44 protein-coding genes (2 of these 44 only partly in view) are annotated in these 57,671 nt (G+C 71.2%); 16 read left to right on the top strand and 28 right to left on the bottom strand.

Features of this window, described 5'->3' with window-relative positions:
• On the top strand, positions 1-219 hold the 3' portion of the coding sequence (locus KZ820_RS16105) for an NAD(P)H-quinone oxidoreductase (protein WP_219749613.1). It extends 783 nt beyond the left edge of the window; the window shows 219 of its 1,002 coding nt (coding positions 784-1,002); the start codon falls outside the window, past its left edge; the stop codon is at positions 217-219.
• A gap of 195 nt (positions 220-414) precedes the next feature.
• Here the strand turns inward: KZ820_RS16105 and KZ820_RS16100 are convergent, their stop codons facing one another.
• Together KZ820_RS16100 and KZ820_RS16095 are read right to left on the bottom strand one after the other, a co-directional pair.
• Positions 415-1,722, bottom strand: coding sequence for an MFS transporter (locus KZ820_RS16100; protein ID WP_258048253.1), 1,308 nt, complete (start codon positions 1,720-1,722; stop codon positions 415-417).
• 195 nt (positions 1,723-1,917) lie between these two features.
• Complete coding sequence (locus tag KZ820_RS16095) at positions 1,918-3,396, bottom strand: alginate export family protein (protein ID WP_219749611.1); 1,479 nt, start codon at positions 3,394-3,396, stop codon at positions 1,918-1,920.
• A 164-nt stretch (positions 3,397-3,560) separates the two neighbouring features.
• Between KZ820_RS16095 and KZ820_RS16090 the strand changes: the two genes are divergently transcribed.
• The 3 genes from KZ820_RS16090 to KZ820_RS16080 are packed head-to-tail and all read left to right on the top strand — an operon-like array spanning position 3,561 to position 7,601.
• Positions 3,561-5,330 (top strand): sensor histidine kinase, encoded by a 1,770-nt coding sequence (locus KZ820_RS16090; RefSeq protein ID WP_219749610.1) that lies wholly within the window; start codon positions 3,561-3,563, stop codon positions 5,328-5,330.
• Positions 5,327-6,634: a sigma-54-dependent transcriptional regulator gene (locus tag KZ820_RS16085; protein ID WP_219749609.1), complete on the top strand. Its 1,308-nt coding sequence runs from the start codon at positions 5,327-5,329 to the stop codon at positions 6,632-6,634. The genes KZ820_RS16090 and KZ820_RS16085 overlap by 4 nt, the downstream gene beginning before the upstream one ends.
• Positions 6,635-6,644: 10 nt before the next feature.
• Positions 6,645-7,601 carry a M48 family metallopeptidase gene (locus tag KZ820_RS16080; RefSeq protein ID WP_219749608.1) on the top strand — a complete coding sequence of 319 codons (957 nt, stop codon included), beginning with the start codon at positions 6,645-6,647 and terminating at the stop codon, positions 7,599-7,601.
• Between the two features lie 220 nt (positions 7,602-7,821).
• On the opposite strand, the gene murA is transcribed toward KZ820_RS16080, so the two are convergent.
• Positions 7,822-9,105, bottom strand: coding sequence for a UDP-N-acetylglucosamine 1-carboxyvinyltransferase (murA, locus tag KZ820_RS16075; RefSeq protein ID WP_219749607.1), 1,284 nt, complete (start codon positions 9,103-9,105; stop codon positions 7,822-7,824).
• Between the two features lie 138 nt (positions 9,106-9,243).
• Between murA and KZ820_RS16070 the strand changes: the two genes are divergently transcribed.
• Positions 9,244-9,984: a Crp/Fnr family transcriptional regulator gene (locus tag KZ820_RS16070; RefSeq protein WP_308462254.1), complete on the top strand. Its 741-nt coding sequence runs from the start codon at positions 9,244-9,246 to the stop codon at positions 9,982-9,984.
• 176 nt (positions 9,985-10,160) lie between these two features.
• Here the strand turns inward: KZ820_RS16070 and pgmG are convergent, their stop codons facing one another.
• The 3 genes from pgmG to KZ820_RS16055 form a co-directional block, all read right to left on the bottom strand.
• Positions 10,161-11,537 (bottom strand): phosphoglucomutase/phosphomannomutase PgmG, encoded by a 1,377-nt coding sequence (gene pgmG / locus KZ820_RS16065; RefSeq protein WP_219749606.1) that lies wholly within the window; start codon positions 11,535-11,537, stop codon positions 10,161-10,163.
• A 13-nt stretch (positions 11,538-11,550) separates the two neighbouring features.
• A complete protein-coding gene (locus KZ820_RS16060; protein ID WP_219749605.1) occupies positions 11,551-11,811 on the bottom strand; it encodes a J domain-containing protein in 261 nt (86 codons plus the stop codon).
• 313 nt (positions 11,812-12,124) lie between these two features.
• A complete protein-coding gene (locus KZ820_RS16055; protein WP_219749670.1) occupies positions 12,125-12,940 on the bottom strand; it encodes a division plane positioning ATPase MipZ in 816 nt (271 codons plus the stop codon).
• 95 nt (positions 12,941-13,035) lie between these two features.
• Between KZ820_RS16055 and panC the strand changes: the two genes are divergently transcribed.
• A complete protein-coding gene (panC, locus tag KZ820_RS16050) occupies positions 13,036-13,878 on the top strand; it encodes a pantoate--beta-alanine ligase (RefSeq protein ID WP_219749604.1) in 843 nt (280 codons plus the stop codon).
• A gap of 91 nt (positions 13,879-13,969) precedes the next feature.
• A complete protein-coding gene (locus KZ820_RS16045; RefSeq protein WP_219749603.1) occupies positions 13,970-14,260 on the top strand; it encodes a hypothetical protein in 291 nt (96 codons plus the stop codon).
• A gap of 347 nt (positions 14,261-14,607) precedes the next feature.
• Here KZ820_RS16045 and topA read toward each other — a convergent pair whose 3' ends face one another.
• The 3 genes from topA to katG form a co-directional block, all read right to left on the bottom strand.
• A complete protein-coding gene (gene topA, locus KZ820_RS16040; protein ID WP_219749602.1) occupies positions 14,608-17,193 on the bottom strand; it encodes a type I DNA topoisomerase in 2,586 nt (861 codons plus the stop codon).
• A 192-nt stretch (positions 17,194-17,385) separates the two neighbouring features.
• Positions 17,386-18,255: a 3-hydroxybutyryl-CoA dehydrogenase gene (locus tag KZ820_RS16035; RefSeq protein ID WP_219749601.1), complete on the bottom strand. Its 870-nt coding sequence runs from the start codon at positions 18,253-18,255 to the stop codon at positions 17,386-17,388.
• Positions 18,256-18,454: 199 nt separating this feature from the next.
• Complete coding sequence (gene katG, locus KZ820_RS16030; RefSeq protein WP_219749600.1) at positions 18,455-20,686, bottom strand: catalase/peroxidase HPI; 2,232 nt, start codon at positions 20,684-20,686, stop codon at positions 18,455-18,457.
• A gap of 333 nt (positions 20,687-21,019) precedes the next feature.
• Between katG and otsB the strand changes: the two genes are divergently transcribed.
• From otsB to KZ820_RS16005, 5 genes are all read left to right on the top strand, one after another.
• Positions 21,020-21,775, top strand: a complete 756-nt coding sequence (gene otsB, locus KZ820_RS16025; protein WP_219749599.1) for a trehalose-phosphatase — start codon at positions 21,020-21,022, stop codon at positions 21,773-21,775.
• On the top strand, positions 21,775-23,556 hold the full coding sequence (locus tag KZ820_RS16020; protein WP_219749598.1) for a glycoside hydrolase family 15 protein: 1,782 nt from the start codon (positions 21,775-21,777) through the stop codon (positions 23,554-23,556). Before otsB ends, KZ820_RS16020 begins: the two co-directional genes overlap by 1 nt.
• Complete coding sequence (locus KZ820_RS16015) at positions 23,553-24,947, top strand: alpha,alpha-trehalose-phosphate synthase (UDP-forming) (RefSeq protein WP_219749597.1); 1,395 nt, start codon at positions 23,553-23,555, stop codon at positions 24,945-24,947. Before KZ820_RS16020 ends, KZ820_RS16015 begins: the two co-directional genes overlap by 4 nt.
• A gap of 102 nt (positions 24,948-25,049) precedes the next feature.
• The gene (locus tag KZ820_RS16010) at positions 25,050-26,396 is read left to right on the top strand and encodes a methyl-accepting chemotaxis protein (protein WP_219749596.1); all 1,347 of its coding nucleotides are present in this window, start codon (positions 25,050-25,052) and stop codon (positions 26,394-26,396) included.
• 53 nt (positions 26,397-26,449) lie between these two features.
• Positions 26,450-26,941, top strand: a complete 492-nt coding sequence (locus KZ820_RS16005) for a PilZ domain-containing protein (RefSeq protein ID WP_219749595.1) — start codon at positions 26,450-26,452, stop codon at positions 26,939-26,941.
• Here the strand turns inward: KZ820_RS16005 and KZ820_RS16000 are convergent.
• The 15 genes from KZ820_RS16000 to KZ820_RS15930 all read right to left on the bottom strand — a co-directional run bounded on the left by KZ820_RS16000 (position 26,931) and on the right by KZ820_RS15930 (position 45,638).
• Positions 26,931-28,691, bottom strand: a complete 1,761-nt coding sequence (locus KZ820_RS16000) for a glycogen debranching protein (protein WP_308462253.1) — start codon at positions 28,689-28,691, stop codon at positions 26,931-26,933. The two genes, KZ820_RS16005 and KZ820_RS16000, sit on opposite strands and share 11 nt — an antisense overlap.
• Positions 28,688-30,307 carry an alpha-D-glucose phosphate-specific phosphoglucomutase gene (locus KZ820_RS15995; RefSeq protein ID WP_219749594.1) on the bottom strand — a complete coding sequence of 540 codons (1,620 nt, stop codon included), beginning with the start codon at positions 30,305-30,307 and terminating at the stop codon, positions 28,688-28,690. The genes KZ820_RS16000 and KZ820_RS15995 overlap by 4 nt, the downstream gene beginning before the upstream one ends.
• Positions 30,304-31,755, bottom strand: coding sequence for a glycogen synthase GlgA (glgA, locus tag KZ820_RS15990; protein ID WP_219749593.1), 1,452 nt, complete (start codon positions 31,753-31,755; stop codon positions 30,304-30,306). Before glgA ends, KZ820_RS15995 begins: the two co-directional genes overlap by 4 nt.
• A 1-nt stretch (position 31,756) precedes the next feature.
• Positions 31,757-33,016, bottom strand: coding sequence for a glucose-1-phosphate adenylyltransferase (gene glgC / locus KZ820_RS15985; protein ID WP_219749592.1), 1,260 nt, complete (start codon positions 33,014-33,016; stop codon positions 31,757-31,759).
• Positions 33,017-33,274: 258 nt separating this feature from the next.
• Positions 33,275-35,440, bottom strand: coding sequence for a 1,4-alpha-glucan branching protein GlgB (glgB, locus tag KZ820_RS15980; RefSeq protein ID WP_219749591.1), 2,166 nt, complete (start codon positions 35,438-35,440; stop codon positions 33,275-33,277).
• Positions 35,437-37,860: a glycogen/starch/alpha-glucan phosphorylase gene (locus tag KZ820_RS15975; protein WP_219749590.1), complete on the bottom strand. Its 2,424-nt coding sequence runs from the start codon at positions 37,858-37,860 to the stop codon at positions 35,437-35,439. The genes glgB and KZ820_RS15975 overlap by 4 nt, the downstream gene beginning before the upstream one ends.
• Positions 37,861-37,896: 36 nt before the next feature.
• Positions 37,897-38,808 carry a YihY/virulence factor BrkB family protein gene (locus tag KZ820_RS15970; RefSeq protein WP_219749589.1) on the bottom strand — a complete coding sequence of 304 codons (912 nt, stop codon included), beginning with the start codon at positions 38,806-38,808 and terminating at the stop codon, positions 37,897-37,899.
• Positions 38,809-39,050: 242 nt separating this feature from the next.
• Entirely contained in the window at positions 39,051-39,404 is a 354-nt protein-coding gene (locus KZ820_RS15965; RefSeq protein WP_219749588.1) for a HesB/IscA family protein, read from the bottom strand.
• Positions 39,404-39,874, bottom strand: a complete 471-nt coding sequence (locus KZ820_RS15960; protein WP_219749587.1) for an SUF system Fe-S cluster assembly protein — start codon at positions 39,872-39,874, stop codon at positions 39,404-39,406. Before KZ820_RS15960 ends, KZ820_RS15965 begins: the two co-directional genes overlap by 1 nt.
• A 25-nt stretch (positions 39,875-39,899) precedes the next feature.
• Entirely contained in the window at positions 39,900-41,120 is a 1,221-nt protein-coding gene (locus KZ820_RS15955; RefSeq protein WP_219749586.1) for an aminotransferase class V-fold PLP-dependent enzyme, read from the bottom strand.
• Between the two features lie 274 nt (positions 41,121-41,394).
• The gene (locus tag KZ820_RS15950; RefSeq protein ID WP_219749585.1) at positions 41,395-42,462 is read right to left on the bottom strand and encodes a SufD family Fe-S cluster assembly protein; all 1,068 of its coding nucleotides are present in this window, start codon (positions 42,460-42,462) and stop codon (positions 41,395-41,397) included.
• Positions 42,463-42,511: 49 nt separating this feature from the next.
• Positions 42,512-43,255, bottom strand: a complete 744-nt coding sequence (gene sufC / locus KZ820_RS15945; RefSeq protein ID WP_219749584.1) for a Fe-S cluster assembly ATPase SufC — start codon at positions 43,253-43,255, stop codon at positions 42,512-42,514.
• Positions 43,256-43,265: 10 nt separating this feature from the next.
• Positions 43,266-43,634 carry an endonuclease domain-containing protein gene (locus KZ820_RS15940; RefSeq protein WP_308462252.1) on the bottom strand — a complete coding sequence of 123 codons (369 nt, stop codon included), beginning with the start codon at positions 43,632-43,634 and terminating at the stop codon, positions 43,266-43,268.
• A 95-nt stretch (positions 43,635-43,729) separates the two neighbouring features.
• Positions 43,730-45,193 carry a Fe-S cluster assembly protein SufB gene (sufB, locus tag KZ820_RS15935; protein ID WP_132909706.1) on the bottom strand — a complete coding sequence of 488 codons (1,464 nt, stop codon included), beginning with the start codon at positions 45,191-45,193 and terminating at the stop codon, positions 43,730-43,732.
• Between the two features lies 1 nt (position 45,194).
• Positions 45,195-45,638 carry an SUF system Fe-S cluster assembly regulator gene (locus KZ820_RS15930; RefSeq protein ID WP_219749583.1) on the bottom strand — a complete coding sequence of 148 codons (444 nt, stop codon included), beginning with the start codon at positions 45,636-45,638 and terminating at the stop codon, positions 45,195-45,197.
• A 288-nt stretch (positions 45,639-45,926) separates the two neighbouring features.
• Here KZ820_RS15930 and KZ820_RS15925 point away from each other — a divergent pair, with 288 nt between their 5' ends.
• Positions 45,927-46,958, top strand: a complete 1,032-nt coding sequence (locus tag KZ820_RS15925) for a quinone-dependent dihydroorotate dehydrogenase (protein WP_219749582.1) — start codon at positions 45,927-45,929, stop codon at positions 46,956-46,958.
• Between the two features lie 47 nt (positions 46,959-47,005).
• Here the strand turns inward: KZ820_RS15925 and KZ820_RS15920 are convergent, their stop codons facing one another.
• On the bottom strand, positions 47,006-47,581 hold the full coding sequence (locus KZ820_RS15920) for a type 1 glutamine amidotransferase domain-containing protein (protein ID WP_183921761.1): 576 nt from the start codon (positions 47,579-47,581) through the stop codon (positions 47,006-47,008).
• A 97-nt stretch (positions 47,582-47,678) separates the two neighbouring features.
• Between KZ820_RS15920 and KZ820_RS15915 the strand changes: the two genes are divergently transcribed.
• Together KZ820_RS15915 and KZ820_RS15910 are read left to right on the top strand one after the other, a co-directional pair.
• A complete protein-coding gene (locus tag KZ820_RS15915) occupies positions 47,679-48,722 on the top strand; it encodes a DNA topoisomerase IB (protein WP_219749581.1) in 1,044 nt (347 codons plus the stop codon).
• Position 48,723: 1 nt separating this feature from the next.
• On the top strand, positions 48,724-49,884 hold the full coding sequence (locus KZ820_RS15910; RefSeq protein ID WP_219749580.1) for a mechanosensitive ion channel family protein: 1,161 nt from the start codon (positions 48,724-48,726) through the stop codon (positions 49,882-49,884).
• 142 nt (positions 49,885-50,026) lie between these two features.
• Here KZ820_RS15910 and KZ820_RS15905 read toward each other — a convergent pair whose 3' ends face one another.
• From KZ820_RS15905 to KZ820_RS15895, 3 genes are all read right to left on the bottom strand, one after another.
• A complete protein-coding gene (locus tag KZ820_RS15905) occupies positions 50,027-51,979 on the bottom strand; it encodes a glycoside hydrolase family 84 protein (protein ID WP_219749579.1) in 1,953 nt (650 codons plus the stop codon).
• A 321-nt stretch (positions 51,980-52,300) separates the two neighbouring features.
• A complete protein-coding gene (locus KZ820_RS15900) occupies positions 52,301-52,999 on the bottom strand; it encodes a hypothetical protein (RefSeq protein WP_219749578.1) in 699 nt (232 codons plus the stop codon).
• Positions 53,000-53,134: 135 nt separating this feature from the next.
• Positions 53,135-54,874, bottom strand: coding sequence for a cation:proton antiporter (locus tag KZ820_RS15895; RefSeq protein WP_258048251.1), 1,740 nt, complete (start codon positions 54,872-54,874; stop codon positions 53,135-53,137).
• A gap of 223 nt (positions 54,875-55,097) precedes the next feature.
• Between KZ820_RS15895 and KZ820_RS15890 the strand changes: the two genes are divergently transcribed.
• Positions 55,098-57,671: the 5' portion of a glycosyl hydrolase family 28-related protein gene (locus KZ820_RS15890; RefSeq protein WP_219749577.1), read on the top strand. Its footprint extends 507 nt past the window's final position; only the first 2,574 of its 3,081 coding nucleotides appear in the window; it begins with the start codon at positions 55,098-55,100; the stop codon falls past the right edge of the window.

Here is a 57,671-nt window from a genome sequence, read left to right as displayed (position 1 = left end):
CGGCGGCTGACGCTGACCGGCTCGACGCTGCGCGCGCGCGACGCCGGCTTCAAGGCGCTTGTCACCGACGAGATCGCGCGCACGGTGTGGCCCTTCGCCGCGGGGGGCAAGCTCCGGCCGGTGATGGACCGCAGCTTCCCGCTGGCACAGGCGGCCGAGGCGCACCGGCGGATGGAGAGCGGCGATCATATCGGCAAGATCGTGCTGACGATGGCGTGAGACGCTGGGGGCGGAGGGAGTGGGGGAAGTGCGACCTCGCCTCCTCCCCCGCCGTCATCCTGAACTCGTTTCGGGATCCACGATGCCACGCACCTATCGGCTGAGGCGCCTGCCTACCAGTGGATCCTGAGACAAGCTCAGGATGACGGCAGTGGAGGGGGGAGCGCCGGCGGCTCACCACTTCCGCCCCTCCCCTCAATCCTCCGCGATCAGGCTGGTCTTCCCCGTGTCGCGCATGCGCAGGTAGACCAGCAGCGACACGCCGATCATCACCGTGACGTACCAGTAGAAGCCCTGCTCCCAGCCGTGCTGCTTGAAGCTCAGCGCGACATATTCCGCCGTCCCGCCGAAGATCGTGTTGGCCAGCGCATAGGGCAGCGCCACGCCCAGTGCGCGGATGTGCGCGGGGAACAGCTCCGCCTTCACCACCGCGTTGATCGACGTATAGCCCGTCACGATCACCAGCGCTGCCATCACCAGCAACCCCGCGACGGTGGCGTCGCGCGTCCGCTCAAGGGCGGAAAAGATCGGATAGGTGAACAGCACGCCCGCCACGCCGAACGCCACCATCAGCGGCTTGCGCCCGATCCGGTCGGACAGCCCGCCCGCGACCGGCTGGAGCAGCATGAAGACGAACAAGGTCACCGCATTGATCTGGGTCGCGGTCTCCTTGGAGAAGCCCGAGGTGTTGACCAGGAACTTCTGCATGTAGATCGAGTAAGCGTAGAAGGCGAGCGTGCCCCCGGCGGTGAGCAGCATCACCAGCGCGGTCTCGCGCGGGTGGCGGCGCAGCAGCGTGCCGAAGCCCGACTTGGGCGCGTCGCTCTTCTTGGCCTTCTCGAAGCTCTGCGTCTCCGCCAGCCCGCGGCGCAGCCAGAACACCACCAGCGCCAGCACCGCGCCGATCGCGAAGGGGATGCGCCAGCCCCAGCTGGTCAGCGCCGCCTCGCTCATCAACGATTGCAGCACCACCAGCAGCAGGATCGCGAGCAGCTGCCCCGAGATCAACGTGACATACTGGAAGGACGAGAAGAAGCCGCGCCGCTCCTTGCCCGCCATCTCGGACAGATAGGTCGCGCTGGCGCCATATTCGCCGCCCACCGACAGGCCCTGCATCAGCCGCGCAAGCACCAGCAGCGCGGGCGCGCCATAGCCGATCGTTTCGATCCCGGGCGCGCAGGCGATGATCAGCGAGCCGGTGCACATCAGCGTCACCGACAGGGTCAGCCCCGCCTTGCGCCCGCGCCGGTCGGCGTAGATGCCCATGATCCACGCCCCGATCGGCCGCATCACGAAGCCCACCGCGAACACCGCCGCGGCGCTCAGCAGCTGCGCGGTCGGGTCGTCCTTGGGGAAGAAGTGGCCGACGAAATAGAGCGTGAAGGCGGAATAGACGTACCAGTCGAACCACTCGACCAGATTGCCGGTCGAGCCGCCGATGATCGACTTGAGCCGGCCGGAAACGGGGGCGGTGCCGGGTGCGGTAGGCGGCGCGGCGGCCATGGCGTCTCTCCTTGTCATAGGTGGTTTATTGCGCGTCGGTGCCGGCGCCAATCCTCCCCGCTCGCGGGGAGGGGGACCGCTCGCGAAGCGAGTGGTGGAGGGGGCTCGCCACGAAGCGCGACGCTTGCGGCCCCCACCTCCACCAGCCTGCGGCTGGCTCCCCTCCCCATGCCGGGGAGAATTTCGGGGTGCCCATCAGAACCGCAGGCTCAGCCAGGCGGCGAGGAAGTCCGAGCTGTGATACCCAGCGCGCGTCAGCGCGTCCTTGGCGATCAGATGCTCGTAGCGACCTGTCACGCTCACCCGCGGCGTCACCGCCCAGATCGCCTGGACGCGGATCAGGTCGGCGATACGCTTGCCCGCGACGTCCTGCGTGCCGGCGAAGGCGGCGCCCGAGGCGCGGTACACCGCGTCCTTCTCGGTCGCGCGCCATGCCATCGTGTACTCGCCCGTGACGCGCAGCCGCTTCACCGGGCTGAACGAGACGTTGGGCGAGACCGACATCAGGTTGGTCGGCGTCAGGAACAGCTGATAGCTGTAATAGATGTTGTTGCCGTACAGCCCGCTCGCGGTGCGCAGCGTGCCGCCGTCGTAGCTGCCCCCGCCGCTGGCATAGTCGAGGTGGACGCCGACGCGCGGCGCGCTCGTCGCCGCGCCCAGCCGGTAGGTCTGCGCCACGAACGCCTGCCACGCGCGGATCGGCCGGTCACCGAAGGTGCCGCGCTGGTGGTTCACCGTCCAGTCGAGCGTCACCGGCCCGGCGTCGCCGTAGAGGTGGAGCCCGTAGAACATCCGCTCCTCGCGCGCGACCGCGCCGTTCGAGGTCGCGGCGCGATTGCGCAGCCGCCACACGAACGGATCGAAGAACAGCTTCGACCCGCCGAGGACCTCGCCGGGCAGCGCATAGCCGAAGGTGACGCCGCTGAAGCGCCGCCCGCCGTCGGTGCGATCGTCGCTCAACCCCTGCTGGCCGTAGTTCACGTAGCGCAGGTCGAACAGGTCGGCGCGCACGCGCTTGCCGCGCGCATAGGCGCGGACGCCGTCGAGCACGAAGTGGAGCGTGGGGTCGTCGCGCACCGAGGTGAGCAGGTTGGGCCCGTCGGAGAATTCCTGCCGCCCCGCGCGCACGCCCACGGACGCGCCGCCGATCGTGCCATAGACCTCGCCGAAGCCCTGCGACAGCGTCAGCGCGTTGCGCAGGTTGCCCGCCGGCGTGCCGAGGTTGACGCCATCGACCCGCGCCTTGGCGAGCTCGCCGAAGACGCGGACATGCTCGCCGAGGTGGAGGTCGGCACCGGCGAAGACGCGCAGCCGCTCCTGTCGCTGCGCCTCGCGGTCGCGCAGGTCGGGGTTGGTGGTCGCCTGGACGCGGTAGCGGATCTCGCCCGAGAGGGAGAGATAGACCTTGCCGTCCTCCGTCAGCGGCAGGAACTTGAGCCGGTCGAGCGGGTCGTCGCGCTTGTCCGCATCGGCCATGGCGCGCCAGTCCTCGGCCCAGCGCGAGACGTTATACTTGCCCTGCGCGGTGCCCTCGCCGATCCCGGCGGCGGGATATTCGGACGCGATCGGCGTCGCGGGCGCGGCCTTGCCGCCGCCCGCCTGCGCCCGCGCCGGCGCCGCCGCCAGCAGGGCCGGGGCGAGCAGCGCGCTCGACATCAGTGAAACTCGTATCATGACCTCTCCACGGGCTGGCGGCTCGACCCGGCGTGACGGCGGCCATCGCTCTCCCGGCCATCGTACGTCGCCGCGATCGGGCGGGCGAAAACACGCTCATCCTAGGATTTCCGCGACTCTCCGCGCGGCGAGGCGCGAGTTTCCGCGTGGTCTCGGCGACCCGGATGCGGTATCCCGCACGCGTGTTCCCGCCGCGTCGCCCCGGTCTGCTGCTCGCCGCGCTCGCGGTCGTGCTGCTCGGCGCGCTGTTCTACCTCGCCGCGGCGCACGTGACGCGGCAGCGCGCGCTCGACCGGGTGGAGGACGAGGCGCTGCGCACCGCGCGCCAGCAGGCGCGGCTGATCGACAGCGAGCTCGCCAAATTTCGCCTGCTGCCGATCGTGCTGAGCGAATATGGCGACCTGCGCGACGCGCTGGTGCAGGGCGCCGCCTCGCGCGCGGCGACGCGGCTCGACGACAAGCTCGCCTCGCTGGCGCGCCGCACCGGCGCGCCGGTGATCTACGCGATCGACTCGCGCGGTCTCACCGTTTCAGCCTCCAACGCCGCCGGCGCGCAGAGCTTCGTCGGCCACGATTACCGCTTCCGCCCCTATTTCCAGCAGGCGATGCGCGACGGCGCCGCGGAGCATTTCGCGCTCGGCAACGTCAGCGGACGGCCCGGGCTGTTCATGGCGCGGCGGATCGACGGCGGCGCGGGCCCGCTCGGGGTCGTGGTGGTGAAGGTCGAGTTCGACGCGATCACGCGCGCCTGGGCCAATGATCCCGGAGAGACCCTGCTCGCCGACGAACGCGGCATCGTGCTCGCGGCGACCGACCCGCGCGCCGCGCTCCACGTGCTCGCGCCGCTGCCGCCCGCGACGCTCGCCGCGATCCGCCGCACCGGACAGTTCCTCGACCGCCCGCTCGCGCCGACCGGCTACCGCTTCACCGGCCGCGACGTCACCGCGCCCGGCGGCGCGCCGCTGCGCCTCACCACGGTGCCTGCGGCACACCCCGGCTGGCGGCTGCTCCACCTCGTGCCCGTCACGCGCGCGCTGCGCGACGCCGCCAATCTGGCGCGGCTCGCCACCGCCACCGCGGTGCTGCTGCTGGCGCTGGTCGCGGCGCTGTGGCTGTGGCGGACCAGCCGGGTCGCGCGCGCGGCGGCGGATCGCGCCCGGCTCGAGCAGGCGGTGGCGGCGCGCACCGCCGAGCTCAGCGCGGCGATGGCGCGCCGCGAGGATGCCGACCGCCGCTTCCGCGCCGCGCGCGAGGAGCTGGCGCAGGCCAACCGGCTCGCCTCGCTCGGCTCGATCACCGCGGGGCTGGCGCATGAGATCAACCAGCCGGTAGCGACGATCCGCACGCTCGCCGAGAACGCGCGCCACCATCTCGCGCAGCAGCGCACCGAGCGGGTCGCCGCCAGCCTCGACAGCGCGGTGGCGCTGACCGAGCGGATCGGCACGATCACGCAGGAGATGCGCCGTTTCGCCCGGCGCGGCAGCGGCACGGCGGGGCCGATCGCGCTCGACGACGTGATCGACGGCACGCGGCTGCTGGTGGGCGACCGGCTGCGCGCGGCGCGCGTCGCGCTCGACTGGCCGCCACCGGGGCAGCCGAGTGTCTTCGCCGGGCGCGTGCGGCTGGAGCAGGTGCTGGTCAACCTGATCAACAACGCGGTCGACGCGCTCGCCGGGCGCACCGACCCGCGCGTCGCGCTCACCGTGACGACGAGGGAGGAATGGGTGGAGCTGACCGTGGCGGACAACGGGCCGGGGATCGACCCGGCGCTGGGCGACGAGGTGTTCAGCCCGTTCGTCACCGGGCGCCCCGACGGGCTCGGGCTCGGGCTTGGCATCGCCCGCGACATCATCGCGCAGTTCGATGGCGCGCTGCGGATCGTTCCCTCCCCGCTCGGCGGCGCGGCGTTCCGCGCGACGGTGCGGCGCGCATGAGCGAGGTGCCGCTCCGCGTCGTGCTGATCGACGACGACGAGGGCCTGCGCACCGCGCTGGCCGACAGTTTCGCGATCGCCGGCATCGACGTCGAGCCGTACGGCGACGCGCGCGCCGCGCTGGCGCAGCTCGACGCCGATTTCCGCGGCATCGTCGTCAGCGACATCCGCATGCCCAGGATGGACGGCCACGCGCTGTTCGAGGCGGTTGCGGCGCGCGATCCCGAGCTGCCGGTGATCCTGATGACCGGGCACGGCGACATCGCGATGGCGGTGGCGGCGCTCAGACAGGGCGCGTTCGACTTCATCGCCAAGCCGTTCGCCGCCGACCATCTGATCGCCAGCGCGCGCCGCGCGCTGGAGATGCGCCGGCTGGTGCTGGAGAACCGCCGCCTGCGCGTCGCCGCCGCAGAAGCCGAGACGCACTACCCGCTGATCGGCGACACCCCCGCGATGGTGCGACTGCGCGACACGATCCGCCAGCTCGCCGACGTCGACGTCGACGTGCTGGTCGAGGGCGAGACCGGGACGGGCAAGGAGCTGGTCGCGCTGCTGCTGCACCGCTGTAGCCACCGCCGCGCGCGCCAGTTCGTCGCGGTCGACTGCGCGGCGCTGCCCGACGCGGTGGCGAACGAGGCGCTGTTCGGCAGCCGCGCCCAGCCCGGCCGCGTCGCCGACGCCGACCGCGGCACGCTCTTCCTCGACGAGATCGACAGCATGTCGCCCGCGCTCCAGGGCAAGCTGCTGCGCGTGGTCGAGGAGCGCGAGCTGCCCCAGCCCGGCGGCGCGCCGCGCGTCGTCAACCTGCGCGTCGTCGCCGCGGCGAAGACCGATCTCGCTGCCGCGGTGGCGGAGGGCAGGTTCCGCGCCGACCTGCTCTACCGGCTGGAGACGGTGCGGCTGCGCATCCCGCCGCTGCGCGAGCGCCGCGCCGACGTGCCGCTGCTGTTCGCCTACTTCCTCGGCGAGGCGGCGGAGCGGTTCGGGCGCGAGCGGCCCAACATCGATCCCGCGGTGGAGGCGCGGCTCGTCGCCGACGACTGGACCGGCAACGTCCGCGAGCTGCGCAACTATGCCACGCGCGTCGTGCTCGGCGTGGCCGAGGGAACGCCGAGCGCGGCCGACCAGCTGCCGCTCGCCGAGCGCGTCGACCGTTTCGAGGCGGCGACGATTCGCGCCGCGCTCGACCGCGTCCGCGGCGACGTCGGCGCGGCCGCGGCCGAGCTTCAGGTCCCGCGCCGCAGCCTCTATGACCGCCTCCAGCGCCACGGCATCGAGCCGGCGGCGTTCCGCCAGCGCGAGTGATCCTGCCCCGATGCGTCTCCTGTTCCTGCTCGCCTCCTTTCTCCCCGCCGCGCTGCTCGCCGCCGCCCCCGCCGCGGCCGAGCCGACATTGCTCGAGGTCGACCAACGGCTCGCCGCGATCGCGTGGCGGCTGACGACGGCCAACGCGCCCTTGTGCCGCGACCAGCAGCCGGTGATCGGCGCCACGCTCCACGCCGCTGACCAATACCCCCCCGCGCTGCGTGTCGCCTTCGCCGCGCCGGTGACGATCGAGCTGGTGGTGCCGGGCGCCCCGGCGGCGAGCGCGGGCGTGGCGGCGGACGACGGGCTGATCGCGGTCGACGGAACCGCGGTCGCGGCGCCCGCCGGCGGTGACTCGGCGACGAGCGTGACCCGCGACGCGGCGCAGGCGCTGCTCGCGTCGCACCCGCCGACCGCACCGCTCGCGCTGACGCTGCGCCGCGCCGGCGCCGACCGCTCGGTGACCGTGCAGCCGCGCGCGGGCTGCCGCGTCGAGTTCGAGGTGCTCGCGGGCGACAAGCTCGGCGCCTCGTCCGACGGTCGCGTGGTGCAGGTCGGCGGGCGCTTGTTCGAGCTGTTCGGCGACGATCAGGTCGCGGTGGTGGTCGCGCACGAGCTGGCGCACGCGGTGCTGCGCCACCGCGCGCGGCTGGAGGCGGCAGGAGTCAAATGGGGGCTGTTCGCCGAACTGGGTCGCAACGGCCGGCTGTTCCGCCAGACCGAGACCGAGGCCGACCTGCTCGGCGCCTATCTGCTGCGCAACGCCGGCTGGGACCCGCAGCTGGCGGTACGGTTCTGGCGCGAGGAGGGTGGCAAGATCGACGGCGGCTTCTTCCGCAGCCGCACGCACCCATCCGCCAAGGCGCGCGCCGACGCGATCGCAGCCGAGCTGGCGACGAAGCCGGCGGACGCGCCGCTGCCCTATGCGCCGCCGCTGCTGGCGCAGCGCGACGCGCCACTGGGGTGAGCGACGGCGAGGTTCGCGACCGGGGTGAGGCTCATCTTGTTCGGGGTGAGACGCCACCCTCATCAACTATCGTCATCCCGGACTTGGCCCGGGATCCACCGTGCCGCCTACTCAGCAGGCGTCGCTCTCGCGGAGGAGTGGATCCCGGACCCAATCCGGAATGATGGAAGAAAGTCAGATGCGCGCAGCAAGCAAGCGGATCATGCGCGCCGCGGCAGGATCATCCCCCCGAATCGCGCTCGATATCCGCACCCACCGCCGACAGCTTCTCCTCCAGCCGCTCATAGCCGCGGTCGAGGTGGTAGACGCGCGCCACGCTCGTCTCGCCCTCCGCCACCAGCCCGGCGATGATCAGGCTCATCGAGGCCCGCAGGTCGGTCGCCATCACCGGCGCGCCGACGAGGCGATCGACCCCCTTCACCACCGCGGTGCGGCCGTGCACCTGGATGTCCGCCCCCATCCGCGCCAGCTCGGGCACGTGCATGTAGCGGTTCTCGAAGATCGTCTCGGTCAGCACGCTGGCGCCCTCGGCCTTGCACAGCATCGCCATGAACTGCGCCTGCATGTCGGTCGCGAACCCCGGATACGGCGCGGTGGAGAGCGTCAGCGGCGCCAGCTTCCCCTCGCTGCTTACCACGATCGAGTCGCGTCGCTCCTCGATCCCGACGCCCGCCGCGCGCAGTGCCTCCAGCGTCGCGCCCATGTCGGCGGCGTTGACGTTGGCGAGCTCGACCGTGCCGCCCGCCACCGCGGCGGCGCAAGCATAGCTGCCCGCCTCGATCCGGTCGGGCATCACGCCGTAGGTGGCGCCGTGCAGCTCGGCGACGCCCTCGATCTCGAGCGTCTCGCTGCCGATCCCCTCGATCCGCGCACCCATCGCGACGAGGCAGCGGCACAGGTCGACGATCTCGGGCTCGCGCGCGGCGTTCTCGATGCGGCTGCTGCCCTTCGCGGTCACCGCCGCCATCAGCACGTTCTCGGTCGCGCCCACCGACACGATCGGGAAAGTGTAGCGGCCGCCCTCCAGCCGTCCGCCCGGCGCGGTGGCGGTGACATAGCCGGCCGACATCTCCAGCTCGGCGCCGATCGCCTGCAGCGCCTTGAGGTGCAGGTCGATCGGGCGATTGCCGATGGCACAGCCGCCCGGCAGCGACACGCGCGCCTGCCCCGCGCGCGCCAGGATCGGGCCGAGCACCAGGATCGAGGCGCGCATCTTGCGCACGATGTCATAGGGCGCCTCGGTGGAGGTGAGCTGGCCGGCGCGGATCGTCATCACGCGGCCGAAATCCTCCGGCCGGCTGCCCTCGATCGTGGTCGAGGCGCCGAGCTGATTGAGGAGATGGCCGAAGCCGTCGACGTCGGCGAGGCGCGGCAGGTTGCGCAGCGTCAGCGGCTCGTCGGTGAGCAGGGCGCAGGGCATCAGCGTGAGCGCGGCGTTCTTCGCGCCGGAGATGGGAAGACGACCGTTCAGGCGGTTACCGCCGCGGATGAGAATGCGATCCATCGCGCCGCTCTATCGAAGCCCCGCGCGGTCGCCAAGGATGAGCGAACATGGTGAGGACCACGTGCGCTTGATCGGTTTTAATGCACGTTGGTCGATCCCCCGCGTAACGAACGCGCAGATCAAGGGGATATCCACCGGGTGCCAGCGCGTAGCCTCGCCGACAGGATCGGCGACATGATGATCCTCACCGCGCCTGAGCGTGCGGCGCTCGACCAGCTGGGCGAGCGCGAGCGCTCCGTCCGCAAGGGGATGACGCTGGTGCGCGAGAATGAACGCTCCACCGAGCTGTACGCGCTGAAGAGCGGCATGCTGATCGCCTTCGTCCTGCTGGACGACGGCAGCCGGCAGATCCTGCGCTTCATCTTCCCCGGCGACCTCACCGGCATGGCGGTGATCGCGTTCGGCAAGGCGCCGCACGCGCTCCTCGCGCTGGCGGACAGCGTGGTGGTGCCGATCGACCGCACGCAGGTCGCCGACATCGTCTTCCGCTTTCCCCGCGTCGCGCTCGCGCTCGCCGCGCTGGAGCAGGTCGAGCGCGCGACGCTGACCGACCGTCTCGCCGGATTGGGTCGGATGTCGGCGCGCGCGCGGGTCGCGGCGGTGCTGCTCGACCTGCGCGACCGCATCAGGCGCCAGGACGAGAACACCGGCGACACCTTCGCGCTAGGGCTGACGCAGGAGGAGATCGGCGACGCCACCGGACTGACCGCGGTGCACGTCAACCGCATGCTGCGCCAGCTCGAGGAGCAGGGGCTGATCGCACGCTCGGGCGGCCGGGTGACGCTGCTCGACGAGGCGCGGCTGATGCGCAGCGCCAACCACGTCGACCGGCTCGCAGCGGTCGACCTGAGCTGGCTGCCGGGCCCAAGCGAGGCGTAGCGCGGGGGCGGCGCTCGCTCGCCTCCTCGTCGCCGTCGTCCTGAACTCGTCTCAGGATCCATCGTGACGCGCGACCAGCGGCCGGCGCGCTCGCGGGGCGGTGGATGCTGAACCAAGTTCAGCATGACGCCAGCGCAGGGAGCGAGGCCGTCGCGGCATACTCCGTTCGCCTCGCGCTACCGTCGCACCCCGCTCGCCGCCAGCTCCGCATCGATCGCCGCCACCAGCCGCGCCAGCCCCGCCGCGTCGCGTGCCTCGGCGCGCAGCGTCAGCGCCGCCTGCGTGTTCGACGCGCGCAGCAGCCACCAGCCGTCGTCGACCGACACCCGCACCCCGTCGGTGCGGTCGACGCGCGCGCCGGCGGCGTCGAGCCGCGCCGCCACCTCGGCCACCACCGCGAGCTTGCGCGCCTCGTCGACCGGCACGCGCCACTCGGGCGTGGTGCAGCGCGGCGGCAGCGCGGCGCGCAGGTCCGCGAGCGGCTCGCCCGAGCGCCGCACCGCGCGCAGCAGCCGCACTGCCGCGTAGAGCGCGTCGTCGAAGCCGTAATAGCCGTGCGCGAAGAAGATATGCCCCGACAGCTCGCCCGCGAGCGGCGCGCCCACCTCCTTCATCTTCGACTTCATCTCGCTGTGCCCGGTGCGCCACATCAGCGCCTTGCCCCCCAGCGCGGCGATGCGATCGAACAAGGCGTCGCTCGATTTCACGTCGGCGACGATCGTCGCGCCGGGCAGCTCCTCGAGCAAGGGCGCGGCGAGCAGCGCGAGGATCTCGTCGCCCCACAGCACGCGGCCGGCGGCATCGACCGCGCCGATCCGGTCGCCGTCGCCGTCGAAGGCGAAGCCCAGGTCGAGCCTCTCGCGCGCGATCAGCGCCTTGAGGTCGGCGAGATTGGCCTCGACCGTCGGGTCCGGGTGATGGTGGGGGAAGCGGCCGTCGATCTCGCAGAACAGCAGATGGTGCTCGCCCGGCAGGCGCGCGGTGAGCGCGCGCACCGCCTCGCCCGCGGCGCCGTTGCCCGCGTCCCAGCCGACGCGGAGCGGCCGCCCTTCGTGGCGCTCCGGATCGCCCGCGAGCAGCCGGTCGATATAATCGGCGCGAACGTCGCGCTCGCTCACCCCGCCCTGCCCGCTGGTCCAGTCGCCCGCCGCGGCGAGCCGCGCGAGATCGGCGATGTCGTCGCCGAAGAAGCTGTCGCCGCGCAGCACCAGCTTGAAGCCGTTGTCGTCGCGCGGATTGTGGCTGCCGGTCACCTGCACCCCGCCGTCGACCCCGAGTGTCGTCGCGGCATAATAGAGCATCGGCGACGGCCCCAGCCCGACGCGCACCACGTCGACCCCGCCCTCGCTCAGCCCGCGCACCAGCGCCGCCTCGAGCGCGGGCGAGTGGGTGCGTCCGTCATAGCCGACCGCGACGCTGGCCCCGCCCGCGCGCCGCAGCCGGGTCGCGAAGCTGCGTCCGACGGCATAGGCGTCCGCCTCCGACAGGTTGGTGCCGACGGTACCGCGCACGTCATACTCGCGCAGGATCACGGGGTCGAAGCGATGGGGCACGGCGATGGTCCGGTCAGTCGCGGCGCAGGCGCGCGAGCAGCGTGTCGCGCGCGGCGTTGGCCTGGCGCGCGCGCTCGGGCGAGCCGCCACGATCGGGGTGGATCTCGGCGATGAGGCGGCGGTGCGCGGCACGGATCGCCGCCTCGTCGGCGTCGTGGGTGACACCGAGCAGCGCGCGCGCATCGGCCAGCGGCGAGCGCTGACGCTTCGGCGCGGGCCGGAGGAAGCGCCACGCGGCGTAGACGATCGCGATGAGGAGGAGCCATTTCAGCATGGGCGGTCGCCGAGGCTGGCGGGCGCTCGATCCGGTGGGCCGGGCGCGACGACCGACAATGATCGTGCCTCGCCCCACCGATTGGCGTCATCCTGGACCCGTTTCAGGACCCACCCGTCCGCGATCACCGCCGCTCCTGGGTGCGCGGCACGGTGGATTCCGAAACAAGTTAGGGATGACGGAAGGTGGTTGGAGAGGGCGCTTGCCTCGCACGCCACGTGCTCCTGCGCATGCAGGAGCTCAGGGCCACGCAGCGCAACGCCCCAGCTCCTCCGTTCCTGTGCGCGCAGGAACACCGCTTCGCCCAGCGCCCTCACGCGAACAGCGGCATCGTCGACTCGGGCAGCGCCAGCGCCGCCATCATCTCGCGCAGCTCCTGGCGCGCGGCGACGTGGCTCAGCCCCATCCCGCCGAACGCCTTGGCGTCGAGCAGCGTCAGCCCCTTGGGGAAGAGCTCGCGGTAGATCACGCGCTCGCCCAGCCCCGGGATGATGCGGAAGCCGACGCGCCGGGCGAGCTGGTCGAGCGCCTCCGACACGCGACGCATGTTGCGCGCCTCCAGATATTGCAGGCGGTTGCGCAGCACGACCCAGTCGATCGTGGTGCCGTCCTCGCGCGCGCGCGCCTTGCGCGCGTCCCAGATCAGCTCGGAATAGAAGCTCGGGCGCGTCACCTTGTAGGTCTCGGGATCGACCTGGCCGATCAGGTCGAAGTCGACGAAACTGTCGTTCATCGGCGTCACCAGCGTGTTCGACAGCGCCGCCGCCAGTCGCGCCGCGGGATCGTCGCGCCCCGGCGTGTCGATCACCAGGAAGTCGTAGCCGTCGGTGAAGCGCTGGTAGAGCTCGGCGAAGATACCGTCGGCGCGGCCATCGCCGGTGGCGTGATCGGGCAGCGGCAGGTCGATCGCCGAGCGCTTCACCGTCGACTCGCGGTTCTCGAGGTAACGGCCGAGCGTGCGCTGGCGATGGTCGAGGTCGATACACGCCACGCGCGCGCCCTTGGCCGCGAGCGCGATCGCGACATGCACCGCGGTGGTGCTCTTGCCCGTCCCGCCCTTCTCGTTGGCGAAGACGATGACGTGCGTGCGCCCCCCCGGCGCCCCCGCGCCCGGGCTCTCGTCGTGCACGCCTGCAACGGTATCGGACAATTCGTCGCATCCCTGATTGATCGCGGTTCGTCGCGACCATAGAACCCGACGCCGCGAGTTTCGAGGGGTAACGGGTGGAGATATATCGGGAGCTCGCCGGGCTCCGCGCGGCGCTGGCGGCGGCGCGCGCGAGCGGCCGCGAGGTGGCGCTGGTGCCGACCATGGGGGCGCTGCACGCCGGCCATATCGCGCTGGTCGAGGCGGCGCGCCGGCCGGGCACGACGTTGGTGGCGTCGATCTTCGTCAACCCGCGCCAGTTTGGCGCGGGCGAGGACCTGTCGCGCTACCCGCGCAAGGAGACCAGCGACATCGCCATGCTCAGCGAGGCGGGCTGCGACCTGCTGTGGCTGCCGCCGGTGGAGCAGATGTACCCCGACGGCTTCGCCACCAATGTCTCGGTCGGTGGGGTGAGCGAGGGGCTCGACGGCGCCGCGCGGCCGGGTCACTTCGACGGTGTCGCCACCGTCGTCGCCAAGCTGTTCAACCAGGTCCGCCCGACCCGCGCCTATTTCGGCGAGAAGGACTTCCAGCAGCTCGCGGTGGTACGGCGCATGGTGGCGGACCTCGACTTCGACGTCGAGATCACCGGCGTGCCGACCCAGCGCGAGGACGACGGGCTCGCGCTCTCGTCGCGCAACGTCTATCTCTCACCCGAGGAACGCCAGAGAGCGGTGGCGCTGCCGCGCGCGCTCGGCATCGCGGCCCGCGCGATCCGCGGCGGCACCGACCCGGCCAAGGCGCTCGACGACGCGACCGCCGCGCTGACCGCGGCGGGGTTCGAGGTCGACTATGTCGCGCTGGTCGACGCGGAGACGCTCTCGCCCGAGCCAGCGGCAGGGCGGCGCCGGCAGCTGCTCGCGGCGGCGCGGCTCGGCAACACGCGGCTGATAGACAATCTCGCGGTCGATGCTGGATAAGTTCGACTGAAGTCGCATTAACCGATTAACCAATTAGAGACTCGAATCAGCGAAAACACCCTCATTCCAAGGATTAGAGGGGTAGTCCGAGATGCTGACCGATTTCGAGGGCGCGCTGCTCGCCCGCCGTACCGCCGAGGCGACCCGCGGCAACGAGGACGCCGCCTACGACCTGGGCGTGGCCTATTCGACCGGCACCGCCGGCGCGACGCTCGACCTGATCGAGGCGCACAAGTGGTTCAACCTCGCCGCAGCGCGCGGCCACGAGGCCGCCGCCGCCGCCCGCGCCGAAGTGGCCGAGGACATGACCGCGCGCGAGATCGCGACGGCGCAGCGCGCCGCGCGCGACGTGCTCGCGCTGGGCGCCCGCCGCGCCGCCTGAGCCACGCTCGCCCGAGGCGCCCGGTCGATGACGGCGCTGACGGATGGTGTGAGTGAGGGCGAGAGACGCTCGCGCCCTGCCCTGTTCCGTCATCCTGAGCTTGTCTCAGGATCCGCCGTGCCGCCAAGTCAGCGGCGAGCGGGAAGGCGGACAAGTGGATCCTGAAACGAGTTCAGGATGACGGCTGCGGAGGTGAGCTCGACGCCCCCGCGAGCTGACTCATCGCGATCGGGCCGGCCTCGCGCTCCTGCGGACGCCGGAGCCTAGAGCCATGAAGACGCTACCCCGCGGCCCTGGGCTCCGGCATTCGGCGGAGCACGGCTCACGCGCGATCGAGACGGCTGGCGCTACGTCTTCGCCGCCGCCTTCTTCGCGGGCGCCTTCTTCGCGGGCGCCTTCTTCGCCGCCGCCTTCTTCGCCGGCGCCTCCTTCGCTGCCGCCGGCTTTTTCGCCGGCGCCTTCTTCTTGGCCGGCTTCTTCGCCGGTGCGGCGGCGGCGCGGTCGTCGATCAGCTGCGCTGCCTCCTCCAGCGTCAGCTGATCGGGCGCGATCGTCTTGGGCAAGGTCGCGTTGGTGGTGCCGTCGGTCACGTACGGGCCGTAGCGCCCTTCCATCAGCCGCAGCTCGGCCTCGGTGCGCGGGTGTGCGCCAAGCACCTTGAGCGGCGCGCGCGCCGCGCCGCGCTGCGGCCGCCCGCCGCCCGCCGCTGCCTCGGCGAGCTTCACCACCGCGGCGTTCATGCCGGTCTCGAACACCTCGGCGGTCGACTGCAGCCGAGCGTATTTGCCCTCGTGCACCAGATAGGGGCCGTAGCGCCCGATGCTGGCCGCGATGTCCTTGCCCGTCTCGGGGTGCTGGCCGATCACGCGCGGCAGGTGGAGCAGCTTGAGCGCCATCTCCAGGTCGAGCTCGCCGATGTCCTTGGGGATGGAGGCGCGCTTGGCGTCCTTGCCGTCGCCGAGCTGGATGTAGGGGCCGAACCGCCCCGACTTGCGCTCGACCGGCAGCCCCGTCTCGGGATCGTGGCCGAGCTGCTCGGGCGTGGCGTCCTCGCCCGCCTCGCCACCCTGCGCGAAGCGGCGGGTGTATTTGCACTCCGGATAGTTGCTGCACGCGATGAACGCGCCGAACTTGCCGCCGCGCAGCGCCAGGCTGCCGACGTGGCACGCCGGGCACAGGCGCGGGTCGGTACCGTCGGCCTTGTCGGGGAAGAGATAGGGCGCGAGGAACTGGTCGAGCTGCGCGGTGACCTCGCTCGGCTTCTGCTCCATCACCTCGGCCGTGCGCGGCTTGAAGTCGCGCCAGAACGCCTCGAGCACCGCCTGCCACTGAGCGCGCCCGCCCGAGACGTCGTCGAGCTCTTCTTCCAGTCCGGCGGTATAGTCGTAGCCGACGTAGCGCTCGAAGAAGCGCTCGAGGAAGGCGGTCACCAGCCGTCCGCTCTCCTCGGCGAAGAAGCGGTTCTTCTCAACGCGCACATAGGCGCGGTCCTTGAGCGTCTTGATGATCGAGGCATAGGTAGAGGGCCGGCCGATCCCCAGCTCCTCCATGCGCTTGACCAGCGACGCCTCGGAGAAGCGCGGCGGCGGCTGGGTGAAATGCTGCTCGGCCTCGACGCCCTTCTTGGCCGGCGAGTCGCCATCGCGCAGCCGGGGCAGGCGCCGGGCGTCCTCGTCCTGGCTGTCGTCCTGTCCCTCCTCGTAGAGCGCGAGATAGCCGGGGAAGAGCACCACCTGCCCGGTGGCGCGCAGCACGTGCCGCCCGGTGCCGTCGGCCAGCTCCACCGTCGTGCGCTCCATCCGCGCCGAGGCCATCTGGCTCGCCAGCGCGCGCTTCCACACCAGGTCGTATAGCCGGGCGTGGTCGCCCGAGCCGACGCGGTCGCGCGAGAAGTCGGTCGGGCGGATCGCCTCGTGCGCTTCCTGCGCGTTCTTCGCCTTGGTCTGGTACATCCGCGGCTTGTCGGGGACATAGCCGCCGTCGTAGCGCTGCGCGATCGCGGCGCGCGCGGCGGAGATGGCGCTGCCGTCCATCTGCACGCCGTCGGTCCGCATATAGGTGATCGCGCCGTCTTCGTAGAGCTGCTGGGCGATCCGCATCGTATGGTCGGCGGAGAAGCCGAGCTTGCGCGCCGCTTCCTGCTGCAGCGTCGAGGTGGTGAAGGGCGGCGGCGGGTTGCGCGTCGCCGGCTTGGTCTCGACCGACTGGACCGAGAAGTTGCCGGCCTCGACATCCGCCTTGGCGCGCAGCGCGTCGCCCTCGTTGCCGATCGAGAGCCGGTCGAGCTTTCGCCCTTCCCATTGCACCAGCCGCGCGACGAAAGGTGTGCCGTCCTGCTCGAGGTTCGCCGTGACCGACCAATATTCCTGCGCACGGAACGCCTCGATCTCGCGCTCGCGCGAGACGATCAGCCGCAGCGCGACCGACTGGACGCGCCCCGCCGACTTGGCGCCGGGCAGCTTGCGCCACAGCACCGGCGAGAGCGTAAAGCCGACGAGATAGTCGAGCGCGCGGCGCGCGCGATAGGCGTCGATCAGGTCGGTATCGAGCTGGCGCGGGTTGGCCATCGCCTGCGTCACCGCGGGCTTGGTTATCGCGTTGAAGGTGACTCGCTGGACGTCCTTGGGCAGCGCCTTGCGCTTGGCCAGCACCTCCTGGACGTGCCACGAGATCGCCTCGCCCTCGCGATCGGGGTCGGTGGCGAGGATCAGCCGGTCGGCGCCCTTGGCGAGATCGGCGATCGCCTTGAGCTGCTTGGCCTTGTCCGCGTAATTCTCCCATTCCATCGCGAACCCCTCGTCGGGGTTCACCGACCCGTCGCGCGGCGGCAGGTCGCGGATATGGCCGTAGCTCGCGAGCACGCGATAGTCGGAGCCCAGGTACTTTTCGATGGTCTTCGCCTTGGCGGGCGATTCGACGATGACGAGCTGCATAAGCGGTCGGTAGCGGTCCTTACGTGTACGCGCGAGGGTGGGTGGCCGGAGCGGGCACGTCAAGCGAGGGAGGTGACGTGCAGTGAGGTGGTGGAGGGGGCTCTTCGCGAACGCTGCGCTGCGTGGAGAGCCCCCCACCACCCGGCTACGCCGGTCGGTCCCCCTCCCCTTGCAGGGGAGGAATGGCTCGCCTCACCGCGTCGGCACCGGCGTCTCGCCACCATAATCGTAGAAGCCGCGCCCGCTCTTGCGCCCGTACCAGCCCGCCTCGACGTATTTCACCAGCAGCGGCGCGGGGCGGAACTTGGGGTCGCCGGTGCCCTCGAACAGCACGCGCGTGATCTCCAGGCAGGTGTCGAGCCCGATGAAGTCCGCCAGCGTCAGCGGCCCCATCGGGTGGTTGAGCCCGAGCTGGCAGGCGGCGTCGATGTCGGGGATCGTCGCGACGCCCTCGCCCAGCGCGAACACCGCCTCGTTGATGTACGGCATCAGCACGCGGTTGACGATGAAGCCCGGCGCGTCGCTGGCGTGGACCACGCGCTTGCCCAGCCGCGCGGCGAAGCGCTCGATCGCGGCGACGGTGGCGTCCGCGGTGGCGAGGCCGCGGATCACCTCGATCAGCCCCATGACCGGGACGGGATTGAAGAAGTGGACGCCGATGAAGCGCGCCGGGTCGGGCGCCGCCTGCGCCAGCCGCGTGATCGGGATCGACGAAGTGTTGGTCGCCAGGATCGCGTCCGCGCACAGCACCTTGCCGACACCGGCGAAGATCGCGCGCTTGATTTCCTCGCGCTCGGTCGCCGCCTCGATCACCAGCGCGCAGTCGGCCATCGCGTCATAGCCAGCCACCGGCTCGATCCGCGCCAGCGTGGCGTCGCGCGCGGCGGCGTCGATCTTCTCCTTGGCGACGTCGCGGTCGAGCCGCTTGGCGACGCCGTCGCGTCCCTTGGCGGCGCGCGCCTGGTCGACGTCGGCGAGCAGCACGTGCGCGCCCGCCGCGGCGGCGACCTGCGCGATCCCCGCCCCCATCTGCCCCGCGCCGATGACGCCGATCCTGTCCATGTCCGTCTCCCGTGCGGCGCGCGCGCCTGTGCTGCCGGCGCCGGCTCGGTGGCTGCCGCTTCTCGGCGAGCGCTGTAACGGCAGGGGAGCGGGAGGTGAAGCGGAACGGCGTGACAGGCCGCCGCGTCAGCTAGGATGCGATCGATCGACGCCGAACCGTGCTCCGGCGAACGCCGGAGCACGGTGGCGGTACGTCAGCTCAGGCGGACAGCTTCTGGCTGAACGCGTCGGCCGGCTTGAGCTGGTCGATGCGGTCGGCGTTCATCACCTTGTCCCACGCCTTGACGAAGTCGCGGACCATCTTCTCCTTCGAGTCCGACTGGGCATAGACCTCGGCCTGGGCGCGCAGCTCGGACTGCGAGCCGAAGATCAGGTCGACGCGCGTCGCGGTCCAGGTCGGCGCCTTGGTCTTGCGGTTCATGCCCTGGAAGCGGTTGTTCGACTCGGTCGCGACCCACTCGTTCTCCATCGTCAGCAGGTTGACGAAAAAGTCGTTGCTCAGCACGCCGACGCGGTCGGTGAACACACCCTCCTTGGCGCCGAACGCGTTGGCGCCGAGCACGCGCAGGCCACCGACCAGCACGGTCATCTCAGGCGCCGACAGCCGCAGCAGCTGCGCCTTGTCGACCAGCGCCTCCTCCGGGGCCATGAAGGCGCCGTCCCAATAATAGTTGCGGAAGCCGTCGGCCATCGGCTTGAGCGCCTGGAACGAGTGCGCGTCGGTCCACTCCTCGCTCGCGTCCATGCGGCCGGGGGTGAACGGCACCTCGACGTCGACGCCGCCGTCGCGCGCCGCCTTCTCCACCGCCGCGGTGCCCGCCAGCACGATCAGGTCGGCGATCGACACCTTCTTGCCGCCGGTGGCAGCGGCGTCGAACTCGGCCTTCACCTGCTCCAGCTTCGGCAGGATCTGCGCGAGCAGCGCCGGATCGTTGACCTCCCAATCCTTCTGCGGCGCGAAGCGGATGCGCGCGCCGTTGGCGCCGCCGCGCTTGTCCGAGCCGCGGAAGGTCGAGGCCGAGGCCCAGGCGACCGACACCAGCTGCGGCACGGTGAAGCCGAGGCCGAGCAGCTTGGCCTTGAGCTCGGCGATCTCGCCCGCCTCGATCACGGGATGGTCGAGCGCCGGGATCGGGTCCTGCCAGATCAGCACCTCGTCCGGCACGAGCTTGCCGAGATAGCGCTCGCGCGGGCCCATGTCGCGATGAGTCAGCTTGAACCAGGCGCGCGCGAAGGCGTCGGCGAACTCATCGGGGTTCTCGAGGAAGCGACGAGAGATCTTCTCGTAGATCGGGTCGGCGCGCAGCGCGATGTCCGAGGTGAGCATCGTCGGGCGGTGCTTCTTGTTCGGATCGAACGCGTCGGGCACGTCCTCCGGCGCGTCCTTGGCGATCCACTGGTGCGCGCCGGCGGGGCTCTTGGTCAGCTCCCACTCGAAGCCGAACAGATTCTCGAAGTAGCGGTTCGACCATTGCGTCGGCGTCTGGCTCCACGTCACCTCGAGCCCCGAGGTGATCGCGTGCGCACCCACGCCGCTCTCGAACTTGCTGCGCCAGCCGAGCCCCTGGTCCTCGATCACCGCGCCCTCGGGCTCGGCGCCGATGAACGACGGGTCACCCGCGCCGTGCGTCTTGCCGAACGTATGGCCGCCCGCGACCAGCGCCACGGTCTCCTCGTCGTTCATCGCCATGCGGCCGAACGTCTCGCGGATGTCGATCGCCGAGCGCGCCGGGTCGGGCTCGCCGTTCGGGCCCTCGGGGTTGACGTAGATGAGGCCCATCTGCACCGCGCCCAGCCCGGGGTGGAGCTGGCGCTCGCCCGAGTAACGCTCGTCGCCGAGCCAGGTGCCCTCGGGGCCCCAGAACAGCTCCTCGGGCTCCCAGGTGTCGGCGCGGCCGCCGGCGAAGCCGAAGGTCTTGAACCCCATCGACTCCAGCGCGGCATTGCCGACGAGCACGAACAGGTCGGCCCAGCTCAGCGCGTTGCCGTACTTTTGCTTGATCGGCCACAGCAGGCGGCGGCCCTTGTCCAGGCTGGCATTGTCGGGCCAGGAATTGAGCGGGGCGAAGCGCTGCTGCCCGCCACCCGCGCCGCCGCGCCCATCGGTGATGCGATAGGTACCCGCCGAGTGCCAGGCGAGGCGGATGAACAGGCCGCCGTAATGGCCGAAATCGGCCGGCCACCAATCCTGCGAGTCGGTCATCAGCGCCTTGAGGTCGGCCATCACCGCGTCGAGGTCGAGCGTCTGGAACGCCGCGGCATAGTCGAAATCGGCGCCCAGCGGGTTGGAGCGCGGCGAATGCTGGTTGAGCGCGGTAAGGCTCAGCCCCTCCGGCCACCATTCGCGATTGCCCTGGCGCTTCGAGCGATTGCCCCCGCCGTGCCCGACGACCGGGCAGCCGCCGCCCACTTCACCCGTCTTCGCGTCCATGCTCGCTCTCCTCAGCATCGTGGCCCGCGCGCTCCTGCGCGGCGGTACGCCACCGTTAACGAGGGGATAGGACGTTCCGATGACGCGAGTAAAATCGATTAAAGGCGTGGCTTTGAAGGAGTGGGTCGATCAATGGAGCAATCCTCCCCGGCAGGGGGAGGGGGACCGCTCCCCGCAGGCGAGCGGTGCAGGGCGCTCTCCGCGAATGCGTCGGCTCGTGTGCGGAAGCCCCCCTCCACCAGCTGCGGCTGCTCCCCCTCGCCGGGCCGGAGAGGATCTTGGGGCCCCCGCGACCCATTGCATCCCCCGGCCCTTGGCGTCACCACGCGCGGCATGACCGCGCTTCCGCCCCCGCCCGCCGACCTGCTCCACGGCGCCAGCCTGTTCCTCGACTTCGACGGCACGCTGGTCGACATCGCCGACACCCCCGACGCGGTCGCGGTCGCGGAGCATGTCCCTAGTCTCCTCGCGCGCCTCATCGACGCGCTCGACGGTCGCGTCGCGATCGTCAGCGGACGCCCGGTGGCGGAGGTGCGCGCGCTGCTCGCCCCCGCGCTGCTCACCGTCGCCGGCAGCCATGGGCTGGAGATCGCGGGCGCCGACGGCGGCTGCTACGCCCCCGAGCGCCCGCCCGCGCTCGACCGGGCGCTCGCCGCCGCGCGCGATCTCGCCGCGCACCATCCCGGCGTGCTGATCGAGGACAAGCCCTTCGGCGTCGGCCTCCACTATCGCCAGGCCCCCGACGCCGAGGCGGCGGTGACCGCGCTCGCCGACGAACTCGCCGCGACGCACGACCTCAAGGTGCAGCACGGGAAGATGGTGGCCGAGCTGCGCCTGCGCGGGCGCGACAAGGGCAGCGCGCTCGACCTGCTGATGGCGGAACCCGCGCGGCGCCACACGCGTCCTGTGTTCATGGGGGACGACGTGACCGACGAGGCGGGCTTCGCCGCCGCGCGCGCCCTGGGCGGCGCGGGCGTGCTGGTGGGCCCCGCGCGCGACACCGCCGCCGCCTATCGGCTCGACGACGTCGCCGCCGCGCTCGCCTGGCTCGCCGCCGCCTGCCCCTCCCCTCACCCGACGGAGACGTGATGACCAACCTCGACCTGTGGCCGATCGGCAATTGCCAGGTGAGCGCGCTGGTGGACCGGCAGGGGCGCTTCGTCTGGGGCTGCGTGCCGCGCGTCGACGGTGACCCGCTCTTCTCCGCGCTGCTCGGCGGCGAGGCGCCCGACAGCGGCTATTGGGGCATCGAGATCGAGGACAGCGTCTCGGTCGAGCAGGAATATATCCGCAACACCCCGATCCTGGTCACGCGCCACATGGACAGCCACGGCGGCGCGATCGAGGTGATCGACTTCTGCCCGCGCTTCCAGCGCGAGGGGCGTACCTATCGCCCGGTCGGCTATGCACGGATCATCCGCCCGGTGGCGGGCAGCCCGCGTGTCCGCGTGAAGCTGCGCCCCACCTGCGGCTGGGGCGGCGGCTGCCGCGAGCAGATCGGCGGTTCCAACCACCTGCGGCTGCTGCTCGACACGATCGCGCTGCGGCTCACCACCACGGCGCCGATCGCGATGGTGCAGGGCGAGCACGCCTTCCGCGTGGAGCGCCCGCTCCACTTCTTCCTCGGACCGGACGAGAGCTTCCAGGGCGACCTCGCCAGCACCGTCGACCTGATGCTCTACCGCACCACGCAGGAGTGGCAGGGCTGGGTGCGCGGGCTCGCCGTGCCGCTGGAATGGCAGGAGACGGTGATCCGCTGCGCGATCACGCTCAAGCTCTGCCAGCACGAGGAGACCGGGGCGATCGTCGCGGCGCTGACCACCTCGGTCCCCGAGCACGCGAACTCGCAGCGCAACTGGGACTATCGCTACTGCTGGATCCGCGACGCCTATTACACCGTCCAGGCGCTCAACCGGCTCGGCGCGCTCGACGTGCTGGAGGGCTATCTCGGCTACCTCCGCAACATCGTCGACGCCGCGCGCGGCGGGCATATCCAGCCGCTCTACGGCGTGCTCGGCGAGCCCGAGCTGCCCGAGCGGATCGAGGAGCAGCTCGCCGGCTATCGCGGCATGGGGCCGGTGCGCGTCGGCAACCAGGCAGCCGAGCAGATCCAGCACGACGCCTATGGCCAGATCGTGCTGTGCTCGGTCCACGCCTTCTTCGACCATCGCCTGTTCCGGCTGAGCGGCGTCGAGGATTTCGAGGCGCTGGAGCGCGTCGGCGAGCGTGCCTGGGCCTATTACGACCAGCCCGACGCCGGCCTGTGGGAGCTGCGCACGCGCCAGAGCGTCCACACCTATTCCAGCGCGATGTGCTGGGCGGCGTGCGACCGGCTCGCCAACGCCGCCGAGCGGCTCCGCCTACCCGAGCGCGAGGCGGTCTGGGCCGAGCGCGCGCAGGTGATCCGCGATCGCATCGAGAGCGCCGCCTGGCGCGAGGAGACGCGGCGCATGTCCGCCACGTTCGCCGGCGACGACCTCGACGCCAGCGTGCTCCAGCTGCTCGACCTGCGCTTCCTCGAGGCGGATGATCCGCGCTTCCTCGACACGCTCTCCGCGATCGAGACGGGCCTGCGGCGCGGCTCGACCATGTTGCGCTACGACACCGAGGACGATTTCGGCCTGCCCGAGACCGCCTTCAACGTCTGTACCTTCTGGCTGATCGAGGCGCTGTACCTCACCGGCCGCAGCGACGAGGCGCGCGCCCTGTTCGAGGAGATGCTGACCCGTTGCACCGCGGCCGGGCTGCTCTCCGAGGACATCGATCCCCATAGTGGGGAACTGTGGGGCAACTATCCGCAGACCTATTCGCTGGTCGGCATGATCAACTGCGCTGCCATGCTGAGCAAACCGTGGAGTAGTATCCGTTGAGCCGACTGATCGTCATCTCGAACCGTGTCACCGCGCCCAAGGGTTCCACTTCGGGGGCGCAGGGCGGGCTGGCGGTGGCGATGGCGGCGGCGCTGCGCGACCGCGGCGGGCTGTGGTTCGGCTGGTCGGGCGAGCAGACCGACCATTTCAACGGCCATATCAACTTCCAGCGCAACCAGGGCGTGACCACCGCGACGGTCGACCTGGAGGAGCAGGATGTCCAGGAATATTACGACGGCTACGCCAATCGCACGTTGTGGCCGCTGTTCCACTATCGCATCGACCTGGCCGAATATGAGCGCGAGTTCGCCGGCGGCTATCAGCGCACCAACCAGCGCTTCGCCGACACCGTCCGCCCGCTGATCGAGCCCGACGACCTGGTGTGGATCCAGGACTATCACATGTTCCCGCTCGGCGCCGAGCTGCGCCAGCGCGGCTGCCGCAACAAGATCGGCTTCTTCCTCCACATCCCCTGGCCACCGCGCCGGCTGCTCGGCACCCTGCCCAACGCGCGAGAGCTGGTCGAGACCTTGTTCGCCTATGATCTGATCGGCTTCCACACCGCCGAGTGGCTCGACTCGTTCCGCGACTTCGCGATCCAGGACATGGGCGCCACGGTCGACGAGCACGGCGTGGCGCGGCTGGGCGACCGCTCGGTGCAGCTGATTGCCTGCCCGATCGGCATCGACGCCGCCGAGTTCGCCGAGATGTCGAAGGGCGTCCCCGCCCGGCTGGCCTACCGCCGCATGCGCGAGAGCGCGACCGGGCGCGACATGATCGTCGGCGTCGACCGGCTCGACTATTCCAAGGGCCTGGAGGAGCGTTTCCTCGGCTATGAGCGGTTCCTGATCGAGCATCCCGAGGAACGCAAGGAGGTGTTCCTCCTCCAGGTGGCGCCGCCCAGCCGCGTCTCGGTGGAAAGCTACCAGCGCATCCGCACCTCGCTCGAGCAGATCTCGGGGCGGATCAACGGCGAATACGCCGACGTCGACTGGGTGCCGATCCGCTACGTCAACCAGGGCTATCCGCGCGACCAGCTCGCCGGCATCTACCGCGCCGCCAAGATCGGGCTGGTGACCCCGTTGCGCGACGGCATGAACCTGGTGGCGAAGGAATATGTCGCCGCGCAGGACCCGGCCGACCCGGGCGTGCTGGTGCTGTCGCGCTTCGCCGGCGCGGCCGAGCAGATGCTCGAGGCGCTGCTGGTCAACCCGTACAGCGCGGAGGAGGTCTCCGACGCGATCTGGCAGGCGCTGCGCATGCCGCGCGACGAGCGCGTGCGCCGCTGGGAGGCGCTGATGGCGGGCGTCCAGTCGCAGGACGTGACCTGGTGGGCGAGCGAGTTCCTCGGCGCGCTCGAGCGAGTCGAGGTGAAGGAGGGAGCGGCGTAGCGCCACCGCCGCATTTCCCTCCCCACCCCGGGTCAGACACGCCGCTGCGCCCCGCGCCGCCGCGCTAGGATAGTGAAAGGGGTCGGGAGGGGCAGCATCGACGTGCGCAGCTGGACATGGGGCCGTTGCGGCCGGTCGACCGCCGAACTCTACTTCGAGGCGTCGCCCGAGGCGATCTACGTCGTGCAGGACGGCCGTTACGTCGACTGCAATCCGGCCACGCTCCGCCTGTTCGGCCGCACCCGCGAGGAATTCATCGGCCAGCCGCTGGGGCTCACCTCGCCCGAGCTGCAGGCCGACGGCGAGCCGACCAAGGCCGCGGTCGGCGCGCTCATGAAGGAGGCGCAGCGTGCCGGCGTGGCCCGCATGCCGTTCCGCGGATTGCGCAAGGACGGCACGCAATTCCCTGCCCTCGTCTCGCTCTTCCTGGCCCAGCGTCACGGCCGCCCGGCGATGATCGTGACCTGCATCGACATCAGCGAGATCGACGCGCTGATCAATGCGCTCACGGGCGGCCTCGCGCGGCTGGCCGGCGGCGACCTCAGCCAGCCGATCGCGACCGCACTGGCGGAGCGCTACGAGCCGGTGCGCGCCGCCTTCAATCAGGTGCTGGTGGATCTCCGCGCGATCGTCACCGCGGTGCGCGAGCGGGCCGGCGCGATCGAGGCGGAGACGCAGGTGATCCGCACCGGGGCGGAGGCGCTCGCCGAGCGCACCGAGCGCCAGGCGGCCGCGCTGGAGCAGAGCGCCGCCGCCTTGCAGGAGCTCACCCGCGATGTCGCCGCCGCGGCAGAGGACGGCACGCGCGCCGATCAGCTCGCCGCCGAGGCGAGCGCGGCCGCGGCGGCGAGCGGAGACGTGGCGCAGCGCGCGATCGCGGCGATGCACGGGATCGAGCGCAGCGGCGCCGAGATCGGCGAGATCATCGCGCTGATCGACGGCATCGCCTTCCAGACCAACCTGCTCGCGCTCAACGCGGGCGTGGAGGCGGCGCGCGCTGGGCAGGCCGGCCGCGGTTTCGCGGTGGTGGCACAGGAAGTGCGCGCACTGGCGCAGCGCTCCGCCGAGGCGGCGCGCGAGGTGAAGGCGCGCGTCGGCGCGGTCGGGGGCGAGATCGCCACCGGGGTGCGGCTGGTCGGCGAGACCGACGCCGCGCTGCGCCACATCCTGACGCGCGTGGACGACGCGCGCGCGCTGGTCGCGCGCGTCGCCGACAGCGGGCGCAAGCAGGCGGCGGGGCTCGGCCAGGTCAATGCCGCGGTGAGCGAGATGAGCCGGATGACGCAGGACAATGCCGCGATGGCGCAGCAGACCGACGCCGCCTCGGTCGACTTGGCCGAGCGTGCCGCCGACCTCGGCCACCAGCTGGCGCGCTTCCGGCTCGAGCGCACGGCGCGACCCTCGCCTGCCACACCGCGGCGCGCGACCCTGACCCGGCACGAGAGTTGACGCTCGCTGCAGCGCTCGATGGCCCATGACATCACGGGCCATCATGCCGACGTTTGATCGCCCGGGCGGTGCCGCTGCCGCCCGACGATGTGTCGCCGGTGAAGAACGCGCTGCTCCAGCTCGGCCCGCGTCACCCGCTCCACTCCTTCCGCCGCGTTCATCCCGCCTTACCGATCGTTAACCAGCAGATGCTAACGTCCGTTCCGACACCAAGGGGGATGTTCCGCGTGGCCTCGCAGCCCAGTATCGACAACCGGCGCGACCCGCGCTTCAGCACCGAGTGCCGCGCGATGGCGCGCGTCGCGATCTCGGTGACCATCCTCGACGTCTCCGCCAACGGGCTGCGCGCGCGCATCTCGCTGCCGCTCGCCGTCGGGACGTTGCTCAAGTTCTCGCTGCCGGGGGGCAGCGAGCACCACGCGCGGATCGCCTGGCACGACGGTGACGTGTTCGGCTGCGAGTTCATGAAGACGCTCAACTCGCACGAGCTGCGACGCGTCGTCGAGGCGAGCAGCAACGCCGCGCCGGTCGCGATCAGCGGCTGAGCGGCACCGCGCGTACCTCCACCCGACGGGCCGCGCGGTCGACGCGGACGGTGAACTCCGGCAGCCGCAGCTCGACGTCATCGGCGCCGTCCCAGTCGGAGTCGCGCATCGGCGCGCCATCGGGCCGGTACCAATGCGCGTCGTGCCGCAGCGCCGGATCGCGCAGCGCGGGTAGCGCGCGGCGCCGTGCCGCCAGCTCGGCGACGACGTCCTCCAGCGCGACGTCGCGTCCCACCCAGTCGAGCCAGGTGGTGGCATTGTCCTGCGCGTAGGCGTTGTTGTTGCCGCGCTGGGTGCGGCCGAACTCGTCGCCCGCGGTCAGCATGATGGTACCCCGCGTGGCGAACAGCGTCGCCAGCAGTGCGCGTACGTCGGCGGCGCGGCGGGCCAGCACCGCGGGATCGTCGCTCGCGCCCTCGACGCCGTTGTTCCACGCGATCTCGCCGCCGTGGCCGTCGCGATTGTCCTCGCCGTTGGCGTGGTTATGGCGCTCGGCGTGCGCGACGAGGTCGGCGAGCGAGAAGCCGTCATGCGCGGCGACGAAGCTCACCCCGCGGGTGCGCTCAGCGCCGAACACGTCGCTCGAACCCGACAGCCGCGTCGCCAGCGCGCCCATGCCGCCGTCGCCGCGCCAGAAGCGGCGCACGTCGTCGCGGTATCGGTCGTTCCACTCCCACCAGCCGTCGGGGAACGCGCCGAGCTGATAGCCGCCGGGGCCGGTGTCCCACGGCTCGGCGATCATCACGCGGTCGCGCAGCAGCGGGTCGGCGGCGAACTCGGCGAAGATCGGCGCGTCGGCGGCGAAGCCGGGACCGCGCGCCATCACCGTGGCGAGGTCGAAACGGAAGCCGTCGACGCCCGCCTGCGCGACGAAGTGGCGCAGCGAGTCGCACACCAGCGCGCGCACCCAGGCCCGCGAGAAATCGAGCGTGTTGCCGGTACCCGTGTCGTTGATCAGCGTGCCGTCAGCGGCGCGCGCGTAAGCGCTGTCGTCGAGCCCGCGCAGCGACAGCGTCGGGCCGAGCAGGTCGCTCTCGCCGGTGTGATTGAAGACGAGGTCGAGGACCGTGCCGATCCCCGCCACGCGCAGCGCCGCGACCGTCTCGCGCAGCTCGCGCAGGCCGCCGGGCACCAGCCTCGGGTCGAGCGCCATCGGCACCACCGGGTTATAGCCCCAGGCGTTGCGCAAGCCCAGCGGCGGCAGGTGGCGCTCGTCGATCCAGGCGGTGATCGGCATCAGCTCGACCGTGTCGACCCCGATCTTGCGCAGGTGCGCGATCACCGCGGGGTGCGCCAGCGCCGCGACGGTGCCGCGCTGCGCGGCGGGCACGTCGGGGTGCAGCATGGTGAAGCCGCGGACGTTGATCTCGTAGATCAGCCCGCCCGCGCGGGTGAGCGGCGGCAGGTCTAGCGGCGGCAGCGGGGCGCGCACGATCGCCTTGGGCACCAGCGCGGCGGTGTCGGCGCCGTATTCGGCCAGCCGCGGGTCATAGGCGAAGGCTCGGTCGAGCTCGGTCGCGTGCGGGTCGACGAGCAGCTTGGCGACGTCGAACGGCGCGTCGCCCTCGGCGCGGAAGCCGTAGCGCGCGCCCTCGTCCACGCCGGCGACGTGGACGCGCCAGCCATCGCCGTCGCGCACCATCGCGACGCGGTTCTCCACCTCGCCGTCGAACAGGCACAGCCACAGCGCCGCCGCGGCGGGCGCGCGCACCGCGAAGGTGACGCCGCCCGCCTCGATGACCGCGGTCACGTCACGACATCGGGGCGCTCGCGACCGGTGTGCTGGCGGATCGCGGCGAGCTGCTCGGCCGCGGCGACGATGTCGGCGAGCATATCGCCGGTCTCGGCGTCGACCGACCCGCCCGCGGGCTCGTAGCGCTCGAGATAGACGCGCAGAGTCGCGCCGCTGGTGCCCGTGCCCGAGAGGCGGAAGACGACGCGGCTGCCGCCCTCGAACAGCACGCGCACCCCCTGGTTGCGACTGACCGAGCCGTCGGTCGGATCCTCATAGGCGAAGTCGTCGGCCTCGGCGATCGTCAGCCCGGCGACGCTCGTCCCCGGCAGCGTCGTGAGCTTGCCGCGCAGCTCGCGCATCAGCGTGTCCGCCGCCGCGCTGTCGACGCCCTCGTAATCGTGGCGCGCATAATAGTTGCGGCCGTAGGTCGCCCAATGCTCGCGCGCGATCTGGTCGACGCTCTTGCCTGTCGCCGCCAGGATGTTGAGCCACAGCAGCACCGCCCACAGCCCGTCCTTCTCGCGGACATGGTCGCTGCCGGTACCCGCGCTCTCCTCGCCGCAGATCGTCGCCATGCCCGCGTCGAGCAAATTGCCGAAGAACTTCCAGCCGGTCGGCGTCTCGTACGAGGGAATGCCGAGCTTCTCGGCGACGCGGTCGGCCGCGGCGCTGGTCGGCATCGAGCGCGCGATGCCCTTGAGCCCGTCCTTGTACCCCGGCGCGAGATGCGCATTGGCGGCGAGCATCGCGAGGCTGTCCGAGGGCGTGACGAAGCGGTTGCGCCCGATGATCAGGTTGCGGTCGCCGTCGCCGTCCGAGGCCGCGCCGAAATCAGGCGCGTCGGCGGACATCATCAGCTCGTACAGCTCGTGCGCGTGGACGAGGTTGGGGTCGGGATGATGGCCGCCGAAATCCTCCAGCGGCGTGCCGTTGCGCACCGTGCCCGGCGCGAAGCCGAGACGACGCTCGAGGATCTCGGTCGCATAGGGCCCCGTCACCGCGCTCATCGCGTCGAACGCGACGGTGAGCCCGGCGGCGCGGATCGCGGCGAAGTCGAACAGGCGCTCCATCAGCGCGGCGTAATCGGCGACGGGGTCGATCACCTCGACGATCATGCCCTCCACCGTCACCTCGCCGAGCGTGTCGAGGTCGACGTCGGCGCTGTCGGCGGCGTGCCACTCGCTGAGCGACAGCGTGCGCGCGTGGATCGCCTCGGTCACCTTCTCGGGCGCGGGACCGCCGTTCGAGACGTTGTACTTGATCCCGAAGTCCTCGTCGGGGCCGCCGGGGTTGTGGCTCGCCGACAGCACCAGCCCGCCGAGCGCACCGCGCTGGCGGATCACGTTCGAGGCCGCGGGGGTCGAGAGGATCCCGCCCTGCCCTACCACCACGCGCGCGAAGCCCGCGGCCGCGGCCATGCGGATCGCCTTCTGGATGACGACCCGGTTGAGGTAGCGGCCGTCGCCGCCGATCACGAGCGTGGCGCCCTGCTTGCCCTCGACCACGTCGAACACCGACTGGATGAAGTTCTCGGCGTAGTTGGGCTGCTCGAACACGCGCACCTTCTTGCGCAGCCCCGAGGTGCCGGGCTTCTGGTCGTCGAACGGCGTGGTGGCGGTGGTGACGATCATGCGGCGAGCAGCTCCCTGTACAATGACGCGTAACGGCGACCGCTCGTCGCCCATGAGAAATCGGCCGCCATGCCGGCGCGCTGGATCTGCTCCCAGCGCTCGGCATCGGCGTGGAGGTCGGTCGCCAGTGCGATCGCACCCACCAGTGACTCGTATGTGACGGTATCGAACTGGATACCCGTGGCAACCCCCGCCGCCAGCGCGGCGGCGTTGGCGTGGATCACGGTGTCCGCCAGCCCGCCGGTGCGCGCCACCACGGGGACGCAGCCATAGGCGAGGCCATAGAGCTGGGTCAGCCCGCACGGCTCGAACCGCGACGGGATCAGGATCGCGTCGCTGCCCGCCTGGAGCAGGTGCGACAGCGCCTCGTCATAGCCAAGCCGCACGCCGACCTGGCCGGGGAAGCGCTCGGCGGCGTCGCGGAAGGCCTGTTCGAGCCAGGCGTCGCCCGAGCCGAGCAGCGCCAGTCGGGCGCCGCGCTCGACCAGCGCGGGGATCGCGTCGGCGAGCACGTCCATCCCCTTCTGCCACGTCAGCCGGCTGACGACGCAGAAGATCGGGCCGTCGCCGGGGTCGAGGTCGAACGCCTGCTCCACCGCGCGCTTGTTGGTGGCGCGACGGGTGAGCGTGGCGGCGTCGTAGCGCGCCGGCAGCGACGGGTCGGCGGACGGCGACCACACCGCGGTGTCGATGCCGTTGACGATCCCGCTGACGCGGCGCTGGCGCGTGCGGATCAGCCCCTCCAGCCCCATGCCGAAGTCGGGCGAGAGGATCTCGCGCGCGTAGGTCGGGCTCACCGTCGTGATCGCGTCGGCGGACTCGAGCCCTGCCTTCAGGTAGCCGACCCCGCCGTAATATTCGACGCCGTCGACCGCGAAGGCGAGCGCCGGCAGCGCCAGCGAGGCGAAGATGCCAGCGTCGTAGCGGCCCTGGAAGGCGATGTTGTGGATCGTCATCACCGTGCGCGGCGCGTCCGGCGCCGGCGGGGCGAAGCGGAGATAGGCCGGCGCCAGCCCCGACTGCCAGTCGTGCGCGTGGAGCACGTCGTAGCGCTCGCCCGCCACCGCGCCGCCCGCCACGTCCGCCGCGGCGCGCGCGAAGGCGGCGAAGCGGCGCCAATTGTCGTCCCAGTCGCGCCCGGCCGGGTCACCATAGGGTCCGCCCTCGCGCGCGAAATAGCCGGGTGCGTCGAGCACCAGCAGGCGGTGCCCCGCGATCTCGCCCTCGAGCAGCTGCGCCGGCGCGCCGAGCAGGTCGGGCCAGCGGTGCAGCGGCGCGCCGCCCGCCTCCAGCGCGGCGAGGACGCGCGGATAGCCCGGCAGGAAGGTGGTGACATCCACGCCGTGCGGCGCCAGCGCGGCGGGCAGCGCGCCGACGACGTCGCCGAGCCCCCCGGTCTTCACCAGCGGATAGGCCTCGGACGCGACCGAGAGGACCGAGAGCGCCATGTCAGCCGAGGCGATCGATCATCGGCTGGGTGATCAGGCACACCCCCTTGTCGGTACGACGGAAGCGCTGCGCGTCGGCCTCCGGATCCTCGCCGACGATCAGCCCGTCGGGGATGATCACGCCGCGGTCGAGCACCACCTTGCTCAGCTTGGCGCCGCGGCCGATGTGGCAATAGGGCAGCACCACCGCCTCGTCGAGCGACGAGAAGCTGTGCGCGCGCACCCCGGTGGACACCAGGCTGCGATGCACGTTCGAGCCCGAGATGATCGTGTCGCCCGCGATCAGGCTCGACACCGCCTGGCCGCGCCGGCCCTCGATGTCGTGGACGAACTTGGCCGGCGGGGTCAGCTCCGAGTAGGTCCACAGTGGCCACTCGCGGTCGTAGAGGTCGAGCTGCGGCACCACGTCGGTGAGGTCGATGCTCGCCTCCCAATAGGCGTCGACCGTGCCGACGTCGCGCCAATAGGCCGCGGGCTCCTCGGGCGAGCGGACACAGCTGGCGGAGAAGCGGTGCGCATAGGCGTTGCCGTTCTTGACCAGGTACGGGATGATGTCCTTGCCGAAGTCGCGCGCCGATCCTTCGGTCGCGGCGTCGCGGCGGAGCTGGTCGATCAGCAGCCGAGTGTGGAAGACGTAGATGCCGAGGCTGGCGAGCGCGAGATCGGGCTGGCCCGGGATCGAGGGCGGGTCGGCGGGCTTCTCGACGAAGTCGATGATCCGGTCCTGCTCGTCGACGTGCATCACGCCGAACGCGCTGGCCTCGTGCCGCGGCACTTCGAGGCAAGCCACGGTCACGTCGGCACCGCTGTCGCAGTGCTGCCGCAGCATGATCTCATAGTCCATCTTGTAGATGTGGTCGCCCGCCAGGATCACCATGAACTCGGGCGCGATGTCCTGGATGATGTCGATGTTCTGGTAGACCGCGTCGGCGGTGCCCTCATACCATTGGAACTCGCTGATACGCTGCGAGGCGGGCAGGATGTCGAAGCTCTCGTTGCGCTCGGGGCGGAGGAAGTTCCAGCCGCGCTGCAGGTGGCGGATCAGCGAGTGCGCCTTGTATTGCGTCGCGACACCGATCCGCCGGATGCCCGAGTTGATCGCGTTGGACAGCGCGAAATCGATGATCCGGCTCTTGCCCCCGAAATAGACGGCTGGTTTCGCTCGCGTATCGGTAAGTTCCTTGAGGCGGCTCCCGCGCCCGCCGGCCAGAACATAGGCCATGGCGTCACGTGCCAGCGGCTGACCTCTGCGTTCGTCCACGTCAGACTCCTCCCTGTATCGTCTTTACTGCCGCGCGTCGGCCGGTTAGGTTCGGAACGCTCGAGCAGATTCCGCGTTGCTCAGTCAGTGATGGCGTATCAAGGAACGACAATGATAAGAGAGGATCTGCAATGGATCGCGCATATCCGTATCGTTCGCCCGACGGTCTGATCCGCGGGTTGATGACGGCCATTATTCCCTCGATCCTGGCCTGGGCCATGATCATCGCGGTGCTCACGCGAATCTTCTGACCGCGGTTCACTCTTCGAACTCCAGCATCACGGTCGCCAGCGGCGGCAGGGTCACATCAGCATAGCCCGCCGCCGCGACGACGCCGCCGAGATTGCCGAGCCCCGACCCCCAATATTCCTGCGCGTCCGAGTTGATCAGCTCGCGCCAGCGTCCCTCTAGCGGCAGCGGCACGCGATAGGGCATCCGCGCCACCGGGGTCATGTTCACGATCACCGCTACCGGCGGCGCACCGGGCGCGCGACGCAGCCAGGCGAACACCGAGTTCTCCGCGTCGTCGCCGATCAGCCACTCGAACCCCTCGGCCTCACAGTCGCGCGCGTGCAACGCCCGCCGCTCGCGATAGACCTTGTTGAGATCGCGCACGAGCTTGCGCACCCCGTCGTGCGCGGACGAGTTGGTCAGCCCCCAGTCGAGCGCGCGCTCCTCGCTCCACTCCTGGCGCTGCGCGAACTCCTGCCCCATGAACAGCAGCTTCTTGCCGGGATAGCCCCACATCATCGCATAATAGGCGCGCAGGTTGGCGAACTTCTGCCAGTCGTCGCCGGCCATCTTGGTGAGCATCGAGCCCTTGCCGTGCACCACCTCGTCGTGGCTGATCGGCAGGACGAAATTCTCGCTGAAGGCGTAGACCAGCCCGAAGGTGATGTTGTGGTGGTGGTGGCGGCGGTGGATCGGGTCGCGCGCCATGTACTGGAGCGTGTCGTGCATCCAGCCCATGTTCCACTTGAAGCCGAAGCCCAGCGCGCTGGCGGCGCCCTCGTCATAGGCGGGCGTGGTCACACCGGGCCAGCTGGTCGACTCTTCCGCCACGGTGATCACGCCGGGATGACGCGCGTAGACCGCCTTGTTGGTGGCGCGCAGGAAGTTCACCGCTTCCCAATTCTCGCGACCGCCCTCGGTATTGGGGATCCACTCGCCGGCCTTGCGCGAATAGTCGCGGTACAGCATCGACGCCACCGCATCGACGCGCAGCCCGTCGACATGGTAGCGCTCGGCCCAGAACAAAGCGTTGTTGACGAGGAAGGCGGACACCTCGCGCCGCCCGAAATTGTAGATCGCGGTGTTCCAGTCGGGATGGTAGCCCAGCCGCGGATCCTGGTGCTCGTACAAAGCGGTGCCGTCGAAATGCGCGAGCCCGTGCGCGTCGGTCGGGAAGTGCGCCGGCACCCAGTCGAGCAGCACGCCGAGGCCGGCGCGGTGCGCGCCGTCGACGAAGCGCGCGAACCCCTCATGGTCGCCGAAGCGCGCGCTGGGCGCGAACAGCCCGGTGGTCTGATAGCCCCAGCTCGGATCGTAGGGATGTTCCGAGATCGGCATGAACTCGATGTGCGTGAAGCCCATCGCCACGGCATAGGGGATCAACCGCTCGGCGAGCTGGTCCCAGCTGAGATACCAGCCGTTCTCGTCGCGGTCCCAGCTGCCGGCGTGAACCTCGTAGATGCTGATCGGGACGCGCCGCGGGTCGACCGAGGCCCAGGCGTCGCGGTGCGCATCGTCCCCCCATTCGTGGGTCGGCGGCGCGGTGGTGAGCGAGGCGGTCTTCGGGCGCAGCTCGGCGGCGAAGGCGTACGGGTCGGCCTTGAGCGGCTGCATCACGCCGTCGGGGCCGGTGATGGCATATTTGTAGGCGCGGCCGGCGCCGATGTCGGGGAGGAAGATCTCCCACACGCCGGTGTCGGCGCGCAGCCGCATGCCGTGGCGGCGCGCGTCCCAGTCGTTGAAGTCGCCCACCAACGCGACGCGCCGCGCGTTGGGCGCCCACACCGCGAAATGCACGCCATCCGCGCCCTCGTGGTGGAGCAGGTGCGCGCCGAGCTTGTCGTAGAGGCGGAAGTGCGTACCCTCGTTCATCAGCAGGTCGTCGACCGGGCCGAGCACGGGGCCGAAGCTGTACGGGTCGGTCACCCACCATTCCGCCCCGCCGCCGCGCGCGCGGTAGCGCAGCGGCTGCGGATCGCCCTCGATCACGCCCTCGAACAAGCCGCGGTCGTCGACGCGGTCGAGCGTGCCGAGCGGCGCGCCCGCGAGCGTGTGCGGCTCGGCGCTCTCCGCGCCCGGTATCCAGGCGCGCGCGAACGTGCCCCCGGGCCCGGCATGCGCGCCGAGCAGAGCGAAGGGATCGGCGCTGGTGCCGTCGAGCAGCGCGTCGATCGCTGCTGCCGGCGGCCTCACAGCACGCCCCAGATCTCACGCGCATACTCGCCGATCGTGCGATCAGACGAGAACCAGCCCATGTTCGCCGTGTTGCGGATCGCGCTGCGCTGCCAGCCGTCGCGGTCGCCCCAGCGGCGGTCGACCTCGCGCTGCGCGGCGGCATAGGCGTCGAAGTCGGCCGCGACCATGAACCAATCGTGGTCGTACAGGCCGTTCATGAGATCGCGGTAGCGGTTCGGGTCATCCGGCGAGAACACCCCAGACGCGATCGCGTTCACCGCCTGCGCCAGCTCCGCCGAATTTTCGATCACCGCGCGGGGTGCGTACCCACCGGCGCGCTTCGCTGCTACCTCCTCCGCGGTCATCCCGAAGATCACGATGTTGTCGGCGCCGACCTGGTCGCGGATCTCGATGTTGGCGCCGTCGAGCGTGCCGATCGTCAGCGCGCCGTTGAGCGCGAACTTCATGTTGCCCGTGCCCGAGGCCTCCATCCCCGCGGTGGAGATCTGCTCGGAGAGATCGGCCGCCGGCACCATCCGCTCGGCCAGGCTCACGTTGTAATTGGGCAGGAACGCCACCTTGAGCAGCCCGCCGATGCTGGGATCGCCGTTGATCCGCCGCGCCACGTCGTTGGCCAGCTTGATGATCAGCTTGGCGTTGACGTAGCTCGACGCCGCCTTGCCCGCGAACAGCTTCACGCGCGGGGTCCAGTCGCGCTCGGGATGGCTCCGGATCTGGTCGTACAGCGCCACCGTCTCGATCAAGTTGAGCAGCTGGCGCTTATACTCGTGGATGCGCTTGATCTGGACATCGAAGATCGCGTCGGGATCGAGCCGCAGGCCGATCGTGTCGCGGACGTGCTCGGCCAGCGCGACCTTGTTGGCGCGCTTCACCGCGGCGAATCTCTCGCGGAAGCCCGCGTCCTCGGCGAAGGGAGCGAGCGCGGGCAGCTTCTGCGCGTCGTCGGTGAAGTCGGGCCCGATCGCCTCCGCGATCAGCGACGTCAGGGCGGGGTTGCAGCCCTGCAGCCAGCGCCGCGGCGTGATGCCGTTGGTCTTGTTGTTGATCCGGTCGGGGTAGAGGCGGTGGAGGTCGGCGAAGACGGTCGACTTCATCAGCTGCGTGTGGAGCGCCGCCACGCCGTTGACGCTGTGCGCGCCCGCGAAGGCGAGGTTGGCCATGCGCACGCGGCGCTCGCCACCCTCGTCGATCAGGCTGATCGCGGCGATGGCGCGATCGTCGATCCCCTCGGCCGCGCGCGCCTCACGCAGCAGCTTGGCGTTGATCGCGTAGACCAATTGCATGTGACGCGGCAGCAGCCGCTCGAACAAAGGCAGCGGCCAGCTCTCCAGCGCCTCGGGCAGCAGCGTGTGGTTGGTATAGCCGAAGGTGGCGCGGGTGATCGCCCAGGCCGCGTCCATGTCGAGCTCGTGGTGATCGACCAGCAGCCGCATCAGCTCGGCCACCGCCACCGCGGGATGCGTGTCGTTGAGCTGGATCGCGGCGCGATCGGGCAGCGTGCGGATGTCACCGAAATACTGGATGTGGCGGCGGACGATGTCCTGGATCGACGCCGAGGAGAAGAAATATTCCTGGCGCAGCCGCAGCTCCTGCCCCGCCGCGGTGGAATCATTGGGGTAGAGCACGCGCACCAGGCTCTCGGCGCGGAGCTGGTCCGCCATCGCGCCCTCGAAGTCGCCGCGGTTGAAGGCGTCGAGCTTGAACGGGTCGAGGCTGCGCGCGGTCCACAGCCGCAGCGTGTTCACCCGCTTGCCGCGCCAGCCGACCACGGGCGTGTCGACCGCGACCGCCTCGACCGCCTCGCCCGGCTTCCAGTGGACGCGGCCGGCCTCGTCGCCGGTCACCTCGCCGCCGAAGCCGACGAAATAGGCGCTCTCGCGCCGCTCGAACTCCCAGGGGTTGCCGTGCGCCAGCCAGGTCTCGGGCAGCTCGACCTGCCAGCCGTCGTCGATGCGCTGGCGGAACATGCCGTTCACGTAGCGGATGCCATAGCCATAGGCGGGCAGGTCGAGCGTCGCCAGGCTCTCCATGAAACAGGCCGCCAGCCGGCCGAGGCCGCCGTTGCCGAGCGCGGCGTCGGGCTCCAGCTCCTCGATCGCGGAAAGGTCGACGCCGAGCTGCCGGAGCGCGTCGCCGACCTCGTCGCGGTGGCGCAGATTGGCGAGCGTGTCGCGCAGCAGCCGGCCGATCAGGAACTCGAGGCTGAGATAATAGACCCGCTTCGCGCCGGCGGCGTGCGCGGCCTTGGTCGATTCCATCCAGCGCTCGATGATCTCGTTGCGCAGCGTGAGGATCGTCGCCTCGAGCCAGTCATGCGGGCGCGCGGCGCGCTCGTCCTTGCCGATGCGATGGACGAGCGTGTCGATGATGGCGAGCGCGAGCGGCCCGCGCTCGCTGACGTCGGTGGTCGCGGTCAAGTGTCTGGCCCCCGGGCGATGAAGTCGATGCGGACCCTAACCCCGCGGCGGCGCGGTGGCTATGTCCGAGATGGCGGGATGATCGCTCCGGCCGCGATAGGCCTGCACGTCGAGCGCGGCGCCGAGCAGGAAGGCGTAGACGCTGATCCACAGCCAGGTGAGCACCACGATGATCGCGCTGAGCGAGCCGTAGGTCGCGCCGTAATTGCCGAAATTGGCGACATAGAGGCTGAACCCGACGTTCGCGAGCAGCCACACCGCGGTCGCCACCACCGTCCCCGGCGTCGCCCAGCGCAGCCTCGCCCCAGGCCGGTAGGGGCCGAAGCGGAACAGCAGCGACGCGCCGGTGATCACCAGCAATGCGAGCGCGAGATAGGTCGCGATCCGGATCACCACCAGCACCACGGCCGGGAACCACGGGATTAGCGTGCCGATGAAGGCGGCCAGCGCGCTCGCGGCGATGCCGGTCAGCACCAGCACCACGCCGGCGAGGACGATCGCGAAGGAGGTGAGCGTCCAGATAACGAAGCTGCGCTTGTCCTTCACCTCATAGGCGACGTTGAGCGCGGTCATCATCGAGGTGGCGGCCTTGCTGCCGCCGTACAGCGCGATCGCCAGCGCCAGGATGATGCCGAGCCCCTTCTTGCCCTGCGAGCCCGACACCACCGTGTCGAGCTGCTGGCCGATCAGCACCGCGACGTCGCGCGGGAAAGCGGCGAACAGCGCGCGGATATCCTCCTGCACCGTCTGCGCGTCGGCGAACAGGCCGTAGCCCAGCACCGTCACGGCCAGGATCGGCGCGATCGACGAGATGATGTAGAAGGCCGCGCCCGCCGCGATCAGACCGAGATTGTCGTCGTTGGAGGCGGTGTAGGCGCGCTTGAGCTGGCCCCACCAGTCGGCGCGGAAGGAGCGCCACAGGTCGGCGGAAGAGAGGTCGACTCGCATTATCCCGGGCAACGCCGCAGCGCGACGGAGGGTCCGTGGAGAATTGTTGCGCGAGGTGAACGGGTCGGGATGTCGTCGGTGCGTTGTCACTCCCGTTCGTGCTGAGGAGAGGCTGAGCGACGTCGAAGCCTCGTCCCGAAGCACCTCCGCGACCGTCGCGCCGGTGCTTCGAGACGCCACTTCGACGAGCTCAGTGGCTCCTCAGCACGAACGAGAGTGAGCGAGAGCCAGGATGCCCCGCTTCACACCGTGAAGCTCTCCCCGCAGCCGCACGCACCCTTGGCGTTGGGATTGTTGAACACGAACCCAGCGGTGAAATCGTCCTCGACCCAGTCCATCGTCGAGCCGATCAGGTAGAGCAGCGACGCGCCGTCGACGAACAGCACCCCGCCCGGCGTCTCGATCCGCTCGTCCATCGTGCTCGCCGCCTCGACATAATCGACCGAATAGGCCAGCCCCGAGCAGCCGCGCCGCGGCGTCGACAGCTTCACCCCGATCGCGCCCTCGGGCGCCTTGCGCATCAGCTCGGCGATGCGCGCCTCGGCGCTCGCGGTGAGGTTCAGCGCGGCGGGGCGCGCGCGCAGGGTGGTGACCATCACAGCATCCCCAGTTCGAGCTTGGCGTCGTCCGACATCTTCTGCGGATCCCACGGCGGATCCCACACCAGATTGACGTCGGCGAAGGCGATCCCGGGCACCGCGGCGACGCGCATTTCCACCTCGCCCGGCATCGACTCGGCGACCGGGCAGTTGGGCGTCGTCAGCGTCATCGTCACCGTCGCCTGCCCTGCGTCGGTCACCTCGACCGCGTAGATCAGGCCCAGGTCGTAGATGTTCACCGGGATCTCGGGGTCGTAGATCTCCTTGAGCGCGTCGATCACGCCCTCGTACAGCGCGCCGCCGGGCTCGTGCGGCGCCTCGCCGCCGGCGGGCTGCTGCGCCAGGAAGCCGGCGAGGTAGTCGCGCTGCCGCCTCTCGCCGCCCGCGGGCTCGACCGCGTCGGACACCTTGGCGCGCGGCGGTGCCTGCACCGTCTCGACTTCCTCGACCTTGATCGGGTCGCTCATCGTCCCTCGTCCCTATCCAAAACCGTCATCCGAAGATCCGGGCCACGCGCTCGATCCCCGCTGCCAGCGCGGCGACGTCGTCGGGGCCGTTGTACACGCCGAAGCTGGCGCGCGCGGTCGCCTCGACGCCCAGCGCCGCCATCAGCGGCTGCGCGCAATGATGGCCGGCGCGGATCGCCACCTTCGACTCGTCCAAGATGGTGCCGATGTCGTGCGGATGCACCCCCTCCATCGCGAAGGAGACGATCCCGGCGCTGTCCGCCGGCCCGAGCACGCGCACCGAGTTGATCCGCCCGAGCGCCTCGCGCGCCTGCGCCACCAGCGCGGTCTCGTGCGCGTGGATCCGCTCGAGCCCGATCCCCTGCACATAGCCGATCGCGGCGGCGAGCCCCAGCGCGCCGACGATATGCGGCGTCCCCGCCTCGAACCGCGTCGGCGCGGGGGCGTAGGTGGTGCGCTCGAACGACACGCGGTCGATCATCGAGCCGCCGCCCTGGTAGGGCGGCATCGAGTCGAGCAGTGCGCGCCGGCCCCACAGCACGCCGATCCCGGTCGGGCCGTACAGCTTGTGCCCCGAGAAGACGTAGAAGTCGCAGCCGAGCGCGCGCACGTCGACCGGCAGCCGCGCCACCGCCTGGCAGCCGTCGATCAGGATCGTCGCGCCGGCCGCGTGCGCGAGTTCGCTCGCCCGGCGCACGTCGAGCATCGAGCCGAGCACGTTCGAGACGTGCGCGAGCGCGACCAGCTTGTGCTCGGGGCGGAGCATCCGCGCCATCGCGTCGAGGTCGATGCGCTGGTCGGCGGTGAGCGGCACGACGTCGATCGCGGCGCCGACTCGCTCGGCCACCATCTGCCACGGCACGATGTTGCTGTGATGCTCGAGCGTGGAGAGCAGGATGCGGTCGCCCGCCGTGAGGCGCGTGGCGGCGAACGACTGGGCGACGAGGTTGATCGCCTCGGTCGCGCCGCGGACGAAGACGATCTCGTCGGGCGTGGCGTTGACGAAGCGTGCGACGGTCTCGCGCGCGGCCTCATAGGCCAGGGTCATATCGGCGGAGCGCTGGTACACGCCGCGGTGGACCGTGGCGTAATCGGTGTCGTAGCCGCGCGTGATCGCGTCGATCACCGCGCGCGGCTTCTGCGCCGTGGCGGCGGTGTCGAGATAGGCCCAGCCGGGGGGGATGGCGGGGAAATCCGCGACGACGTCGAGCGGGCGCGCGGCGGGATCGGCGATCAGGACGGTCATGCGCGCTCCCCAATGTTGCGGAAGTTGAGTCGGAAGGAGGGTATGCGGCGCGCGGCGCGAGGTGCCGAGCCCCTCCCCTTCAGTGGAGGGGTTGGGGTGGGGCGCCTCGACGGATGCTCCCCTCGTGGAAACGCCCCACCCCCGACCCCTCCCCTGAAGGGGCGGGGTGAGTGCGCCCGTGTCAAACGCCCGTGCCCCACGCGCGTGTCGGTGTTCGAGGAACCGCGAGTCATCACCCCCGCCCCTTCGCACCGGACCCGCGCGTAGGACAAAGTCACAGCGCGCGCTCCAGCCAGGCCGCGGCGTCCGCCGCGAACGCCGCGCGCACCGTCTCCTCGGCGATGCGGTCGAGCGCGTCGGCGACGAAGGCGTGCGTCAGCAGCGCCTTGGCGCGCGCCGCCGGGATGCCGCGGCTCTGCATGTAGAAGAGCGCGCGCGCGTCGAGCTCGCCCACGGTCGCGCCGTGCGCGCATTTCACGTCGTCGGCGAAGATCTCCAGCTCGGGCTTGAGGTTCACCGTCGCGGTGCGGTCGAGCAGCAGGCCGCGCAGCGACTGCTCGCCGTCGGTCTTCTGCGCGTGGCGCGCCACCTCGACCGCGGCGGCAAGGCTCGCCTGCGACTGGTCCGCCGCGACCGCGCGCCACAATTGGTGCGACTGGCCGTTGGGCTCGGCGTGGCGCACGCGCACCGCGCACTCCTGCTGGAGCCGGTCGCGCGTCAGCAAGGCACCGCCGAACTCGGCGTAGCCGCCCTCGCCCGCCAGCGTCAGCGCGGCGTCGACTCGCGCGCCCTGGTCGCCCGCCGCGAGCACGGTGCCGACGAAGCTCGCCGCCTGGCCGAGTGCGATCTCGTCGCGCAGCGAGACGAAGCCCGCCGCCTGGGTCAGCCGCACCGCGCGCGACAGCCGCGCGCCGCGCCCGAGCCGGACGCTGGTGAAGCGGTTCGACCAGCCCGCGCCGACGAAGCTCTCGATCACCTGCGCGACCGCGTCGTCGCCGAGCTCGATCGCGGCGCCGAGATGGTTCTCCGCACCGGTGGCGACATGGACGATCTGGACCGGGTCGGCGACCGCCCGCGCGTCGAGCCGCAACGTCCAGCCGCGCGCGGCGCGTCGGCCGAGCGGGTGGTCGCTCGGGGCGATCGCGCCGACGCTGACTCGGTGCAGCTCGCTCGCGCCTTCGTCCAGCTCACCGTCGACGAACAGGAGCTTGGCGCCGGGCAGATCGAGGAACTGCGCGTCGGGGCGCGCGACGGGGGCGAGCGCGGCGGCCGCGGCGATCCCGCCGAGATCGGCCCAGCGCCACGCTTCCTCGCGGTTGGAGGGGAGGTCGAGCACGCTCATGCGGCGGATCTCCGCCGCGTACGTTGAGGTGAGGACGCGAGGAGACACATCACGCCGCCACCTCGGCATAGCCCTCACGCTCGAGCTGCTGCGCCAGTTCCGGCCCGCCCGAGCGCGTTATGCGCCCGTCCGCCAGCACGTGGACGCGGTCGGGCCGGACATAGTCGAGCAGCCGCTGATAGTGGGTGATCAGCAGCACCGCCTTGTCGGGCCGGCGCATGATGCGGTTGATGCCGTCGCCGACCACGCGCAACGCGTCGATGTCGAGGCCCGAGTCGGTCTCGTCGAGGATCGCGAACCGGGGATCGATGATCCCCATCTGCACCATCTCGTTGCGCTTCTTCTCGCCGCCCGAGAAGCCGACGTTGACCGGGCGCTTGAGCATGTCCTGCTGGAGCCCGAGCGCGTCGGCCTGCGCGCGCGCCACCTTGAGGAACTCCGCCCCCGACAAAGGCTTCTCAGCCCGGACCGCGCGCTGCGCGTTGAGGCTCTCGCGCAGGAACTGGACGTTCGACACGCCCGGGATCTCGACCGGGTACTGGAAACCGAGGAACAATCCCGCGGCGGCGCGCTCGTGCGGCTCCTTGTCGAGCAGGTCCTCGCCGTTGAACGTAACCGTGCCGGCGGTCACCTCATAGCCGGGCCGCCCGCCGAGCACATAGCCGAGCGTCGACTTGCCCGCGCCATTTGGGCCCATGATCGCGTGGATCTCGCCCGCGTTCACCTGAAGCGTGAGGCCCTTGAGGATCGGCTTGCCGTCGATCTCGGCGTGAAGACTGTCAATCGTGAGCATCGTCATCTCTCTAGCCCCTCCCCTGCAGGGGAGGGGTTGGGGTGGGGCGCCGCCGCGGGGGGACGGCCGGAAGCTGGGCGAGCAGCGCGGCGAGCACGCCGTCGAGGTTCCGCATCACGTCCGCGTTGGCGAAGCGGACGATGCGATAGCCGAGCGCGCGCAGGTCGGTGTCGCGCGCCATGTCGGCTACGGAGTCGGCATGGGTGTCGCCGTCGACCTCGACGATCAGCCGCGCCGCGGGGCAGAGGAAATCGGCGACGTAGCGGCCGATCGCGGCCTGGCGGCGGAACTTGAAGCCGCCGAGCTGCGCGCGAGCCAACGCGGACCAGAGGCGCTTCTCGGGTTCGGTGGGGTTGTTGCGGAGCGCGCGCGCGTTCACTTGGACGCCGGCGATGGCGTTCGCGGAGAGGCCCCACCCCCGGCCCCTCCCCATAAGGGGAGGGGAGTTGAGGCGCCGGTTCTCGTCCCTCGGCGTCACCCCACGCTCCCCTCGAGCGAGATCCCCAGCAGCTTCTGCGCCTCGACCGCGAACTCCATCGGCAGCTGCTGCAGCACCTCGCGCGCGAAGCCGTTGACGATCAGCGCCACCGCCGCCTCCGCGTCGAGCCCGCGCGACATGGCGTAGAACAACTGGTCCTCGCTGATCTTCGAGGTGGTCGCCTCATGCTCGATCTGCGCCGAGGGGTTGCGCACCTCGATGTAGGGCACGGTGTGCGCGCCGCACTGGTCCGACAGCAGCAGCGAGTCGCACTGGGTGAAGTTGCGCACGCCCTCCGCGGTCGGCGCGACGCGCACCAGCCCGCGATAGGTATTGTCCGACCGCCCCGCCGAGATGCCCTTCGACACGATCGTCGAGCGCGAGCCCTTGCCGAGGTGGATCATCTTGGTGCCGGTGTCGGCCTGCTGGCGGTTGTTGGTCACCGCCACCGAGTAGAACTCGCCAACGCTGTTCTCGCCCGCGAGCACGCAGCTCGGATATTTCCAGGTGATCGCCGAGCCGGTCTCGACCTGGGTCCAGCTCACCTTGCTGTTGCGACCCTGGCAGAGCGCGCGCTTGGTGACGAAATTGTAGATGCCGCCGACGCCGTTCTCGTCGCCCGGGTACCAGTTCTGCACGGTCGAATATTTGATCTCGGCGTCGTCGAGCGCGACCAGTTCGACCACCGCGGCGTGGAGCTGGTTCTCGTCGCGCATCGGCGCGGTGCAGCCCTCGAGATAGCTGACGTAGGCGCCCTTGTCGGCGACGATCAGCGTGCGCTCGAACTGGCCGGTGTTCTCGGCATTGATGCGGAAATAGGTGGAGAGCTCCATCGGGCAGCGCACGCCCTCGGGCACGTAGACGAAGGTGCCGTCCGAGAAGACCGCCGAGTTGAGCGTCGCGAAATAATTGTCGCGCTGCGGCACCACCTTGCCCAGCCACTTGCGAACGAGATCGGGGTATTCGCGGATCGCCTCGCTGATCGACAGGAAGATCACCCCCGCCGCCTTGAGCTCCTCGCGGAAGGTGGTCGCGACCGAGACCGAGTCGAACACCGCGTCGACCGCGACCTTGCGCGCGCCCTCGACGCCCGCGAGCACTTCCTGTTCCGCGATCGGGATGCCGAGCTTCTCGTAGGTGCGACGGATCTCGGGGTCGAGCTCGTCGAGCGAGGCGATCGTCTTCTTCTGCTTAGGCTCGGCGTAATAATAGGCGTCCTGATAGTCGATCGGCGGCACGTTGAGCTTGGCCCAGTCGGGCGCCTGCATCGTCTGCCACAGCCGGAACGCCTTGAGCCGCCAGTCGAGCATCCACTCGGGCTCGTTCTTCTTGGCGCTGATGTAGCGGACGGTGTCCTCGCTCAGCCCCTTGGGCGCGAAGTCCTGCTCGATGTCGGTGGCGAAGCCCCACTCATACTTCTTGGCGACGGCCGCATGGGCCTCGGCGTTCTTCGTGGCCATGTTATGCCTCAACCTTCATCTGTTCGGGCGCGGGCGCGGGCGCGGCGGCCAGCGACGCCAGCGTCACCCCCGCGAGCGCGCCGCGGACCGCCTGATTGACCGCGTTCCAATGCGGCTTGACGCGGCAATTGCCCTCGATCGCGCAGTCGTGCTCGGCGGCGTCGACGCACGCGGTGAGCGCGATCGGCCCCTCGACCGCCTCGACCACGTCCGCCAGCGTGATCGTCGCGGGCGGGCGCGCCAGCCGGATCCCGCCGCCGGTGCCGCGCGTGCTGTCGATCAGCCCCGCCGCCGCCAGCCGGCTGACCAGCTTCTGCGCGGTCGGCAGCGGCACGCCGGTCTCCTCGGCGAGCGACGTGGCGTTCATCCGCGCCAGCCCGCCGCAGTGGCGCGCGGCGGCGGTGAGCAGCACCACGGCATAATCGGTCAGGCTCGAGAGGCGCATCGTCCCACATTCGGTAGTTGCGATCGACTCTCAAATCGGAGTAGATCGTTCCGATTGCCATGTGGCCGTGCCTCGGGGCGAAATCAACCGCGATCAGGGCAAAAAAAGGGCCCGGCAGTGGCTGCCGGGCCCTTGAGGAAAGAACTTCCGTTCGGAAGCCCTTCGGGTCGCAGTCGCGTTATGCACACAGCTCGTCGCGCAAGGATTGGATAGATTCATCTCGCTCAAGACGATTTTTTACAAATCGCGCGACTTGATCTCGCTTCGGGACGCGACGACAGACGCGATATGGCGATTTCCTCCCTCCTCCACCGCGCCGCGCTGGCGCTGCCGCCCGAGCGCGCGCACGACGTCGCGCTCGGCGCCCTGGCGCGCTGGGGTGCGCTCGGCGGACCATTGGGCGGCCCGATGCCGCGACTCACGACTCGAGTCGCCGGCATCGACTTTCCCAACCCGGTCGGGCTCGCGGCCGGGCTCGACAAGGACGCGCGCGCGATCGCCGGGCTGATGCGGCTCGGCTTCGGCGCGGTCGAGGTCGGCACGCTCACCCCGCGCGCGCAGCCCGGTAACCCGCGCCCGCGACTGTTCCGGCTGGCCGAGGACCGCGCCATCATCAACCGCATGGGCTTCAACAACGGCGGTCTCGCCGCCGGCGTGGCGCGCGCCGCGGCGGCGAAGCGCCACGACGGCGTGCTCGGCATCAACGTCGGCGCCAACAAGGACGCGGCCGACCGCGTCGCCGACTATGTCGCGGGGGTGAGCGCGGCGGCGCCGGTGGCGGATTACGTAACGATCAACGTCAGCTCGCCCAACACGCCGGGTCTGCGCGACCTGCAGCACGGCGCCGCGCTGGCCGAGCTGCTCGCCGCCTGCGTCGCCGCGCGCGGCACCACGCCCTTGTTCCTCAAGGTGGCGCCCGATCTCGAGGCGGCGCTGGTCGACTCGATCGCGCGCGCCGCGCTCGACGCGCGGGTGGACGCGCTGATCGTGAGCAACACCACGGTGAGCCGCCCGCCGCTGCGCAGCGCGCACGCGGGCGAGGCCGGCGGGTTGTCGGGCGCGCCGCTGCGGTCGCTCGCGGCCGAGCGGCTCGCCGACTTCCGCCGCGCCACCGGCGGCGCGCTGCCGCTGATCGCCGTCGGCGGGATCGGCAGCGGGGCGGAGGCCTATGCGCGGATCCGTGCCGGGGCGAGCCTGGTGCAGGTCTATACCGCGCTGATCTACGACGGGCCGGGGTTGCCGCGGCGGATCGTGTCCGAGCTGGCGGCGTGCCTCGCGCGCGACGGCTTCGCGAGCGTGACGGAGGCGGTGGGGGCTTAACCTACGATCCTCCCCTGCAAGGGGAGGATCTTGGTTCGCCTGGCGCCTTACGCCTCCTCTTCCTCCTCCTCGTCGGCGCCGAGTTCCTCGGTCAGCGCGGCGAGGATCGCCTTGTTGAAGGCGGGGATGTCGTCGGGCTTACGGCTGGTGATGAGATTGTCGTCGACCACGACCTCCTCGTCGACCACTTCGCCGCCCGCGTTCTCGAGATCGGTGCGAATCGACTCGAACCCGGTCAGCCGGCGCCCGTCGATCACGTCAGCCTCGGCGAGCAGCCAGGGCGCGTGGCAGATCGCCGCGACGATCTTGTCCTCGTCCATGAAGTCCTGGACGATCTGCACCGCCTTGGCCTCGACGCGCAGCTTGTCCGGGTTGGCGACCCCGCCCGGCAGCACCAGCGCGTCGTAGTCATCGACCTCGACCTCGTCGAGCGTGAGGTCGGGCGTGGCGGTCTCGGCCTGGTTGATGTCCTGCTTCATGCCCTGGATCGGATCGCGCTTGATCGAGGCGAGCGTGACGGTGACGCCGGCGGCTTCCAGCGCCTGGCGCGGCTCGAACAGCTCCACCGTCTCGAAGCCGTCGGCGGCGAGCATCAGCACGCGGGCTTGCGACAGGTCGGCCATGGGAAATCTCCTGATACGTGTCGGTACGACGCGGTCCCAACCCCGCCGCCGGGCACCCGTTCCGGAACGATGCGGCAGCCCGCGCATTTCCCGCGACATGAGTGCACCGGCCGAGCGAACCACCGTAAGCGGCTGCCACATCGTGTATTTCGATGACGGCGAGCCCGGCATCACGCGCCGGAAGACGCGTCACGACGCCTGGGCCTATCACGACGCGGACGGCAAGCGAATCACCGACCGCGACGAGATCGACCGGCTCAACGCGATCGGCCTGCCCCCCGCTTATACCGACGCCTGGTTCTGCCCCGACCCGAGCGGCCACATCCAGGCGGTCGGCTGGGACGAGAAAGGCCGCAAGCAATATCGTTATCATCTTGATTACCGCGCGCAGCAGGAGGCGGCCAAATACGACCTCTGCGCCCCGTTCGGTCGCGCGCTGACCAAGTTGCGGGCGCGCGTCGAGGCCGATCTCGACAAGCGCACGCACAGCAAGGAGCGCACCGTCGCCGCGATCGTCAAGCTGCTCGACATGGCGGCGCTGCGCATCGGCAACGAGACGTATGCCAAGACCAACAAGAGCTACGGCCTGACCACGCTGCGCGACCGCCACGCGCAGATCAAGGGCAGCACGCTGGCGCTCCAGTACAAGGCCAAGTCGGGCAAGATCCGCAAGCTGCGCATCACCGACGGCAGCCTCGCGCGCTTCGTCAAGAAGTGCCAGGATCTGCCCGGGCAGAAGCTGTTCCAGTACGTCGGCGACGATGGCGCGCCGCACGCGGTGACCTCGTCCGACGTCAACGCCTATCTCCGCGAGGCGATGGGCGACGGCTTCACCGCCAAGCATTTCCGCACCTGGGGTGCGAGCGTCGTCGCGTTCGAGGCCCTGGTTGAGGCGCCCGCGCCGATCGGGCTCAAGACGATGCTCGAGCCAGTGGTGGAGCGGCTCGGCAACACGCCCGCGATCGCGCGCAAATCCTACGTCCATCCCGCCTTGATCGAGCTCGGGAAGGACAAGGCGGCGCAAGCCGCGTTCCGCCAGACGCTGCGGCTGCCCCGCGCCAGCCAGTATCTCACCCGCACCGAGCGCGGGCTGATTGCCTTCCTCGAGCAGACCGGCGCGTGCGAGCTGAAGGCGGCCTGAGATGAGTGACAGCAAGGCGGCGGCGGTCAAGCCGGCCGTGTCGATCGATACGGGTCGCGTCGGCGACCAGGCCCAAGCCCTGCTCGGCGCGAGTGTCACCTGGCTGCAGCAGCATTGGCTGCAGATCCTGGTCGCGCTCGGTGTCGGCGTGGCGCTCTCGCTGCTGCTGTTCTGGCTGCGCGCCTTCGGCCCGCGGCTGGCGCGGCGGAGCGCCTCGGGCAAGGGCTGGTCGGCGGTGCTGGGGCGCGCGGTGGAGCGCACCAACGCCTTCTTCATCATCATGCTCTCGGCGCGGCTGGTGAGTGGCTATGCCGCGACCCCGCCCGAGCTCGACGCGACGATCGCCTTCCTGTTCAAGGTGGCGGTCACCTTCCAGGGCGCGATCTGGGCGCGCGAGCTGATCCTCGGCGCGATCGAGCACCGCACCCGCGGCGAACATTACACCGGCGAGGCGCTGATGAGCGCGATGGGGCTGATCCGCCTCCTCGTCAGCGTCGCGGTGTTCGCGATCGCTTTGGTGGTGGTGCTCGACAATCTCGGGGTCAACGTCACCGGGCTGGTCGCGGGGCTCGGCGTCGGCGGCATCGCCATCGGCCTCGCCGCGCAGGGCATCTTCGCCGACCTGTTCGCGGCTCTGGCGATCATCTTCGACCGCCCGTTCCGCCGCGGCGACAAGGTCAGCTACGGCACCACCAGCGGCGTGATCGAGTCGATCGGGCTGAAGTCGACGCGCATCCGCGCCTTCACCGGCGAGCTGCGCATCATCTCGAACCGCAACCTGCTCGACAAGGAGATCCAGAACACGTCGCTGCGCGACCACATCCGCGTGTCCTACACGATCGGCGTCACCTATGAGACGCCGCCCGACACGCTGGCGCGCGTGCCCGCGATCCTGACCGAGCTGGTCGAGGCGGAGGGCGCCAAGGTGGCGCGGTGCGGCTTCGAGACGTTCGGCGCGTCGAGCCTCGACTATGCGCTGCAGGTCGATACGCCGGGAGACGACTGGGCCACCGCGCACGCCACGCGCGACCGGCTGATGGTGGCGATCATGCGCCGCTTCGCCGACGAGAAGATCGGCATCGCCTACCCCACGCAGACCACCTACACCGCCGCACCCGATGGCACCCTGGTGATGCCCTATGCGGAGGCGGCGCGGGGCTGAGGGGGGGAGTAGAAGCCCCTCCCCTTCAGGGGAGGGGTTGGGGTGGGGCCTGTCCACCAAGGCTGCGCCCGCGGCGACGCCCCACCCCCAGCCCCTCCCCTGAAGGGGAGGGGAGAAGCTAGCGCTCCGACTCCCTACGCCCTCACTCTCCGGCGGGCGCCGCGCCCACCAGCCCGGGCGCGTCGGCGACGAAGCGGTCGAGCACGCCGTCGGCCACCTTCACCGTGCCGTCGAACCGCGTCGCGCCGGGGATCGTCTTGACCGCCGCCGCCTGCGCCGCGAGCCGCCCGGCCGCGGCGAAGTCGCGCGACGCGGCCGCGCTGCCCTCCAGCGCCGCGCCCAGCCCGGCCGCGGTGAGCTGGAGCGCGCGGCCCCACAGCGCGGTCGCCTCGAGCCACGGCGCCGCCTGCGCCGCGAAGCCGGGATCGGTCACGCCGGCGCGGATCGTGTCGGGCGCGGCCGCCAGCGCGTCGGCGCGCGCCGCCAGCGCCGCGATCGCCTCGCGCCGCGCGCCATCGTCGCCGTCCGCCAGCGCGAAGCGGACGCCGTCGAGCAGTGCCTTGAGCCGCGGCGCCTGCTCCTGCCACGGCTGGCTGCCGAAGGTGGGGGCGAGATGCTGGGTGTCGAAGAAGTCGAGCAGCGCCGCCGCGGTGCGCGCGTCACCGCTCGACAGCGCGTCCGCGGCGAAGCGCCAGCCCTGCGCCGGGTCGTAGCCGCGGTCGTTCCACGCGAACGCCGCGACGCCCGCCACCGCGACCCGGCTCGGTACCTCCTGGTTCATCGGGTTGGAGAGGATGCCGCTGAGCTCGCCCGCCAGCCCGGCCTCGCGCCGCGCATAGGGCGCCAGCAGCAGCCGGCCGGTGGTCTGGGCATAGTCGTTGACCGGGTAATTGTCCCACAGCAGCGTCTTGCGCCCGAACGCCTTGGTCGCGGTCTTCGCGTCGCCGATCGAGATCGCGGGCGGCACCACGTCGGTGCCGGTCCATTGCACCACCACGCGCGGATCGAGTTCCTGCCGCAGCGCCGCTTTGTAGGGCGTCTCCTTGGCGTCGTAATATTCGGTCGGCACCATGATCAGCGGCGGCGCGGCGCGGTCCTTGGCGACGAGGTCGCGCTGCACCGCGTTGAGCAGCCGCGCCTGCGCGGTGCCAGCGGCGGCCGCGCCCGAGGCGCCGAACGCGGCCTCGTCCTTGGCGCAGTTCCATTTCTTATACTCGATGTCGTCGAGCGCGACGTAGAAGCTGCGCACGCCGATGCCTCGCAGCGCGTCGAACTTGCGCTCCAGCGCGGCGGCGTCGGCGGGGTCGGAGAAGCACACCGTCGGCCCCGGCGAGATGGCGTAGACGAAATTGACGTGGTCTCGCTTCGCCGCCGCGGCGAGCGTGCCCAGCTCGGCCAGCGTCGCCGCCGGATACGGCTCGCGCCAGCGGTCGCGCGCGTAAGGGTCGTCCTTGGGGCTGTAGACGTAGGTGTTGGCCTTGACGCTGGCGAGGAAATCGAGGTGGCGGATCCGGTCCTCCTGCGTCCAGGGCTTGCCGTAGAAGCCCTCGATCGTGCCGCGGATCGGCATGGCCGGATGGTCCTGGATCACCAGCCCCGGCACCTCGCCGCGGCGCACGAGCTGGCGGAAGGTCTGCGCGGCGTGGAACAGCCCGTCGGCGTCATGCCCGGCGAGCGCGATCAGTCCGCCGCCCGCGGCGTCGGGGCGCGCGACGAGCGTATAGCCCTCCGGCCGGTCGTCGGCGGTGGCGCCGGCGCGCGCGAGCGAGTCGCGCAACGCGGCGACGTCGCTCGTGCCGACGACGACGTGGAGCGTCGTCAGCGCGGCGGGCAGCCGGTTGGCGGTGGTGACCTGGGTGACGCCCGCGGCGGCGAGCGCGGCGCGTACGAGCGCCACCGTCCCGGGCGCGGTACCGGGCGCGACCACCAGCACCGCGGCGCGGCCGAGCGCGACGCGGCCGCCGGTTAGCGCCATCGACGTGGGCGCGGGGAAGATCGCGGGGAGCGTCGGCACCTGCGCCGCGGCGGGCGCCGCCGCGGTGCCGGCGAGCGCGGCGGCGAGCCACAGGGAGCGAAGGGTCCGCGTGCGTGTCATGTCGCGCTCCGGTCTCAGGTTGGTATTATGGTTGTCTGGGTAGAAGGCGCGGCGCGGCTCTGCAAGCGGTGGTGTCGCGCGGGCGGCGACGCGACGCGCGCTGGTTGGTCAGCCGCCGTCGCACCACTGGCTGCCGTCATCCTGAGCTTGTCTCAGGATCCACCGGCCCGCGAACGCCGCCGCCTCTCGCGCGGCAACGTGGATCCTGAAACGGGTTCAGGATGACGCCGGTGGAGCAGGAGCGCTCGATCCCAAATTGCCTCGCGACCACAGTTAGCGCCCGGAGCGCGGTCGCGACACCCGGGCCCGCGATGCCGACGCCTACCCCGCGGTCCCGGCGACCGCCCGCGGCGGCGGCGGCGCGGTCGCGGCGGCGACGGTGGCGGGGACGAGCTGGCCCGCGCGCCAGCGGTCATAGGCGGCGAAGAAGTCGGTGAACGGCCGCTCCAGCGCCGCCAGCCGCTCCGCCGCGAAGCCCGGCAGCGTCGCCGCCGGCACCGTCGCGATCGCGCCCAGCGTGTCCGCCGCGCCGGCGCAGAAGGCGTCGCGCGCGAGGTCCTGCGCGAAGAAATTGTAGAGCCGCGTCATCTGGTCATCGAACCGGTCCTGCCAGTCGCCGCCGCCGGCGCGATACTCGGCCTGGAGCGTCGCCTGCGCGCTGGCGAACTCCGCCTTTCGCGCCGCGAGCATCGCATTGTACTGCGCGATGATCGTCGCTTCCTGCGCGCCGCGGCAGGCGAGCGCGGCGACGTTGAGCGCGCTGCGCAGGTGCCACACCGCGCCCGCGCCGCTGAGGGCGCGGTTGGGCGTGGGATAGCTGCCATCGGCCTGGCGCGCGGGGACGTTCATCCCCGGCCGCGCGCCCGCGGGCAGCGGCGCCGGCACCATCGCCACCGTTGGCGGCGGCGCGGCCGCCGCGGTCGGCGGCGGCGCGGCATGGCGTGAACAACCCGCGAGCAGCGCGGCGATGACCAGCGCCCCGGTGATCGATGCGGCGGGCGCGCTCTGCTGGAAACGCACGGTCGGGCCCCTTCTGTTGTGTCCCCGCACCGAGCGTACGCCCGTACCGCGGCGTCGCCCACGGCAGCACGACGCGCCCGCCCGCCGTTCGCGCCCAACCGAGTCGCTTTCGCGCCAGGGCGAGTCGCACGCCGCTCAAGCCTCCTCGATGCGGCGCTCCTCCTCGGTGCGCAGGCTCATCTCGGTGAAGTCGAGCTCCTCCTGCAGCACCAGGAAGGAGTCTGCACCCACATCCTGCGCCTCGCGCAGTTCCTCGAGCCGCTCGCGCTGGCACGCCACCGCGGCGAGGCCGAGCTGGCGCTTCTCCTCGCCCGCCCGCGCGTCGCCGCCGGCGCGCATCGCATCGCGTTTGGTCGCGAGGCCGTAGCGCCAGTGATCCGCCGCCGCACCCGGCGCGTCGCCGATCCGCGCCAGCGCCGCCTCCGCCATGGCGACCCGCGCGCGCGCCAGCTCCTCGCCCAGCCCGTCGTCGCCGTCGAGCCCGAGCCAGCGCACCAGCGGCGCCAGCGTCATCCCCTGCACCACCAGCGTCGCCAGCACGACCGCGAAGGCGGTGAGCACGATCAGGTCGCGCTGCGGGAAATGCCCCGGCAGCGCGAAGGCGGTGGCGAGCGTGACGATCCCGCGCATGCCGCACCAGCCCACCACCACGCTCTGCGCCAGACCGGTGGCGGGATAGTCGCCGCGCAGCTTGGGGAAGTGGAAGGCAAGCCGGTTGTAGATCAGTACCCAGGCCATGCGGACGACAATCAGGCAGGCCACGACCGCGGCGGCGAACACCGCCGCCTCGCGCAGCCGCTCGGGCGCCATGCCGCCCACGATCGTGCGCGCCTGGAAGCCCATCAGCAGGAAGGCGAGCACGTTGAGCAGGAACACCGCGGTCTCCCACACCGCGAAGTCGTGCAGCCGCGCGCGCGGTGGCGTCACCAGCCCGGCCGAGCGCGCGATCGTCATCGCGAAGGTGACGAGGCACAGCACCGCCGACAGGCCCAGCCGCTCGGCCACCAGCCAGGCGGCGAAGCCAGAGACGAACTGGAAGATGTTACCGCTCAGCGTGCCCCAGATCAGCGGCTGGATGCGCCGCATCGCCAGCGCGAGCAGGTAGCCGAGCAGCACCCCGCCGGGCACCGCGACGCCGACGCGCAGCGCCAGCCCGCCGTCGACCCCGCCGTGGCTCTCCACCAGGATCGCGGCGGTGTAGAGCAGCAGCGCCGAGGCGTCGTTGAGCAGGCTCTCGCCCTTGAGCACCGCGACGGTGCGGCGCGGCATCCGCACGCTGCCCGAGATCGCGGTCGCCGCGGCGGCATCGGGCGGAGCGACGATCGCGCCGAGCGCCAGCGCGGCATAGACCGGCAGCCCGGCGAGCGCGACGCCGAGCCAGGTCACCGCCCCCGCGCTCAGCAGCACCGCCACCAGCGCCAGCGCGGTGAGCGGGCGCCACAGCCGCATCACCGTGCCGACCGGGAAGTCGAACGCGGCGTCGATCAGGATCGGCGCGATGAACAGCGCGAGCGCGGTGTGCGGGTCGAGCGCGATCGTCGGCGCGCCGGGCAGCCAGGCGAGCGCGACGCCCGCGGCGGCGAGCAGCGCGGGATAGGGTATACTGGTACGGCGCGCTAGCTGGAGCAGCAGCACCGCGACGCCGAGCAGCGCGAGCAGGCTCTCGAAGAAGGTCACGGCGCGCTCCCCTGCCGCGCCGGCTCCCGCGGCGCGCCTGCGCAGCATGGCCGATCGCGCGCGACCGCGCCAGCGGATGGTGGCGGGCTTCCACAAGGCTGAGAACGGCACGTAGCGCCCCGACCGCGAGATCGTCGCCGTGCGATACTTATCGAACCAGCTTCGGAAGCGGGCCACCCCCGCCCTCGCCGGCGTCATCCTGAGCTCGTCTCAGGATTCACGGTTGCACGGGCGCCACCGGCAGCTGGGATCGCGGCAGGGTGGATCCTGAGACAAGCTCGGGCGACGGGGGCAGGCGGCGGGGAAGCGAGCCGTCGTTCCCCAACCGCGACCTTCGTCGCAATTCCTCCCCTGCCTTCCGTCACTTACACTCTAGAAGCCGGGTCGCACGCCGCGCGGGCGGCGAGGAGAGGCCACCGACATGTCAGCCCATCGCCTGCTCGCCCTTCTCCTGCTCGCCCCTCTCCTGCCAGCGGCGCTCGCCGCTCCCGCCGCGGCGGCGCCGGCGCGCGGCGTCTCCGCCTTCGTCACCGCGCCGCTCGACCCGCGCGCCACCACGGTGCGAGGCGTCGGCGACGGCCGCGCCGACGACAGCGAGGCGCTGCAGCAGGCGATCGACGCCGCGGCCGACCAGGGCGGCGGCGGGATCGTCTTCCTGCCGCAGGGCCGCTACCGCATCACCCGCACGATCTTCCTGTGGCCGGGCGTGCGGCTGTTCGGCATCGGCGCGCGGCGCCCGGTGATCGCGCTCGGCGCGAACACGCCGGGGTTCCAGAAGGGCGTCGCGCACATGATCGTCTTCGCCGGCGCGCGCCGCTCGGGCGCGGGCGGGCGCAGCGAGGGCGGGCGCGTCGGCGCCGCGCCGCCGCGCCGCATCCCCTTCCCCGTCGCGGGCAGCGTGCCGTTCGACCCCGCCATCGCCGACGCCAACCCCGGCACCTTCTACTCCGCGATCAGCAACGTCGACGTCGCCGTCGGCCAGGGCAACCCGGCCACCGCGGCGATCCGCTTCCACGCCGCGCAGCACGCCTCTCTCAGCCACATGGACTTCGATCTCGGCCCGGCGCTGGCGGGCCTGTACCAGGTCGCCAATGTCGCGCGCGACCTGCGCTTCCGGGGTGGCCGCTACGGCATCCTCGCCGAGAAGCCCTCGCCGGCCTGGCCCTTTACCTTGCTCGATTCCACCTTCACCGGCCAGCGCGACGCCGCGATCCGCGAGCACGAGGCGGGGCTGACGCTGGTCAACGTGGCGTTCCGCGACACGCCCGTCGGCGTCGAGATCGATCGGGGCTACGGCGACTGGCTGTTCGGCCAGGACGTGCGCTTCGAGAACGTGTCGCGCGCGGGCGTGATCGTCTCCAACGAGAACAACGCCTACACGCAGGTGACGTTCGAGAACGCGCTGGCGCGCCGCACCCCGGTGTTCGCGCGCTTCCGCGACAGCGGCACCGAGCGGCGCGGCGCGGAGGCCAGCTATCGCGTGTCCAGCTTCAGCCACGGCCTCGCGGTCGACGGCTACGCCACGATGGGCACGCCGCGCACGACGATGGCGGCCGAGCGGCTCGCCGCGCTTCCGCCGCGCCGCGCCGACGCGATCCGCGCGCTGCCCGCGACGCGCGCGTGGTTCAACGCGCGCGACGCCGGCGCCAAGGGCGACGATCGGAGCGACGACACCGCGGCGCTGCAGCGCGCGATCGATGCGCACCGCATCGTCTACCTGCCCGCTGGCCGCTACGTGGTGAGCGACACGCTGCGGCTGCGGCGCGACAGCGTGCTGGTCGCGCTCCACCCCAACCTCACCCAGATACTCTTGCGCGAGAACACCCCCGCCTATCAGGGTGTCGGCGCGCCCAAAGCGCTGCTGGCGAGCGCCGACGGCGGCGACGCGATCGTCAGCGGTGTCGGCCTCGCCACCGGCGGGATCAACCCGCGCGCCACCGCCCTGCTATGGACCGCGGGGGCCGACTCGCTGGTCGACGACGTCAAGTTCCAGGGCGGCCACGGCACCGACCTCGCCGGCGGGGTGCGCTTCAACCCGTACAACGCCAACGCCACCGGCGACGCCGATCCGGCCAAGCGCTGGGACGGACAATATCCCAGCCTGTGGGTGACGCGCGGCGGCGGTGGCACGTTCAGCGGCCTGTGGACGCCCAACACCTACGCCCAGGCGGGGCTGTACGTCTCCGACACGACCACGCCCGGGCGCGTGTACCAGATGTCGTCCGAGCACCACGGTCGCGTCGAGATCGCGCTGAACCGCGTGGCGAACTGGGAGCTGATCGCGCCGCAGACCGAGGAGGAGGGCGGCGAGAGCCGCGACGCGGTCGCGCTCGAGATACGCGACTCGCACGATATCCTCGTCGCCAATCTCCACGCCTACCGCGTCACCCGCACCGCCAAGGCGCTGCCCGCGGCGGTGACGCTGTACGGCGCGCGCGACGTCCGTTTCCGCAACATGCACGTCAACGCCGAGAGCGGGCTGGCGACGTGCGACGAGAACGGCTGCGCCACCTTCCTTCGCGCCAACAAATTCCCGTACGAGAACGCGATCGTCGACGTGAGCGGCGGCGGGCAGGTGCGCGAGCGCGAGTTCGCCGCCTTCGACGTGCCGGCGAGCCCCGCGGTTGCCGCGGCGCCCGAGGTCGGCGGCGCGGTCGAGAAGCTCGCCGGCGGCTTCGACGCGGCGGGCGGCGGCACGGTCGCGCCCGACGGCACGCTCTACTTCGTCGATCGCATCCAGCAGCGCATCTACCGCTGGTCGGCGGCGCGCGGGCTCGGGATCGAGCGCGACACCACGCTCGACGCGGTCAGCCTCGCCGCCGACGACGCCGGCGACCTGCTGGTGCTCTCGGCGGCGGGGCGTGATGGCACCGTCTCGTCCTTCCGCCCCGGCACGAGCGAGCTGGCGCTCGACGTGATCGCGCCCACGCCCGTCGCGGCGGGCACGTCGCGCGTGCTGCTGCCCGGCGCCTGGTGGGTCAACGGCGAGTTCCGC

This window comes from Sphingomonas citri, assembly GCF_019429485.1.
GTDB classification, from domain to species: Bacteria; Pseudomonadota; Alphaproteobacteria; order Sphingomonadales; family Sphingomonadaceae; genus Sphingomonas; species Sphingomonas citri.
The sequence above is the reverse complement of the archived record's forward strand: the minus strand, read 5'-3'. Positions and strand labels throughout refer to the sequence as shown.

Coding starts and splice junctions, on each gene's coding strand:
- KZ820_RS16100 (WP_258048253.1), bottom strand. CDS start 1,722: ATGGCCGCCGCGCCGCCTACCGCACCCGGCACCGCCCCCGTTTCCGGC.
- KZ820_RS16095 (WP_219749611.1), bottom strand. CDS start 3,396: ATGATACGAGTTTCACTGATGTCGAGCGCGCTGCTCGCCCCGGCCCTG.
- KZ820_RS16090 (WP_219749610.1), top strand. CDS start 3,561: ATGCGGTATCCCGCACGCGTGTTCCCGCCGCGTCGCCCCGGTCTGCTG.
- KZ820_RS16085 (WP_219749609.1), top strand. CDS start 5,327: ATGAGCGAGGTGCCGCTCCGCGTCGTGCTGATCGACGACGACGAGGGC.
- KZ820_RS16080 (WP_219749608.1), top strand. CDS start 6,645: ATGCGTCTCCTGTTCCTGCTCGCCTCCTTTCTCCCCGCCGCGCTGCTC.
- murA (WP_219749607.1), bottom strand. CDS start 9,105: ATGGATCGCATTCTCATCCGCGGCGGTAACCGCCTGAACGGTCGTCTT.
- KZ820_RS16060 (WP_219749605.1), bottom strand. CDS start 11,811: ATGCTGAAATGGCTCCTCCTCATCGCGATCGTCTACGCCGCGTGGCGC.
- KZ820_RS16045 (WP_219749603.1), top strand. CDS start 13,970: ATGCTGACCGATTTCGAGGGCGCGCTGCTCGCCCGCCGTACCGCCGAG.
- topA (WP_219749602.1), bottom strand. CDS start 17,193: ATGCAGCTCGTCATCGTCGAATCGCCCGCCAAGGCGAAGACCATCGAA.
- KZ820_RS16035 (WP_219749601.1), bottom strand. CDS start 18,255: ATGGACAGGATCGGCGTCATCGGCGCGGGGCAGATGGGGGCGGGGATC.
- katG (WP_219749600.1), bottom strand. CDS start 20,686: ATGGACGCGAAGACGGGTGAAGTGGGCGGCGGCTGCCCGGTCGTCGGG.
- otsB (WP_219749599.1), top strand. CDS start 21,020: ATGACCGCGCTTCCGCCCCCGCCCGCCGACCTGCTCCACGGCGCCAGC.
- KZ820_RS16020 (WP_219749598.1), top strand. CDS start 21,775: ATGACCAACCTCGACCTGTGGCCGATCGGCAATTGCCAGGTGAGCGCG.
- KZ820_RS15995 (WP_219749594.1), bottom strand. CDS start 30,307: ATGATCGTCACCACCGCCACCACGCCGTTCGACGACCAGAAGCCCGGC.
- glgA (WP_219749593.1), bottom strand. CDS start 31,755: ATGGCGCTCTCGGTCCTCTCGGTCGCGTCCGAGGCCTATCCGCTGGTG.
- KZ820_RS15970 (WP_219749589.1), bottom strand. CDS start 38,808: ATGCGAGTCGACCTCTCTTCCGCCGACCTGTGGCGCTCCTTCCGCGCC.
- KZ820_RS15965 (WP_219749588.1), bottom strand. CDS start 39,404: ATGGTCACCACCCTGCGCGCGCGCCCCGCCGCGCTGAACCTCACCGCG.
- KZ820_RS15960 (WP_219749587.1), bottom strand. CDS start 39,874: ATGAGCGACCCGATCAAGGTCGAGGAAGTCGAGACGGTGCAGGCACCG.
- KZ820_RS15955 (WP_219749586.1), bottom strand. CDS start 41,120: ATGACCGTCCTGATCGCCGATCCCGCCGCGCGCCCGCTCGACGTCGTC.
- KZ820_RS15950 (WP_219749585.1), bottom strand. CDS start 42,462: ATGAGCGTGCTCGACCTCCCCTCCAACCGCGAGGAAGCGTGGCGCTGG.
- sufC (WP_219749584.1), bottom strand. CDS start 43,255: ATGCTCACGATTGACAGTCTTCACGCCGAGATCGACGGCAAGCCGATC.
- sufB (WP_132909706.1), bottom strand. CDS start 45,193: ATGGCCACGAAGAACGCCGAGGCCCATGCGGCCGTCGCCAAGAAGTAT.
- KZ820_RS15930 (WP_219749583.1), bottom strand. CDS start 45,638: ATGCGCCTCTCGAGCCTGACCGATTATGCCGTGGTGCTGCTCACCGCC.
- KZ820_RS15925 (WP_219749582.1), top strand. CDS start 45,927: ATGGCGATTTCCTCCCTCCTCCACCGCGCCGCGCTGGCGCTGCCGCCC.
- KZ820_RS15920 (WP_183921761.1), bottom strand. CDS start 47,581: ATGGCCGACCTGTCGCAAGCCCGCGTGCTGATGCTCGCCGCCGACGGC.
- KZ820_RS15915 (WP_219749581.1), top strand. CDS start 47,679: ATGAGTGCACCGGCCGAGCGAACCACCGTAAGCGGCTGCCACATCGTG.
- KZ820_RS15910 (WP_219749580.1), top strand. CDS start 48,724: ATGAGTGACAGCAAGGCGGCGGCGGTCAAGCCGGCCGTGTCGATCGAT.
- KZ820_RS15905 (WP_219749579.1), bottom strand. CDS start 51,979: ATGACACGCACGCGGACCCTTCGCTCCCTGTGGCTCGCCGCCGCGCTC.
- KZ820_RS15895 (WP_258048251.1), bottom strand. CDS start 54,874: ATGACGCCGGCGAGGGCGGGGGTGGCCCGCTTCCGAAGCTGGTTCGAT.